The sequence below is a fragment of the Vibrio penaeicida genome, from assembly GCF_019977755.1.
GTDB classification, from domain to species: Bacteria; Pseudomonadota; Gammaproteobacteria; order Enterobacterales; family Vibrionaceae; genus Vibrio; species Vibrio penaeicida.
The window spans coordinates 1,724,778-1,782,448 of sequence record NZ_AP025144.1 but is presented as its reverse complement, the minus strand read 5'-3'; the positions used below and the strand labels follow the sequence as shown (position 1 = coordinate 1,782,448).

Genomic DNA, 57,671 nt, shown 5'->3' with positions numbered 1-57,671 from the left:
CGGTCAAGGTATCGCCTTTCACCGCGCCTGTGCCTGTCAGGCTGATGGTCACGTTCACGTCACCGTCCAACTCCGCCTTGCTGATCAGACCGTCGTTATCCGTATCTTCTGTGATCTCCACGCCTGGCGCTCCCGCCGCGGTGGTATCCAGTTTCGCACTGTCTGTGCCTTTCTCTGACACGTTGCCCGCCGCATCCGTGATGGTCGCGTCCACTGTCAGTGTCGCGCCTTCCGCCGGTGCATCCACCGTCGTCAACACTTCGCCTGCGTCGATGTGAGCTTGTGTCAGTTCGATAGCCGTGCCGTTCACGGTCAAGGTATCGCCTTTCACCGCGCCTGTGCCTGTCAGGCTGATGGTCACGTTCACGTCACCGTCCAACTCCGCCTTGCTGATCAGACCGTCGTTATCCGTATCTTCTGTGATCTCCACGCCTGGCGCTCCCGCCGCGGTGGTATCCAGTTTCGCACTGTCTGTGCCTTTCTCTGACACGTTGCCCGCCGCATCCGTGATGGTCGCGTCCACTGTCAGTGTCGCGCCTTCCGCCGGTGCATCCACCGTCGTCAACACTTCGCCTGCGTCGATGTGAGCTTGTGTCAGTTCGATAGCCGTGCCGTTCACGGTCAAGGTATCGCCTTTCACCGCGCCTGTGCCTGTCAGGCTGATGGTCACGTTCACGTCACCGTCCAACTCCGCCTTGCTGATCAGACCGTCGTTATCCGTATCTTCTGTGATCTCCACGCCTGGCGCTCCCGCCGCGGTGGTATCCAGTTTCGCACTGTCTGTGCCTTTCTCTGACACGTTGCCCGCCGCATCCGTGATGGTCGCGTCCACTGTCAGTGTCGCGCCTTCCGCCGGTGCATCCACCGTCGTCAACACTTCGCCTGCGTCGATGTGAGCTTGTGTCAGTTCGATAGCCGTGCCGTTCACGGTCAAGGTATCGCCTTTCACCGCGCCTGTGCCTGTCAGGCTGATGGTCACGTTCACGTCACCGTCCAACTCCGCCTTGCTGATCAGACCGTCGTTATCCGTATCTTCTGTGATCTCCACGCCTGGCGCTTCTGGGGCAATTTCGTCAATATCACTGACATTAATGGTGAAAGTTTGGCTGGATTGACTGCCATCTTCGGAAGTGGCTGTAATTTCAATAGTATGAGAATCTGAAGTTTCATGATCTAATGCGCCATTGACAGTAACGACACCTGTTTCAGGATCTATAGTAAATAGACCATCTGCATTGTCACTCAACGTATAAGTAACACTTTGACCATCTACGTCTACTGCAAGACCTGTAATGTTAACTTCGGTACCAATGCTCGCATTCTCAGCAACTGTATTGTCATTGCCGTCTGAATCTGTTACCGCGCCTACATCATCATTAACTGCTTCAACAGTTACTTTCACAGTGGTAGGTTCGCTATCTAGCTTTCCATCTGTGGTTGTATAGGTAATCGTGGCTTCGCCATTGAAGTTTTCGGCTGGGGTGAATACGATTTTCCCATCTACAATCTCAACTGTTCCTTGATTCGCTGGAACTGACGCCTCTTTGATGGATAGAGGGTTGCCTTCTGCATCGGTATCGTTAGCCAATACATCTATGGTTACTGAATTGTCTTCTAGCGTTGTAGCAGTATCTGCGGTAGCAACCGGTGCATCATTGGTACCTTCAATTGTAATCTTGACTGTTGTTGGGGTACCATCTTCAGTAAAGACATTGAAGGTGTGTGTTACAGACTCTCCTTCATCAAGGTGATCGTATGCACTGCTAGATTTGAATTGCCACTCACCACTTTTATGAATGTACAACGTTCCGATATCACTTTCGATCGTATCGGCTTTGAATGTGTCATCCGCACCGTCTACGTCTGTATGCGTTAAGGTGCCGCTCGTTCTTACAATACCATCGGTTTCTGTTAATGTTTTAGTAGCCGATGTCACTTCAGCAGCGTCATTTGTACCAGTAATCGTTACCGTAACATCAACAATAGTTGTTGCACCTTGAGAATCTTTTACTTCAATTTGATAAGTCTCATTGTGCTTATAACCTTCCGGCAGCTTATCTGCGCCTTCAGTGTCTGTGATAACGAACGTATAGCTGCCATCGGCACGCATTTCAAAATCACCCAGACTTGTGTCTGGTTGAGAAAGAACAGTGAAAGTATGGCTGTCGTTTGCATCAGCATCGTTTACTGTCAGACTTTTTACTGTTTTTGATGTATCACCTTCAAGTATCCAAATATGTGTTTGCAACTCCACGGAAGGAGCATCGTTAGTACCTTGGATATTAATGTCGATGGTCGATTTCGTTCCATCTTCCGTTTCTACGATAAACTGTTCTGTAACTTGGTCATTCGCCCCAAGCTCATCCAATGCAGTGTGAGATTCAAAATTCCAGCTACCGTCTGCTTGAAGCGTCAATACACCATATGTGCCGCTAATAGTGGTCGCTTTAAATGTGTTGTCATTACCATCTGGATCAGTGCTTTCAAGTTGACCACTTGCAGTAAGTACAGAGTCAGACTCCGTCAAATTTGCTACATCGGCAGTCACATCAGCAGGATCATTGCTACCAATAACGGTAATGGTAAGAGAAGTCGTTGTACTACCACCTGCGTCATCTTCAACAGTAACTGGTACTGTAATAACAAGTTCTTGCCCTTCTTTCAGATCATCATATTCGCTTGCGTCGAAGGTATATGTGCCATCTGAATTAAGTGTTAGTCCTTTCACTTCTTCGTTTGTTGTAAATATTAACGATTTATCAGCAGGGAGATCGACATCCGACGCTTCAATTTGTCCACTAACCGTCGCATCTTCATTGACTGATGCTGTTTCTGCTGTTGCTGTTGGATCATCATTAACAGCGGTAACACCAACATTCACAGTTATCGTATCTGTTCCACCATTACCGTCACTTACGATTACAGTAAAGCTGTCATTACCATTGTAATTTTCGTTAGGTGTATAAGACCAATTTCCGTCAGCATCTACCGTTAGCGTGCCGTTAGAGGGTTCTGTGCCTTTTGCAAAAGTTAATACATCACCATCGACATCTGTCGCTGTGAGTCTTCCACCAACTTGGGTATCTTCATTCGTCGACACACTCAGAGAGTCACCAAGTGGGTTCCCATTTTCATCTGCGATGACTGGGTTATCATTGATATTCTCACCAGTAACGGAGTCTGTTCCTTCCGCTGAAACATTACCTGATGTATCAGTAATGGTGGCATTTACAGTAAGAGTTTCATTTTCACCTGGAGCTGGGTATGTGACGGTAATAAACCCAACATCGATTTGTTCTTGGTTGATGATTAGATCGGGTTGTCCAGTGATTTTTAGCGTATCGCCGACTTTAACGCCTTCAGGAAGCGTAATTCTGACATCCACTGTCCCATCGTTTTCATCTGAGGTTAGGATTCCATCATCATTCGCATCGTCCAATATTTGGACAACAGGCGCACCAGTTGGTGTGTTATCTTCAGTAACAACGCTATCATTGCCTTCAGCTGAGGTGTTACCTGCTTGGTCAGTCACCGTCGCCGTGATATTCAGTGAATCACCATCTTCTGGGCGATCGTACTCAAAAGAAATCGCACCGTTATTAATCATTTCTTGGGTGATAATAGTGTCAGGTTGCCCCGTCACTGAAAGCACATCACCAACTTCTGCATCTGATGGGATACTAACCGTAACAGTGACTTGCCCTTCTAGTTCATCATCCGCGAGCAAACCGTCGTCGTTGAGATCATCTTCAATCGTTACAATAGGTGCAGATGGAGGCGTAGTATCAAGATCAAAGGTGATAGGCGAACTGGTTGAAGTTGAATCACCATTTGGTTTAACAACTTCAGCGGTAACAGTGTAATCACCGTCTGTTGTCAAATCCGTCGCTGGAATGGTAACAACTATTGGAGAGAAGCCATCCCAATCATCAGGAACAGGCACTTCTATAAAGGCAGAACCACCAGTCGGTCTTGATACTTCAAGGAAGATTGTATCTTCAATGGTTGTACCTGCTGGAACAGTTACAAGAACATCAACACCATCTTGTGCTTCTTCTGCATTAACTGAGTTAATAGCTTCTGGGATGGATAATGTAGGCGCACCTTCTGGACCTGGTTCTGTCGTAAGTAAAATTCGGTAGGATTCTAATAAAGTTAAACTTTGGGTTCGAGACAGCCCCTGGCTTTCTAGGCTGCCTGTATCAAAAGAGGTTTCCGCGATAGACTGAGCACCAACTCGCTCAATTTCTCCTGAAGTCGTTAAGCTCGACCCCGAAGCAGCAGTACCTGCAGCAGCGGCAAATTCATCACCCAATTGAGTCGGGTCATCACCACTTTCTAAAGCTGCAAAGATGTCTTGGATATCTTCATCAAGCTCCAACTCATTCAAGTTCTGATCATTATCAACAATACTTGCTTTTGGAGAGGTTTGTTCTTGTACATCGTCTGATGCAAAAACAACTTCACCTGGAAGTAATGGCGTTCCTTTTGGAACAACTCGAACGTTGCCTTCCTGATCGATAACAATTAATTGACTGATACCTGCGATCGCTGATGACAAAAGAGATTGAATAGAATCCATGCTAACCCCAAAATTATTCGTTTCGTTGCATCATTACGTGCCAGAATGTATGACGCATTAGATTTTTATTAGTTAATCTAATAATTTACCACCTATATGGAACTAACTCCACAAAACCCATCAGCTGATTCAATATCTCTTTACAATCCCTACAGACTTTATGAGCCAGCTCTCAAAGTTGATAACCTTAAAATTACATTTCAAATCAATTTAAACAATTTGAAATTAAATCGATGATTAAACAACCAAATTTAAACTTAAAGTTTATTTTTTAAGGAAAATTAATTTCGACTATGAACGTTTCAGCAAGAGCTTTATTGACAAGTATGTCGCTAACAAGCCATTTTCCACTCAATTACATATGACTGATTAAATGATTATTTAACCAATATTCTCAATATAGAGAATTCATTCTCATTTGTGATTCAAATTATTAACTTTTCTTTTTGATAAAACCTAAGAATCAACACCCACCCACATCTAATTGATTAAAAACAATTTTAATTTCCGAAACAAGCCAAAAGAATATCTCATAAAGTCAGTTATCTTTTATGCCTACCTTTTAATCAGCTTGACAAAAATTGACTCATCTTTAGATCAAAACGCACTCTTAGTTAGGATACGAAGCGTCAAAAAAATTGGGTCAATACGCATTCGTTAAAAGTACTAGATAAGTATTAATATATTCAGCGATATTAAGTCACATGTGGAAATGAATTCGATGGGTAGAGAAGTACAAATAAGAATGGGCTGGAGAATTCCAGCCCTTTGAAAGTAGAGAATTTTATATTAATCCCATTTAAAAGCGTTTTGATTCATAAGTTCACTCACTATTTCACTTGAGGTTGAAGTGAGTGATAAACCATAATCACCAGCATTTCCGATGACTACATCTATAGCCTGAGTCATTCCGGTTTCAGGCGTTACAACAAGCTCTAGAGTCGAACTATCACTAGAAACAGAAGCGGAAATATGACCAAGCAGAGATGAAAGATCGCTGCCATCTACTGAATCAGGCAAGATGTCCCTTAAGTCCATCTTATCGCCGATACTGGTATCGGTAGACAACGTAAAATCCGTAATCTGATCATGGCTTGAGGCACTGTCTGTTTCTCCTTTGTACCAGATAAACAAATCATTCCCACTGCCGCCAGTTAAAATATCGTTCCCACTACCGCCTACGAGAATATCTGAACCGCTATCACCATCAAGTATGTCATCTCCAGACAAACCAAATAAGCTGTCAGATAAGATTCCACCACCAATGGTATTAGCGCTACTATCGCCAATATTGTCGCTTACGACCAAGCTTCCGTTATCCAGCAAACGTTCAATTTTTTCTTCAGAAGATAAGCTATTTGGAGAGGCATGATCCAGTAATTCACTCAGTCCAACATTTTCTAATTCAATGGTTTGAATTACGCCGCTAACATCACTTATGGTAAGTACACTGCTACCGGAGCTCTCTGAGAGAGCAATATTGGATGCTAACGTAGAAAGACCTAGCAAGTTATCTGCTTCTACGATTGCGCTAATATCCAACTGGTCATTGTTAGCATCGAACTCTCGAACTATGTCGTGCCCTGCTGGCGAACTTAATGAGCCAGGTTGCCATACAAAAGAGTCTTGAGAGACAACACCGCTCCCTTTCGGATCACCATAAATAACTTCATTTTCATCGGTTGCGATGAGTATGTCATTACCCGTAGTAATAGACCCGCTGAACAACGCACCGTTAACCGTTACAATCACTGTTTCAGTAGAAATACCACCATGTGAATCTTCAACTTCAATTGTGAAGGTTTCCGTTTTTGTCACGCCGCTAATAAGGTCAGATGCATTGGGTTTGGTTTCGTCAATAACGTAAGACCACATCCCAGACTGATCGATACTAAGGTTTCCATATGTTCCGTTCGGATCGGATACAGACCAAAGCAGAGAAGTATTGTTTGAATCGGGATCTGACGCTGTAAGGCTTCCAGACGCTAACGCTGTAAACCCAAGTGTTGTTGTACCTGCAACATTTACAGCTGTTACCGTTGGTGCATCATTTCTGCCAGATACTGTAATAACGATGTTTTGGTTAGTTACACCGCCATTTCCATCAGATACTTGCACAGTAAAGGTTTCAGTATCTGTCTCACCTTCTCCTAACGCATCGCTGCCAAGCAACGCATTATTAACGGTGTACTCCCACTCACCTGAAGAGGCATTAAGTGTTATCTCACCATATTGACCAGTCGCGCTACCAACTAGCGACCAAGAGTGCGTATCCGTTAAATCTTTGTCTGATACGTTCAAGTCCCCTGTAATACTAGAAGCTGAGTCTTGAGAGATTCCACCCGATACGTCACCAGTAATTGATGGTGTATCGTTACTTCCTTGTACGTCGATTGTTACGGTTTTTGTTACCGTTTCAGTACCGTCAAAAACGCTGATCTGGAAGGTATCTTGTTCTGTCTGTCCAGCAGCCAAATTTTGTACGGCATCCGAACCATTTGCTAGCGTGTATGTCCATACGCCATTAGCATCTACCGTAATAGAACCATACGTCCCCGTATCACTACCAGTCACGCTCCAAGTATGTGTGTCGTTCACATCTACATCACTTACGTTCAGATCACCTGTCGTGCTCGACGTTCCGTCTTCGGATGTACTACCCGTCAGTGGACCACTCACGGTTGGAGTATCGTTGGTTCCCTTAACTGTGATTGAAACAGTCTGCGTATCACTCTCGTTGTGTTGATCAGACACTTTAATCTGATACTCAAAAACAATTTCTTCTCCTGCACCCAGCTCTTGAATGTCGGAGTGACTATTGTCTAAATCAAATGTCCATTCTCCACTCTGGTCGATAGACATACTTCCGTATGGAGAGTTGTCATTCAGCACCTCCCAGATATGGGAGTCAGGAGTATCTAAGACATCTGGGTCACCGGAGTTGAGCTGACCTGTCACCGTAATTACAGATTCTTCCTGCGCAGTTGCATCTGTGTCTGACGGAAGGTTACCCACAATAACTGGGGTATCATTTTCACCATTGATGGTGATATTGATGGTCATGGTATCAGTACCGCCGAATTTGTCGGTAACGGTCACAACCGCTGTATCTACAATTGAAGAGCCTTTGCCTAAGCTATTCACAGTTGTGTTGTTGCTGTCGACAACGTACTCCCACACACCTGTAGTAGGGTTAACTGTCATTGTTCCGTATGACGATGCAGTGGTTACGCTGTAACTCGAAATATCTGCTTCATCGACGTCTGCTGTTACCAAACTTCCAGATGCTGTCGTGATTGCCGTTTCCGCAACAACGCCGGTTGCATCACCAGAAATGACAGGGTCGTCATTCGTCCCCGTAATAGTTACAGTCACAGTTTCACGAGTGGTCACGCCAAAGCTGTCGACCGCTGTTACCACGAAGGTTTCCGTTACAGATGAATCCGGCGAAAGCTTCTCGACATGAGGTTGCCCGTTATATAAGTTGTAAACCCAGTTTCCGGCAGCATCAATCTCGAATGTTCCGTACGTCCCTTGAAGTGCATTACCTCCTTCTTTAGGTATAAAGGAAGCTGAATCATCAGAATTGGATTCCGTCGCATCCAATTTTCCTGAAGCTGGCGTGCTACTGTTTTCTTCTGCCGTTCCAGAAACATCACCAGAAACTACCGGAGCATCATTGGAACCCGTAACGGTAATTGTGATCGTTTCCGAAGACTCAAGCCCGAGCGCATCTCGAACAATGACATCAAAAGTTTCTGTAAGCGTGTCTGTTTGCCCTAAGTTTTGAACCGTCGCATTACTTTGATCTAGCTGATATTCATAACTTCCGGTCACAGCGTTAAGAACCAGCTTCCCGTATGATCCCTGCTCTTCATTCGCTGCTGTCTCATTCGGCAATCGCCACTCATGTACATCACCAACGTCAGGGTCGCCAGAATTAAGCGATCCAGCGACTTTACCGTCGTCATCAGTATTCGCAATACTACTCGTCAGTTCACCTGTTATGTTTGGTGAATCATTAGTGCCTCTAATATCAATTTCAACTTGAAGCTTTATTGGATTACCACTTGCGTCAACGGTGGTTTTTCCATATTCATCGACGACAACAACTTCGAAAGTTTCGGTAAGCTTTGCACCTTCTTTTAGTTGATTAACAGCCGCGTTTGAACTGTTGAGGTTATAGCTCCAGTTCCCTGATGAATCGAGAGTTAATGTACCGTATTGACCTTCACCCGTTGGTAAATGCCATGTTCCTGTACCGAGCCCTGTTGGCACGGTAAGTGTGCCTGAATCCGTTTCCGTTGTTTCTTCAACAACTTGTGCCGTTTCTATAACTGGGTTGGTTACTTCAACGTGATCAGCGCTCCCCACTACATCAATCGTAATAGTTTGGGTATCTGAGTCGTTGGATTCTCCTGAAGAGTCTGTCACTTTTACAGTAAACGTCTCTTGAACAACTTGCCCAGGCTCCAATGCTTGAACCAGAGGATTATTGTTATTTAAAACATAGTGCCATTTACCGGTTGCTGGATTGAGTTCCAACGTACCATATGTCCCTTCAAGCTTGTTATCGGGTTCAGCAGTACCGCCGCTATTAATTAAGCTCCAAGTATGCGAGTCCGCGACATCAGGGTCATTGGCTATTAGCTGACCAGATTCAGAAGTAAGAGAGTCTTCGGTCACAGAGCCTGAGATATCTCCGACAATGTCTGGCTGATCGTTGTTTGGTGTACCACCACCTCCAACTGGCGGAAAGCCAGAGCCTTGCACTTTAATGACAATTGGGAAAGGTGCCGACAAACCATCGTCTAGATCTTTCGCTTGGACATAAAATATGTCATCGGCAGTGGCGTTTGTTGCAGGCATTGTTTTTCCTGCATCTAAAGTGTAAATCCATTCACCAGTTGAAGAGTCGATACTTAAGGTTCCGTAGGTTCCATCGCTGTCTACAACAGTCCATTCCTTAACATCGTCAAGAGAATCAACATCAGTGGCAACAACCATACCTTTTGCGGATTCGGACTTCGTTGCTGTGACTGTGCCATCATCATCGCCGCTCACTACAGGCAAATCATTGGTTCCTTTGACAGTTATGGTGAGATCTTTACTCACAATCGCACCAAATTCGTCTTCAGCAAGTACGGTAAATGTTTCTACATAAGTATCGTCCTGACGCAAGCCTTGAACTTGCGGAGAATCATTGTTGATCAAATACTCCCATTGACCATTTTCATCAACAGTCAGCGTACCTAAATTACCCGTAAACGTAGAGGCAGCAAACTTAACTGTATCGACAGTATCCGTGTCAGTCCCATCAGCAACATCAATATCGATTTCCTGTACATCAAGATTTCCGGTCAACGAGACACTTGCACCTGAACCATTATCTTCGGTATACGTTGCAGCAACATCACCGATAATTTCTGGTTCATCATTGGTCCCAGCAATCGTAATAGTGAGCGTTTTCTCTACTTTTTCTCCTGCATCATCTTCGACAAAGACCGTAAACGTCTCCGTCAAACTTGTCGTCGGTGAAAGCTGTTGAATGGCGGTTGAATTTGCATCGTTTAGGGTATAACTCCACTGTCCTGTTGTCGGATTTACAACAAGAACGCCGTATGTTCCTTCTCCAGCGTTGGGGGGACCTGATATACCAAACTCTGCACCATCATCTTTATCTGGATCCCCTGATTGAAGCTGACCGGAAACAGCGGTTGCTCCATCTTCTGTGATCGTTTTAGACAATTGACTGCCTGAGAGTGTTGGTGCGTCATTGGTGCCTGTAATGGTTATCTCTACTTGAGATTCACTTTGTTGACCAAAGCTATCTGTCGCTCGCACTGTAAACGTATCAGTTGCAGTGTCGCCTTCATCCAATTGGTTAACTGAATTAGATGAATCATTGAGAGTAAACGTCCATTGACCATTACCATCAATAGAAAGAGAACCATAGCTACCAGATGGGTCTACAACGATCCAGGTATGTGTATCACTCCCATCAGGATCGCCAGACTCTAGTGTACCTGTCGTGGTATTAGGGGTTGGTGGCGTGCCCGTACCTGCAAGCTCTTTTATGCTGCCAGTATCGTCGCCGATAATACTAGGATCGGTGTTGGTCCCAACCACATTGATGGTGATTTCTTGCGTGGTTTTTCCTAAATTTCCGTCATCCACTTCAACAGTGAATGTATCCTGAGCTATTTCACCCGCGTCCAATTTAAGCGTCGCGTCTTTGGTTGAATCAAGTTGGTATGTCCACTTCCCAGTATCCTCGTCAATGGCAAGTGTTCCGAATGTGCCGGCAGGAGCCAAGACTTTCCAAGTGTGCGTATCCGTTGTATCGATATCAAGTGCAGTAAGTTGCCCTTCCGCTTCTTGCTGACCAGCAGTCGCTTCAATCACTGTTCCTGAAGTTTTACCTGTTATCGACGGATCGTCGTTGGTACCTTGAATGGTAATAACTAGGTTCTTTTCTGTTTTCTCTCCATGACTATCCGTTACAGTCACCCGATAGGTGTCCGTTAACGTTTCACCATCGGCAAGTGCCTGTACTCGGCTATTTGAATTTGTTAGCGCGTAATCCCAATTACCATCGGAATTCATCGTCAATTCACCAAACAGCCCTTTAGGGTTCAATACGGCAAACGTGTGAGTATCATCGGCATCTGGGTCACCGTCTAGAGCCGGAACATCGTTCGTTCCTTCAATCGTCACCACTACCTTTTTCGTGGTGGAAGCCCCTTCACTATCAGTAACTTTCACCCAATATTCTTCCCGAACGGTATCACCTACGTCGAGATGGTCGGCTTTGTCATTATCAAGTGTAAACGTCCACCATCCATAGGCATTAACACTGAATGTACCTAAGCTGCTTGGATGGAACTGAGTCACTTCCCATGTATGAGTATCGTTTTGATCGGCATCGCCAGGCTTTAATTTCTTAGATACGGATAACGTTCCGTCTTCTGTTACCGTACCCACTCTTGAACCTGTCATACGAGGGGTATCATTTGTACCCGTAACTTCAATCGTGATGAGTTTGGTATCAACTCCACCATTACCATCGTTCACGGTTACTGTGAAGAAATCATGTTCTTCCTGTCCCTCAAGCAGTCGTTGCACTCTTTTACTGCTGTTATTTAGGGTATACGTCCAGTCTCCATTTGCATCAATAGAAATGGAGCCGTATTTACCCACGCCAGCATTACTCACCGTCCAAGTGTGAGTATCAATCACATCGGCATCCGCCACATCCAGCGAACCTGTTGTGGTTAGAGTAGTGTCTTCTTTTACGTCCCCAGACTGTGCACCTGAAATAAATGGCTGATCGTTGTCCCCCGTTATGGTGATCACAACGTCTTGAGTAATGACGCCATTGTAGTCATCGGTAATTTCAACGGTGAACGTGTGCGTAACTTCCTGACCTTCAGCCAAAGCTTGCGCAGCGGTGTTGTTTATATCGAATTCCCATTCACCGGTCGCTGCGTCAATTTTAAATGTGCCGTAGGTTTGAGTATCGCTACCGAGCAATTTAAACTCTGTGCTATCAGGTACGTCAGGGTCTTGTATCGCTATCGTACCTGTTGCTTTTTGAAGTGACGCGTTATCTTCTTCAACATCACCTGTTGTTCCACCGGTTACAGTCGGTAGATCGTTGCTACCAACCACTGAAACTTCGATGGCTTTAGAAACGGTTCCACCTTTACCATCACTCAAGGTAACAGTGAAAGTTTCCGTTTCCTGCTGATTCTCATGCAGGCTGTTTGATTTCACAGCATCCAACACATACTGCCAGTTGCCGTTGTTGTCGATGGTTAGGTTCCCATATGTTCCCGTTCCACCACCGCTAACCGTCCATGTGTGTACGTCAATGGTGTCAACATCTGTAAAACTGATGGCACCGGTAGCGGTCGTTTGAGTGTCTTCGGTGACTGTATCTGAAAACTTACCACCCGTTACTACAGGAGCATCATTGGTCCCCGTTACGGTGACAGTCACTTCCTGAGTATCCGTTGCGCTTCCGTCGCTTACTTGAACAGTAAAGGTTTCCGTCACGACTTGCCCTTTTGCCAATGCTTGAACGGAACCGAGTGAATTATTGATTTGAAAAGTCCATTCCCCAGTAGCAGAATCAACGCCAAAATGACCAAATTGAGATGGATGAGTACTAACATCAGACCAAGTTAAATCAGTATTAGGTGAGGTATCGTTATCAGGGTCGGACGCGACCAATTGCCCCGTAGCAAGACCGCTGCCTACTGTATCTTCTACAACAGATCCTGTCATATCCACCGTCGAATCAATGACAGGTACATCGTTGGTGCCTTTTATACCGATCAAGACCTCTACCGTCGTTTCACCGCCATCTTCGTCCGTGACTTTGACTTGGTAAGTTTCAAACAGCTTCTGACCTTCTTTCAGGTAATCCGCTTTGCCGGGGATCAATTCAAACGTCCAAACCCCTTCGGCATTTATTTTGAAAATACCTACGCTGTCTGCCGGTGCAGTCCCGCCTACCACCGCAAAAGTGTGATTGTCGTTATCCAAATCCTGTACGACAAGGTTCTTCACAATGCGCGTTGTACTGTCTTCTTGGGTCCAACCACCCAAGCGCTCTTCTACAACGGGTAAGTCGTTAGTTCCTTGAATGGTGATTTCAACCGAGCTGGCTGTACCATCGGTAGTGGTGACTGGGTAGGTAAAGCTTTCACTTTCCCCGACTCTTAAATGGTCAAATGTGCTGCTGGCGGTAAAGGTCCAATTGCCGCTTTCGTCGATAACAAACGTACCAAGGGCGTTGGTAATGGTGTTGGCAACATAACTGTTGTCGGGTCCATCTACATCCGTGCTAGTCAGTGTTCCAGAAGAGGTCAACACACTGTCTGTTTCAACGAGCGTGACCGAATCTGACGACACAACCGACGCATCGTTGGTGCCTTTTATACCGATCAAAATTTCTACCGTCGTTTCGCCACCATCTTCATCCGTGACCTTGACTTGGTAAGTTTCAAACAGCTTCTGACCTTCTTTCAGGTAATCTGCTTTGCCAGGGATCAATTCAAACGTCCAAACCCCTTCGGTATTAATGTTGAAGAGACCCACACTGTCTGCTGGTGCAGTTCCGCCTACCACCGCAAAGGTGTGATTGTCGTTATCTAAATCCTGAACAACTAGATTTTTAACAATGCGAGTTGTACTGTCTTCTTGGGTCCACCCACCCAAGCGTTCTTCTACCACAGGTAAATCGTTAGTACCTTGAATGGTGATTTCAACCGAGCTGGTTGTGCCATCGGCGGTGGTGACTGGGTAGGTAAAGCTTTCATTTTCACCCACTCTTAAATGATCGAATGTACTGCCGGCGGTAAAGGTCCAATTGCCGCTTTCGTCGATAACAAACGTACCAAGGGCGTTAGTTATGGTATTGGCTGTAAAACTGTTATCCGGTCCATCGACATCCGTGCTAGTCAGTGTTCCTGAAGAAGTGAGCACGCTATCTGTTTCCACAAGCGTGACCGAATCTGACGACACAACCGACGCATCGTTGGTGCCTTTTATACCGATCAAAATTTCTACCGTCGTTTCACCGCCGTCTTCGTCCGTGACTTTGACTTGGTAAGTTTCAAACAGTTTCTGACCTTCTTTCAGGTAATCCGCTTTGCCGGGGATCAATTCAAACGTCCAAACCCCTTCGGCATTAATGTTGAAGATACCCACGCTGTCTGCCGGTGCGGTTCCACCCACTACGGCAAAGGTATGATTGTCGTTATCTAAATCTTGCACCACAAGATTTTTAACAATGCGAGTTGTACTGTCTTCTTGGGTCCACCCACCCAAGCGTTCTTCTACCACAGGTAAATCGTTAGTACCTTGAATGGTGATTTCAACTGAGCTGGTTGTGCCATCGGCGGTGGTGACTGGGTAGGTAAAACTTTCATTTTCACCCACTCTTAAATGATCGAATGTACTGCTGGCGGTAAAGGTCCAATTGCCGCTTTCGTCGATAACAAACGTACCAAGGGCGTTGGTAATGGTGTTGGCAACAAAGCTGTTGTCGGGTCCGTCTACATCCGTGCTAGTCAGTGTTCCTGAAGAAGTGAGCACGCTATCTGTTTCCACAAGCGTGGCCGAATCTGACGACACAACCGACGCATCGTTGGTGCCTTTTATACCGATCAAAATTTCTACCGTCGTTTCACCGCCGTCTTCGTCCGTGACTTTGACTTGGTAAGTTTCAAACAGTTTCTGACCTTCTTTCAGGTAATCCGCTTTGCCGGGGATCAATTCAAACGTCCAAACCCCTTCGGCATTAATGTTGAAGATACCCACGCTGTCTGCTGGTGCAGTCCCGCCTACCACCGCAAAGGTGTGATTGTCGTTATCCAAATCCTGTACGACAAGATTCTTCACAATGCGCGTTGTACTGTCTTCTTGGGTCCACCCACCCAAGCGCTCTTCCACAACGGGTAAGTCGTTAGTTCCTTGAATGGTGATTTCAACCGAGCTGGCTGTACCATCGGTGGTGGTGACTGGGTAGGTAAAGCTGGCCTCTTCTCCAACACGAAGGTGATCAAATGCACCATTGGATGAAAACGTCCAGTTTCCATCAGCATCAATGACAAATGTGCCAAAATCGTTAGTTGTGGTATTGGCGGTAAAGCTGTTATCCGGTCCATCAACATCTATGCTAGTCAACGTTCCTGAAGAAGTAAGAACACTGTTTGTTTCAGTCAGAGTTCTGGTATCAGCTGAGACGGTAGATGCATCATTAGTTCCGAGCACTGTGATAGTGAGGATCGCCGTGTCTGTTCCACCCGCTTCATCAGTAACGGTGACCGTTACTGGAATAGCAAGCGTCTCTCCTTCCTGAAGATAGTCATAACTACTCGCATCAAATGTATAACTACCATCATCATTGAAGGTCAGCCCTTCAATTGTGTCGGTAAGAGAGAAGCTTAAAACGCTGCCCGTTGGTAGGTCGATATCGGTGGCATCCATTTGCCCCGAGAAGGTCTCATCTTCATTTACTGAGAAAGATTCAGCCTGAGCAACAGGGGCATCATTTGTGCCCGTAATTGTGATCGTTAATGTACCTGAACCAGAACCACCTAAATTATCTGTCGCAGTGTAAGGAATAGTAATAACCAGTTCTTCACCTTCAGACAGTGAATCATAACTTGATGCATCAAACGTATAGCTACCATCCGTGTTGAAAGTTAAACCAACAGCAGTCGACGTTGTTGAGTAAGTCAGGCTTGCTCCAGGTGGAAGGTCTGCGTCTGTCGCCAATACTTGTCCAACAATAGACGTATCTTCATCCAAAGCGGCATTAAAGTTTTGAGCAGAAGGTAACTGGTTGATCGCAGCAATTTGCAAAAGATTGAGTAAAGAAAGGCTCTGCGTTTCAGATAAGCCCTGGCTTTGTATTCCAGACGTATCAAAAGATGTCGACGCTAAAACCTGTGCGTCTGTTCGTTCAATTTCACCTGATAAGCCAATTGACGACCCACCAGCCCCACCACCAGCAGCAGGAGCAAGTTCTTCAATTTGGGTCGGATCCTCTCCGGCCTCTAACGCTGCAAATATTTGGTCAATCTCTGGATCGGTATCGAGAGCAATCAGCTCACCATCATCACCAACAATAGAAGTTGCTGGCAGATCGCTTTCTGAGAATAGTAACAACCCACTTTCATCTTGCAGAACGATCTCTCCTGCAAGTAATACTGTATTTGCAGGTACAATTTTGATGTTACCCGCAATATCGATAATTAGAATTTTTTCTTTTGATGGTGGTTCAACCCCTGCAGCAGAGGCAAAATCCACAAGCAGCGTAGGGTCTTGACCTGATTCAATTGTCGCCAATATTTGGTCAATGTCCGTTGAAAGCTCCGGCTCAGCCTCTTTCACAGGAAGCTCAGCCAAAACAACCTCATCATCTATAGCGACAAAGACTTCCCCAGGTAGGAGTGCATAATCCTCAGAGACAATTTTCAAATCACCTCGAGTGTCTATTACGATAACTTTACCCAGCGCAGACAAGCCTGCAGAAAATAAAGGAGAAAAAGCGGCCATATTTACAACTCCCAGAGAAGCAAACCATCACGTACTTATGACTAAATTACGCAACTTAAAATGAACTGATAAACGCTGAGATAATAAGCAACAATAATTTATTTAAAAGCTTACAGAACCGATGCTTATATTGGAATTCTACTTATCTCAACCGATATTATTTGACCATTTTAAGTATATGTATTTATTAACACTTATCAGTTTCAAAAGTGAGAATGACACTATTTAACTTATTGTCTTCGAAAACATTCAATAGCTTATAGAAGACAAATGTCGCAATATGTAGCTCACTCATTTATTTGTATTTTGCATGCATCTCATAAATGAGATTATAATTACGATAAAATACATATAGATAAAAAAATAACTTAACTGGAGAGGTAAAGTGAAAGGACGTTATATAGGTGCCATAGGCTGCTTACTTGCTGGCTCGATAGCCACAAGTGTTTCTGCTCAAACTTTGGAGCAAGCCGTGGCCATTACGCTCGCCACCAACCCAGAACTTAAGAGTGCATTTAGTGACTACATGAGTTATCGAAAAGATAACGAGGCCGCTTCTGGTGCATACCTTCCTAAATTGGATTTGGATGCAGGTATCGGATTTGAGCACGTAAACCCTGCTCCCGAAAACAGCGAAACAACAGACTTAACCAGAAAAGAAGCCACACTAACATTTACTCAATTAATTTGGGACGGTTCATCCACACTTAATAACATTGATAGAACAGCCGCTGAGGCTGAATCAATGAGGCTTCAACTCCTTGCAAATGCACAAGACAAAGCACTAGAAGTTGCGCAGATTTATCTTGAAGCAGTAAAGTCTGAAGAGATATTGGCATTATCTGAAAGCAATTTAGCAGTCCACAAGAAGATATATAAAGATATAAAGCGCAGAGCAGAATCAGGTATTGGTTCTGTTGCCGATGTGTCTCAAGTTGAAGCGCGTATTGCAAAAGCACATGGTAATTTGCTTGCCGCTCAAAACAATATCTTCGATGCACACACCCAGTTCACACGTTTGGTTGGTCAAACACCACAAGGTTTGATTTTCCCTCGTGCCGATGAAACTTCTATACCTCTTACTTTCGAAGATGCCATAAATCGCGCATATCAAAGTCATCCTGTAATAAAGATAGCCATCTCAGATGTCGATGCTGCACGCTTCCAATACGACCAATCTAAAGGCGTAAACTACCCTACGTTTTCATTTGAAGCTTCAGGCACATGGCGTGAAGATGCAGGCGGCGTACGTGGTCAAGCAGATGAAGCCAGTGCTATGCTTCGTATGAGATATAACCTATATAATGGTGGCTCTGATACTGCAAACTCTGAACGTGCGGCATACCAGCTGAATAAATCGAAAGATTTAAGAGACAGAACCTACCGTACTATCAAAGAAAGCTTACAGTTGTCTTGGAGTGCACTGGATCTAACTTTACAACAAAAAGAGTTTTTGGCTGACCATGTTGATTCTGCTGCTGAAACCGTTATTGCTTATGAAAAACAATATCGAATCGGTAAGCGTACTCTTCTCGATTTGCTGAATACCGAGAATGAATTGTTTGAAGCCCGTAAAGCGTACATTGACGCTCATTATGCCGAACAGTCCGCTAAATACCGTGTAATGAATGCCTCTGGCGTATTGCTTGACTCTCTTCTGGTTGAAATTCCAGATGAGTGGAAAGAATCTGTAGAATATTAAGGTTGAAGTTAATGAAGTTTCTAGCAATAGCGTGTTCCGCACTGCTTGCATTATCTTGGCAAGCTCATGCTAATCAGAACGATGAATATGACTACATCGAAATGCCTAAGTCTGATCAGGTCGCGGATCTTAGTGATGACGATTACGATGGCGTGGTTAATGCTCGTGACCTATGCACAGGCACACCACGGGGCTCTCAAGTAGACAATGACGGGTGTGAAACATACATTGAGTCAGAAGAGAAAAAGCAGCTTAAAGTATTGTTTGCAAATGATTCAGATGTAATTACGCCTGCATTCATTACTCAAATTAGAACCATGGCCGAGTTTCTAGATGCGTACCCTGAAACCTCTATAGAACTGCAGGGTTTTGCAAGCAAAACGGGTAACGCAGAGCACAACTTAGATTTGTCGAAAAGACGCGCTAAGGCAGTGAGAGAGTCTTTGGTAAGTTATGGTGTGAGCCACACTCGGATCAAAACAATCGGTTTTGGTGATTCAGTACTGGATGATTTAGGTGAAAGCCAGGTTAGCCATGCGCTAAACCGCCGTGTAGTTGCTACCGTAGTCGGTTATAAAGGGTCCGTTATTAACGAGTGGAATATATTTACCACTAAGAAAAAATAACGGTCTATATCCGAATAGAAGCCAGATTCTAATGAATCTGGCTTTTTTATTTTTCCATCTTTACCGTGTCAAAATACGCGGAAAGTGCTACCCTTTCGGCGAATTTACTAATCTTATTGGATACCCCGATGACAAAATTAACTTCAGACATCGAATCTAACCTAAAACTATTCGTTGAAGAAACCAAGCAGACCAAGTTGGTTTGGGGCTTGCGAAATGAAGAGGGTTGGCTAGCTTGCGATTCAACAGAGTTTGAAAGCAGTGAAGTAATGCCATTTTGGTCTTCTCGTGAAGATGCAGAATTACACAATGTTGAAGAATGGGCCGATTTCGAAGTATTAGAAATCCCATTAGATATTTTTGTCGAAGACTGGTTGATCACGTTAGCTGAAGATGGCGTCCTAATTGGAACAAATTGGAACGCAACTTTGGAAGGTAAAGAATTAGAGCCTTCCGATCTAGCGAAACTCTACCTTTAAAAGATATTCAAGTTTCAAAAGTCTTAAGCCTAGAGATTAAATATCTCTAGGCTTTTTTACATTTAAAAAGCATCTAATTCTTAATGTAGAAATAATGATTTTGGATAGGTCCATTCCTATAATTTTCGGCTCACTTCACTAATTCAGTTTTTCTTTTGCACAAATCTCATTTTCTGTTTCAAAAGGTGACATTTGTACTATTTTCATATGTCTGCACACGTACAATAACCCCCCTATCCAATATTCACTCTGGAGCATAAGTGAGAAAGAGTAATCTACTCGCTAGTATTATCACCGCATTTGTCACTTTTACTGCTTCGGCGTTTGATCGCGAGAGCTGGAATGAGCTGTATGCTAATCAATTAAAAAGCAATGAACATGCAGCGTTAATGATGCTTCAAGAACGTCATATCATACTTCCTGACAATGCTGAAAAACTCTATATCTCGACGCAAATCTTCCGGTTTTATTCCATTCGTAAACAGCCTTATTACAGTCAATTACCCGATGTTCCAACCAGTTTCGACAAATTTCAACATACGCTAATTGAAGCACTTAACGACGAAGCAAGTGGTAACAATCAAGCTTCTTATGCAAAACTTAAAAACTTAATAAACCAAACAAAGGTCACTCATGACTATCAAAGCAGAACATTAATTGAATATCAGTTGTGCCTACTGCTTAGCCGAATGGGCGAACACCACAGCGCAAAGTTTTATTGCGCATCAGTCGTCAGCCACTTAGAGCAAATGGAAGACCCATTCATACCGCTAAGGGTCGCTTATCGTCTACTTGCCAATAACTATTCATACCTTGGAGATTACAAAACGGCGTTAGTTAAGTACTTCGAAATCATTTCAAACTCTAAGCCTTACCATGATAATTCTGGTAATTACAACGATATAGGTAATCTTCTTGTGGATATGGGGAGATACGACGAAGCCGAAACTTACCTTTTAAAATCGCTAGAATTGCGAAATGAGCCAAACACCTTACCGCTAGCGAAAGCTCAAATAATGCACAACCTCGGTAATTTCTATCTCACCACTGATCAATTTGATAAATCGCAACATTTTTTTCAAAAATCGTTAGAAATATTGAAGGAACTCGATCACCAGTACGGAATCGCCCTTTCCTACATAAGCTTAGGAAAACTCAATACAAAACTAGGTCATCATGATTTAAGTAATGCTTACCTTCATCAAGCAATGGATATGGCCGCCGAGCAAAACAACCGTGAAATGAAGATAAAAATAGCGTTAAGCCTAAGCGAGGAATACCTAGCTAGAAAGGTTTATAACGTAGCCATTGAATATGCTGAAACCGCGGTAAGAATTGCTCAAAATGACGAATTACCTTTGTTTGAAGCTTCAGCGCACTCTCTACTATCACAAATACATGAGCAGACAAGCGATTTCGAGAAAGCGTTAGAGCACTATAAGCAGTTTCATACACTAGAAATCAATAAGCGTGATATCGAAAATCAAAACGCTTTTGAAGCCTTAGATTTGAGTAAAAGCAAATTAGAAGAGGAACTTCAAAATTCGAAGTTGGTTTTGAAAAATACCGAACAAAAACACCAACTCGATAACCTAACACAACGCGATATGATGAACAGAATGTTTATGGTTGTCCTGTTTTTTATTATTGGAGGCATCTTGTATGCCAATAAAAAGACAAGACAAACTGCCGAAAAAGATTCGCTTACACAAACATTCAATCGATTAACTATTTTGGATAAAATCCGTAGGCATCCACAATCCTCTTCTGGCAGCCACAAACACGTATTAGTCCTCTTTGATTTGGATAATTTTAAGGACATCAATGACAGCTATGGTCACCCAACTGGGGACATTGCGCTGAAGCACGTTGCTAAAACAATTAAGGAACAACTCGAAGAAAAGGACTGTGTAGGAAGAATTGGGGGAGAGGAATTCTTAGTCTTACTGAGCGATGTACCGGAAGAACAAATTTGGCACCGAGTAGAAAAAATGCGAGAGACGATTGAAATCAGTCACTTTATGTCGGAAGACCATCAATCACTGAATTTAACCGCGAGCTTTTCTTATCTTGCGACATCAGAAAAGCTCAGTGATTTTGATATTTTGTATTCGATACTCGATCAAGCGTTATATCAGGCTAAAACAAATGGCAGAAACTGTATTGTCGATGCGTATACCGACCCTATTGACAACGTTCCTCACCCTGCTTCGAAACCAATGACTGCATAACTGATTCTTGATTATCTAAATACTCGTTAAGCCCTGCAGAGCGCAGATCACAAGAAGGACAATCACCGCAACCATCACCAATGATCCCGTTGTAACACGTCAGCGTTTGAGAACGTACCAATTCCAGTGCTTTATATTGATCGGCCAATGCCCACGTTTCTGCCTTATTCAGCCACATCAACGGAGTTTTAATGTCTAGAGTTTTGTCCATGCCGGAAACAAGTGCTTTGTTCATTGCTTTTACAAACTCATCGCGGCAATCAGGGTAACCAGAAAAATCGGTTTCACACACGCCTGTAATGACAGTCTCTGCGCCAATTTGATAAGCGTAAATTCCAGCTAGAGTCAGGAAAAGAATGTTTCTACCGGGAACAAACGAATTAGGTAATCCATTGTCTTGCAGTTCATGTGATACAGGAATGTCATCACGCGTTAACGAACTGATTGCTAGCTCGTTCAGTAAGCCGACATCCATCACTTTATGAGCAGCAATATTGAGGTCACTGGCTAGTTTTTCAGCCACTTCAATTTCAAGCTTATGACGCTGACCATAATCAAACGTAATCGCGTGTACTTCATCAAATTCTTCTATCGCTTGAACAAGACAAGTTGTGGAGTCTTGGCCACCACTAAAAACGACAACGGCTTTTTTCATATTACGGCCCTATGCAATGTTTAAGTACTTATGAGTTTGAACAGAGAGACGCCAATTTCGTTCAATACAGGTATCGATACACAGTTTTGTTGCTCTTGGCTTCTGGCTGATTGGCTGAAGGGCTATCGTCGTCTTCTCAGACACGTTAGCGCTGGCGATCAGTTCATCTAGCTGGTCTATGTCTTTTTGCGTTCCAACCGGGTGCTTTATTTCGTCGGCTCGTTCCAATGCGGACTTGAGAACAGGTAGCTTTCCTTTCATCGCAATTTTTGGAGAAACCGTTACCCAAGTTGAATCCGTTGCTTTTACTTCAAAAGTTCCGCTGGTTTCAATTTGACATTGGCAACCAATTTTCTCGAAAGCTTCTGTTAAGTTCACCAAGTCGTATACGCACGGTTCGCCCCCCGTTATCACGATATTCTTAGCGCTAAATCCGTGTAACTTGTACTGCTCGACAATTTGCGCAGCGGAAACAAAACACCATGTAGGAGAGTCTTCTGTTTTCACCATGATATCGCCAATTGGCGCCAAATCTTTTTCTTCGGCTTCCCACGTTTGTTTTGTATCACACCAAGCACACCCTACAGGGCATTCTTGCAGACGAACAAACACCGAAGGCACCCCTGTAAAAGTACCTTCACCTTGGATGGTTTCAAACATTTCGTTGATTTTGTACTGGCTACTCAAAACGTGAACACTTCTTAATCCGGATTTTTAATAGGGTTTACTGCTGGACAAATACCGCCTAGCGAACAGCAAACTGCCGGATTATACGCACTTCTGTAGAACATACCAGTGTTTGTAAAAGGCACAAAAAATAGGACCTCGAAAGATCCTATCCTAATGCCATGAATGACCTACATTCTTTGGTCTTTGCCCGTACGAAGCTGTGTGATTGCAAATATCAATACGAGGATTGGGTATCTAAGCGCTTCTAGAGCCAACGCAATGATAGAACTGTAATTCAAAATCCCCTGCACGACCCCAAACAATAAATTGGTTAGCACTAACACAGCTATCACACTCACGATATGTTTGACGCTGCGATGACGAGATTCCACTTTCGGTTTTAAGAAAGTGAAAACTGCCGCAATAGCAATCGAAGTAGCAAACCAGTTCGCAAAGTCTGGCCTTGGCCACAATGTCGCTAACCCTGCGATAATTACAACCACAACCCACCAAACAGACGCACTGCTTAGTATTTGCCCCGTATGCACCTCGTCTTTTTTATCTAGACGATTAAAGTGCCAAACGGCCATTGCCCCTAGTACAATACCGACCAAAACGTCTGAGAAGTATTGCGCTCCAAGGTAAACACTGGACACGCCATGGAACAGCACAATAGTGATAATCGATGGCAAGTAACGTCGCACGACTTCAATTGGGTATTCACGAGTAGCATGCAAATAAAATAGACCTAACACCGTCACCATGAGTGCGCTCGTCATGCTCGGCATTCCAAACCCAAACGTGTCGCCAAGCATCAATTCCGGCATAAAGGCGTGAGGACGAGCAAACCCTACTCCAACTTGTGCAACCAACGCCAAAATCGCGACACTGACCACAGCGAAGAGTAACTCCGCACCAAAGTAACGTCCAAACACCATAAATGCCGTTGGTATTAAGAAAATCAGCATCCAAGGACTTGCTAGCGTGTCTCCAACATAGAGAAAGGCATGGATATACGGAACCAATGCTGGCGGAGCACTTAAAACGCCATCTTGAAGCGCTTTAATGTATTTAATTTCTGCTTGGTGAATCGGAGGCGCCGCTTCGACGATATCATCGATATACGCCACTTTTTGTCTTGTCGCTTTTCCGGAGTAGTATTGCAAAGCTTCAATTTGAGACGGGTAGCGGTATGTCGCCTTATTTACTTCACCCACTTTCGCAAGCACCACTTGTTTGGTTTCAATACCATAATGGGGTGCAAACCAAGCCGGAACGATGTGATGACCAGCTTCATCAGTGTGGTTGAACGCAACGATAGGAGAATCTGATACGCAATCGTATAACGCCGCATTGCCTAAAACGCCTAACTTTCCAAGAACAGTAACAACCAAACCCGACTCTTCCCAAGCCTCTCGCTCAGCCGCTTTCGCGGGATCTTCCCCTTCTTCGACATGACCTCCTGGGATTGAGATCTGCCCAGTGATGGCCTCTCGCACCATGACAATGCGCCCATCATGGCTTGCAATCAAACATAGTGCGCCTTTGTATTTCTGGGGAGATTCCGTACTAGCCGAGGCGGTTGCAGATACGAACAAACTGGTAAAAGAGATGAAAACTAGAAAAATGAAACATGAAAACAGACGACGAAATGTCACAATGTGTAATCCCTAAAATTAAGAATCGATTAGAGGCTTTCGCATCCAATGGATATGATGCTCTAATCCCAAGTTGCTATAAAAGTTTAAGGCAGCTTCATTAAACTGCCACACTTCTACAAACATTTGTTTCACTCCACAGTCTTTAAAAGAGCGCTCCAAGCGTAAGAACAGCAGCCTCGCGATGCCTTGTTTACGAAAACCTGGTTCAACATACATTTCATCAATGCTGCCCATTTGTACAGGTTTCATAATGGAAGATTGTAGTTCGCAGAAGTGACCCGAGATAAAGCCAACAGCTCCATGTTCTGGATGCACGGCGACATAAACAAAACATTCTGGGTTATCGAGATAACGAGCAATACTTTTTTCTTGCTCAACATCTTCAGCCGTTTTAAACAGCTCCGGGGTGACTTTGTGATGAAAATCGTGAAGTTCATACATAAAATCGTTGAGTGCTTCCAAATCGGATGTTTGGGCAGCACGAATCTTAATGAGGCTCATAAGTCTATGGGAATAAAAGCTTATGCGCTAAGTATATACTCAATCTACTTCAATGTGCATAGTTCAGAACCCTATCTGCTACCTCCATTCAGAGAGAAGAATAACTAAAAACATACTGCATCGGCTATGACGAAAAAGCGCACCCAATGGATGCGCTTAAATAGTAACCGTTATTTGGGTCGATTAAGTACGTCTTCCAATTCATTTAAGCTGGTGGGGTCGTCTATTGTCGATGGCACGGTGTATTGTTCTCCATCTGCAATCTGGCGAATGACTCGTCGAAGGATTTTCCCTGACCTCGTTTTTGGCAAACGGTCTACAACTAAGGCGTGCTTGAAGCAAGCTACGGCACCAATCTCATCCCTTACTTTACCAACCAGCTCTTCTTCAATGTTATCGTCGGCTATCGACACCCCATCCTTAAGAACCACAAAGCCAAGCGGTGTTTGACCTTTGAGATCATCGTGTATCCCTACTACAGCACATTCCGCAACGGCAGGATGACCACCAACAATCTCTTCCATCTCCCCTGTTGATAAACGATGCCCTGCAACATTAATGACATCATCCACTCGACCCATTATGAACAAGTAACCATCCTCATCTAAATATCCACCATCCCCTGAAACGTAGTACTCAGGAAATTGAGACAAATAACCTGACTCAAATCGGTCGTGATTACGCCATATTGTAGGCAAACAACTTGGTGGGAGTGGGCGTTTTATTGCGACATAACCTTGTTGCCCCGATGCCTTAGCATGACCAAACTCATCAAGAATGGCGACTTCAAAGCCTGGCATGGGCTTTGTGGCGCTGCCGTGTTTAACTGGTAACGCTTCCACCCCTAATGGGTTTCCCGCAATCGCCCAACCCGTTTCCGTTTGCCACCAATGGTCAATCACAGGTTTTCGAGTGCAGGTTTCCACCCACTCTTGAGTTGGCGGATCCAATCTTTCCCCTGCCATAAAAATACTGTTTAGATTCGATAGGTCATATTTCTCTAAGTGACTACCTTCTGCGTCTTCCTTTTTGATCGCTCGGAATGCCGTGGGGGCAGAAAAGAGTACATTCACATTGTATTCTTCGCAGATTCTCCAAAATGCGCCAGGATCGGGAGTTTTTATAGGTTTGCCTTCAAAAAGTACGGTTGTACAACCATGAATTAAGGGAGCGTATACAATGTAAGAATGCCCCACTACCCACCCCACATCTGATGCCGCCCAAAACACACCATTTTGTGGAAGGTTATACAAACAAGACATGGAATATTTCATCGCAACCGCGTGCCCACCGTTGTCACGCACAACACCTTTGGGTTTTCCAGTTGTTCCCGATGTATAAAGAATATAAAGCGGGTCTGTCGATTTTACGGGCACGCAGTCGGCGATAGGCGCTGAGCTTTGCGCGGATTGCCATTCAACATCGCGCGACTGGTTCAACGCAGCAACACACTCTGGCCGCTGAAAAACAATCACAGAGGAAGGTTTCCAGCGGCTATCCATAACGGCTTGGTCGACGATGGGTTTATATGGCAGTATTTTGTTTACTTCAATACCACAGGACGCAGTCATTACCACTTTCGGTTCCGCATCCTCAATCCGCACTGCAAGCTCATTTGGCGCAAAGCCGCCAAAAACTACAGAGTGAATTGCCCCTATTCTGGCGCAAGCTAACATCGCCATAACGGCTTGGGGGATCATGGGCATGTAGATAACGACTCGATCGCCCTTACCGACCCCTTGCACCACAAGCATACCCGCAATTTTAGCCACTTCTTTTTGCAGCTGAGCGTAAGTGTAACTGCGCTTTACTCCAGTAACCGGTGAATCATAGATCAACGCTGTTTTGTCACCATTACCTTGCTCAATGTGGTAATCCAGTGCAAGCCAACAAGTATTCAAAACTCCGTCGGCGAACCATCGGTCTATGCCATTTTCGTCTTTGCTTAAAATCGTTTGAGGGAACTGAAACCAATCTAGGTTTTGGGCTTGTTTTTTCCAAAACGCTTCGGGTTCATTGCAAGAAAACTGATACTCTTTTTCGTAGGTAGACATCCGTTCTTCCTCCGATATAAAAACGGAGCCGATCACGGCTCCATTTTCAGTTAATTGATAGTAAACAAACTCATGAACTCGTGAACAGGCGTGCGCTCAAGTGCTTGTTGGTCTATACATAAATCAAAGACTTGCTGAGAACGCATCACAGGGAAACGGGTTTGTAGATTTCGAAGGAATTTTTGCTCCAGTACTGGAATACCTTCTTCACGTCGGCGGCGATGACCAATCGGGTATTCAATTTCGATCTTCTCAGTCGACGAGCCATCATCAAAAAAGACTTGGATCGCATTGGCAATTGAACGCTTATCCGATTCCAAATACTCTCGGCTATACCGCGAGTCTTCAATAATCATCATTTTCTCTCTCAGTGCATCGATGCGCGGATCGCCATTGTGGAAACCATCTTCATAATGCTCTGCCACCAAATCTCCGTAAATCAATGGAACAGCAATCATGTATTGCAAACAATGATCCCTATCAGCAGGATTCGCCAACTTACCGGATTTGGAAATAATACGAATCGCAGATTCATGGGTCGTCACTTCAATTCTGGTGATCTGGTCGATTCTATCTTTAACTTCATTGTGAAGCGCCACTGCGCATTCCACAGCGGTTTGTGAATGGAACTCTGCTGGGAAAGATATCTTAAATAAGACATTTTCCATCACGTAGCTTTCAAATGGCTGATTCACTTTGAATTGTTCACCATTGAAAAGTACGTCATAGTATCCCCACTTAGGAGCCGTTAACACAGACGGCAAGCCCATTTCACCTTTCATCGTGATCATCGCAAGTCGAACCGCACGTGAAGTCGCATCCCCAGCCGCCCACGATTTTCGTGAACCAGCATTAGGGGCATGCCGATACGTTCTTAGCGCGCAACCATCGACCCAAGCTTGGGAGACAGCATCTATAATTTGCTCTTTGTTGCCTCCAAGCATTTTGGTAACAACCGCAGTAGATGCAACTCGCACCAACAAGACATGGTCCAACCCAACTCGGTTGTATGAGTTTTCAAGTGCTAACACACCTTGAATCTCGTGGGCTTTGATCATGGCAGTCAGAACATCTTTCATAGTGAGAGGCGCTTTCCCCTCAGCTACAGCAACTTGGCTTAGATAATCGGCGGTAGCCAAGATCCCACCTAGATTGTCTGACGGGTGCCCCCACTCCGCTGCCAACCATGTGTCATTAAAGTCCAACCAACGAATCACACAACCAATATTAAAAGCAGCAGTGATTGGATCTAATTCATGGCTAGTACCCGGAACTCGCGCACCATGCCTGACGGTTGTGCCCGGCACGAGTGGACCAAGATGTTTCGTACACTCTGGGAATCTAAGCGCCAGTAACCCGCAACCCAGCGTATCCATTAAACAATTCCGGGCTGTGTTGTACGCTTCTTCCGACTGAATATTGGTATTGCTGACGTATTCCGCTATTTGAGCAAGCAGGTCATCAGGTGCTGGGCGTTCATTGACTTCTACATTTTGTGTCATTTCTTGTTCCTTAAATTCTATAGACGTTTATCGATTGGCAGCCAATCTTGGTGTTCTGGACCTGTGTAATCGGCGCTGGGTCGGATGATTCGATTGTTTTCTCTTTGCTCAAAAATATGAGCACACCAGCCAGTTAAGCGACTCATCACAAAAATAGGCGTAAATAATTTGGTGGGAATGTTCATAAAGTGGTATGCCGAAGCGTGGAAGAAATCCGCGTTACAAAACAAATCTTTCTCACGCTTCATGACCGATTCGACTCGCTCGCTTACGGCATAAAGGTGGGTATCGCCAACGGAATCAGATAGCGTTTTTGACCATGCTTTTATCAATGCATTTCGAGGGTCACTTTCACGATAGATAGCATGACCAAAACCCATGATCTTCTCTTTACGCTCTAACATGCCCAGCGTCTCGCGTTCCGCTTCTTCTACTGATGTCCAATTCTCAATCATCGCCATCGCCGCTTCATTTGCACCGCCATGCAATGGACCACGCAATGTTCCAATTGCGCCAGTCACACAGGAATGAATATCTGAAAGTGTGGAGGCACATACGCGAGCGGTGAATGTAGAGGCATTAAATTCATGTTCCGCGTATAAGATCAGAGAACAGTGCATCACCTTTTTATGGAGTTCAGAAACGGGGTCGTCCGATAACAATTTTAGGAAGTAGCCGCCAATGCTGTCTTCACCCTCATCATCCGTATCAATCCGAACGCCATCGTGCGAGAAGCGATACCAATAGCAAATAATCGCCGGAAACAAAGCCAACATTCGTTCTGTAGCAGCAAGTTGATCTTCAAAGGACTCTTCTGTTTCTAAGTTCCCAAGAACTGAACAACCTGTTCTCATTACGTCCATTGGGTGCGCCGTTGAAGGTAGCAATTCCAGAGCGTGTTTTAACGGTTCCGGCAACCCTCTTAAACGCTTTAAGGTTAACTTATATTCATCTAACTCTCGTTGGTTTGGCAGTTTTCCCCGCAGCAGCAAATAAGCGACTTCTTCAAACTCAGCATGATTCGCTAAATCCGTAATGTCGTATCCACGATAGGTCAGCCCCGTTCCGCTTTTTCCTACGGTACATAGTGCTGTTGAACCTGCGCTTTGCCCGCGCAGCCCTGCACCACCAAGTGGTTTATCTGTCATGACAGACTCCTTGTCATTATGCTTTTGCCTGTTCGTTATTTTTATGAGTTGAACAGTGCGCCAGCAGCTTCACGTTATTGGATTGTGTACGACTATGTTTTGTCGGCGAACAACTCGTCGAGTTTGTCCTCATAGTCGTGGTAATTTAGGTGTTGATATAACTCTTTTCGGGTTTGCATTTGGTCAACCAATGCTTCTTGGTTGCCTTCATGTAATAGATGGGAATAGACCATTTCTGCGGCTTTATTCATGGCGCGGAAGGCGCTGAGAGGGTAAAGCACCATATCCACAGAATGCTCCGCAAGCTCTTCTCCCTTATAAAGCGGTGTTTGTCCAAATTCGGTTATATTGGCCAGTATTGGCACCTTGTAGCCAAAATGGTGCGTTAGTGCATCAGACAGCCTTTGGTATTGATTCAGTTCGACAAAAGCTTCCGGGAACAGCATGTCAGCACCCGACTCAACGTACGCAATACAGCGTTCTATGGCACTCTCCATGCCTTCTACAGCCAACGCGTCCGTTCTCGCCATCAATACAAAATCGCTGTCGCTTTTTGCATCCACAGCCGCTTTAATTCGGTCGGTCATTTCTTGCGTGGATACGATGGCTTTATTTGGTCGGTGACCGCATCGTTTTTGAGCGACTTGGTCTTCCATATGAACTGCTGCTGCGCCGGCTTTCTCTATCGATTTAACGGTACGAGCGATATTAAATGCCCCGCCAAAACCGGTATCGATATCCACCAACAAAGGCAAATCGCAAGCGTTGGTGACTCGCTCCACATCCACCAGCACATCATTGAGTGTGGTGATACCAAGATCGGGTAAACCATAAGAAGCATTGGCAATGCCACCGCCAGACAAATAAATCGCCTGATGACCGGTATTTTTTGCCATCATGGCGCAATACGCATTGATGGTACCGACAATTTGCAGTGGATGATGATTTTCTACCGCTAAGCAAAACTTCTTCCCTGGTGAGACCTTACTTGCCGTCATGCGTCACTCTCCTGTTGAATTTGTTGTTCGATAAGCTGGCGGCTGCACGAGATGTGTCTTCTCATCAACATTTCCGCTAACTCTTCGTCTCGATTTTGAATGGCTTTGAGTATGAATTTATGTTCTTCCAGCGCTTGCTCGGGGCGAGAATGCGAGCGTGGAGACTGATATCGATACATTCGAAGTAGGTGATACAACTCATCGCATAATAAGGTGACCAGCTTGCTGTTTCGGCTGGCTTTAATAATTCGGTAATGGAAGTCGAAATCACCGTGTTGGTGGAAGTAAGAAGAACCCTCTACCTGTTCGATATGATCTGAATGTGTCGACAATAACTGACTCAACCCTTCGATTTCTTCATCGGTGATGTATCTCGCTGCTAACCTCGCCGCCATACCTTCTAAAGCTTCACGCACGGCATATAATTCAGATAGGTGAGTTAACGATATTTCGATAACGCGGGCACCAACATGCGGGATCCGTTCAATCAGCCCAAGTCCTTCTAGGCGCATTATCGCTTCTCTTAACGGCCCTCGGCTTACATTAAATCGTTTTGCTAACTCTGGCTCAGAGATTTTGCTTCCGGGAATGATGTGCCCTTCCACAATCGCTTCTACCAAGCTACTGGTGAGGTTTTCTGATTTTGTCGCTTCTTTCTCAGGTGTGACTACAGACATCGACTCGCTCTACATTGTCAACAATATTTAAGATTTGATCATAATTTAGTCACAAAAATCTAATAGATCAACATAATTGTCGACAATTTAGACTAATGTCTAGCCTCTTCACCTTCCGTGAACAATATGAACTTAATTCACTTTTTGTTTTTTATTCTTTTTAAGTCCTCTATCTGGGCTTTCACACCTCAGCACACTAAGTTAACAACCAGCACCAAATAGCAACATAAACATAACAAATGGGCTCATCTATGAATAAGCTCAACGACATAAGGAACGTGACATGATTAAGGTACTGAAACCCACATTAGCGGCTGCGGTAATTGCTGCTAGCTTTTCTTTCAGCGCATTTGCCGCTGACATGGAAAAGATTCACTTTTTAATCCCCGGCGGCGCTGGTGGCGGTTGGGATATGACCGCTCGTGGTACTGGTGATGCGTTAGTTAAATCTGACATTGTCGACAAAGTTTCATTCCAAAACCTTTCTGGTGGCGGCGGTGGTAAAGCAATCGCACACCTTATCGAAACAGCAAAGCGCCAAGAAGACACACTCATGGTGAATTCAACGCCCATCGTTGTCCGTTCCCTAACGGGTATTTTCCCCCAATCTTTCCGTGACTTAACGCCAGTTGCAGCGACCATTGCTGATTACGGCGCAATCGTTACATCCGTCGATTCTAAGTACAACACATGGCAAGAAGTCGTAGAGGATTTCAAAGAAAACCCACGTAAAGTAAAAATTGCAGGTGGATCGGCTCGTGGCAGCATGGATCACCTTGTAGTGGCAGCCGCGTTTAAAGGTGAAGGTTTCGACGCCAAAGCCGTGCGCTATATCGCTTACGATGCAGGCGGTAAAGCAATGGCTGCCTTACTTTCTGGTGAAACGCCGCTTCTTTCTACTGGTCTTGGTGAAGTGTTAGAGATGTCTAGAAGTGGTCAAGTAAAAATATTGGCAGTGACCGCACCTAAGCGCCTTCCAGCTGCTCCTGAAATTCCGACACTCGTTGAAACAGGAAATAACACCGTATTCGCTAACTGGCGTGGCTTCTTCGCTGCACCTGATACCCCACAGGCGAAAATTGATGAATACAACAATGCGTTATCTAAGATGTACACCACTAAAGAGTGGGCAACGGTTAGAAACCGCAACGGTTGGATTGACAACTACAAGCCAGACCAAGATTTCTACAAGTTCCTTGAGGAACAAGAAGAAACAATGGGCGCACTAATGCGTGAGCTTGGTTTCCTTAAGTAAAAGTTTGACCAATTCTGTGTGTTTGATCTGCTCGACTCACTAGAATTGGTCTGCCCCTTTGCTGTGTGCGCTGTAAAACGCCAAACTCCTTTGTTTATTTAGTTATCCCTCAGTGACGCTGCCTTAAACGGCATCTTCACAACTAAATTGATTAACTGAGCGTACACGGCTTTTTTCCTTCCATTTAGAACAAAGGAATGAAGATATGTCTGTTAAGCCCACCAACTTATTTTGTCGTGACCGCGTGGGCGCGATGATATTTCTCGTCGTCTGCTTATGTTACGGCTATCAAACCACGCAAATCCCTCTATTCCCAGGGGATGAATACGAACCCTTTACTGCTCGAACACTCCCAACATTACTTACCGTCGTCGGCGTTATTCTTTCTTTGATGCTGCTTGTAACTGCTCGCCCTGATGAAGAAAACGGTTCGCTGCTGGGTTTCGACTGGAAATTGCTCATCGGCTTTTTGATATTAATGGCAATGTACGGCGTTGGGCTCACTTACGTTGGCTTTGTATTAGCAACGGGGTTCTTCTTAATGATCGGGTTCTACATGCTTGGAGAGCGTAAGAAATCTATCTTATTTGGCGCTTCTTTCCCGTTTGTTATCGCTTTCTATTTACTACTGACTCAGGGTTTAGATATCTATCTAGAACCCGGTATTTTGTTCTCTATCTGGTAGGAGATTGACATGTTAGATGGAATATTAGCGGGTCTATCTACCGCCGTAATGCCGATGAATATCATGATGGTGATCGTCGGTTGTTTTGTAGGAACCTTTATTGGCATGTTGCCGGGATTAGGTCCTATTTCTGCAATCGCATTGATGATCCCCATCAGCTATGGTTTAGACCCAGCTTCTGGTCTTATTCTTATGGCCGGTGTTTATTATGGTGCTGTCTTTGGTGGATCCACATCCTCTATTTTAATCAACGCTCCGGGCTGCTCTTCAACGGTTGTTACCGCATTTGATGGCTACCCAATGGCACAAAAAGGTCAGGCTGGTAAGGCTCTGGCACTCGCCGCTTACTCATCGTTTACTGGTGGTACGCTATCAGCAATTATGCTTTTGGTTGCCGCTCCTGCTCTAGCAAGCGTGTCTTTGAGCTTTCAGTCTTCAGACTATTTCGCTTTAATGCTTCTTGGTTTGTCTGCGGTAGCTGCCTTTGCAGGTAAAGGCCAAGTATTGAAAGCTTGGATGATGACGATTCTGGGATTAATGCTATCTACAGTTGGTATCGATAAAGGTGTTGGTGTAGAACGCTTTACGTTTGGTTTGACGGATCTCATGGACGGCTTTAGCTTCCTACTGCTTGCTATGGCGACGTTCGCCCTAGGTGAAACATTAATGGGGATTTTGAAACCGCAACAAGATACTCGAGGCGATGAAAGCAACAAGCTCAATAATTTAGGTAGCATGAAGGTAACAAAAGAAGAAGTGAAAGAGGTCGCTCCTGTTTCTCTACGTTCTTCTGTCCTTGGCTTCTTTACTGGCGTGCTTCCAGGCGCGGGCGCAACAATTGCTGCATTCCTAAGTTATGGTATGGAACGTAACTTGGCACCAAAAGAGAAACGCGAAGAATTTGGTAAAGGTAGCATCCGAGGTTTGGTTGCGCCTGAGTCGGCGAATAATGCAGCATCTAGCGGCTCGTTTGTTCCCCTTCTTACTTTGGGTATTCCGGGCTCAGGAACTACCGCCATCATGCTTGGTGCCCTGATTGCTTACGGCATTCAGCCAGGTCCTCGCCTGTTTGTGGATCATCCAGACGTATTCTGGTCGGTTATCATCTCCATGTACTTTGGTAACATTGTATTGGTTATCTTAAATCTACCGCTGATCCCATATATCTCGAAGCTACTTATGGTGCCTCGCACCGTACTTCTTCCAATGATTTTGTTCTTCTCAATCACTGGGGTGTACTTGGTATCGTTCAATACGATGGATGTGTTCATCATGTTGCTTGTCGCCATGGCAGCGATTGCGCTTAGGTTGGCTAATTTCCCCCTCGCCCCATTATTACTCGGATTTATTCTGGGCGGGCTGATGGAAGAAAACCTTCGCCGAGCCTTAATGATCAGCGACGGTGAACTGAGCTTTTTATGGGAAAGACCTATAACGGGAGTATTCGGTGCGCTGGCTGTTGCTGTCCTTCTAAGCCCTATAATTGCTAAGCTTTTTGGATATTTAAAGCAACGCAATTCAGCAAACCCGAGTCACCAAGATTAGATTTAGCAATCGAAAGTTATTCGAAATAAATACAAACCAAAAGGCTTCTGGAAAACCAGAAGCCTTTTTATTTTTGAAGGAGTTAGGTTATTTAATTTTTCCGAAATCGACCTTCAAGTAACGAGTAAAATCGCTATGACGAACTTCACGGCCTAAAGAAGGAAATTCTGATCTTGTCCACCAGAAAGCTTCCATGCCCATGTCGTAATCGAGCGCATTAGAGTGGAAACGAACGGTAACGGGCTTGTTGAAGTTTTTGTCGATTTCCCAGAAAACATATCCCGGTATCGCCGTATCTCCACCCCATGCTGGAGGGAATGGCTCATCAGTGCGATAAATACGCCAATCGGCACCCGCGTAAAACCAGTTGTACCAATTTTTCTTCCATAGTGTGTACAGCTGCCATTTATTACCGGCATTACCACCACTACGAGTGATACCAGAATGCCCGTAAGACACAGATTGCTGTGGCGGCGTAATGGAAATACTAGGGGCGCCGGCAGAACCTGAAACAGAGAACGACGGTCCAATAGGAACTGATACACTGGTTGCTGCCGACACGGCTTCAGGTCCTGAACGTCTTAGGAAGAAAGCGTTATCTGGGTTGTAGCTCAATTCACACGCTCGCCCAGCTTCTGGAACCAAACAGATTTCAAAATTCAGTTTATCAAGCAAGCGATAAGCTTTGGATTGAATACCGCCCGTTTGTTCGTGGTAAGGTTTTTGATTGTTGTTTCGGGTTAAACCTTGCCCTGCCCACTGGGTGGCTAAATACTTGTGACCAGAAGCATCGCGATACGCAACCACTTCGACTTTAGTATTGATGGTACGGCGACCATTAACAGAGTAGATTATTTCTTCGCTATTCAAACAAGTACCGTCTTCTACCTGCCAACGTGTTTTCAGCACTGAACACAAATTAGACGGCGTAAAAAACTCAGCGTGTACTGGCGCAGAAGTAAACGTAGATGCCCCGACCATCCCAAGCATTGAAACAGTGATTAAAGAGCGAAGATTGATTGTCTTTGTCATTATTTATCTCCTCTGCTTGATTGGTCTTTAAAAAATGCGCTTAGCTGTTCTTGAATGATGTTATTAGACGTATTTGCAAAGCTTAAGCTGTTAGAAGACTCTTCGTTTCTAAGTGTCATGCGCTTTGCAAAATTGCCATCGATAGGGAAAAGTACAACGACATCACCTTCCGATCCGATTCCGGTTAACTCTAAAGACAATTCTTCAACGTTGTTTTGTATGACAATGGGGAGATTTTTCTCTTTTGCCATTTTTATCAAAGGGCTAGATACCGCGAGGCTAGAGTCGACATGGTTACCATTGATCATAAGCAAGACGTTATCTGCATTAAAATCGACGGCTGAAAGACCTTCAACTACTGTGTATTCACTGCTTAGTAGATTCAGAAGTGCTGCGTCGCTCGAATTAACGTCACCAAGAGATAAACTGGTGTTTGCGGCGGATGCAAATCCACTCATGATGGCCATGCAGGCACCTAGATATTTCACGTTTATATTTTTCATTATTTTTCCTTGTAGGGTTGGAAACTGACAACCCATACAGCGTTATTTATAGGGTCATCATTAACCCCTTTGTAACCCCCAGAAAGAACACTAAACAAGCAAAACACTCTACATTTTATAAAATATTGGAATTGTATTATCAGATTTAGTAATTAGAAATTTTTGCTGATTGACACATGGCTACTTTTACCTTTAGAAATAAACGTTTATGTCATGTAGTATGTATGTATGTGATATTGCTTCTAAATACAGTGAGATTGAAAGTGATATACGTAGTATGGAGTGAATAAAACGACAAAAAGCCTCGTGATAATAACGAGGCTTCCTGATTCAAATACTATTCAAATACTATTCAAATACTATTCAAATTTTAAAGGCTAGGTTTATTCAATACGAGCTCATCAATCACGCATTTCAGCCTTTTTTTCAATATCGCTAGGCACACTTAATTCCCAACGTTTCAACTCTTTCTTACTGAATATAAATGACCCTTTTTTCGGTGTCGTTATCGTCGGCATTTCTCCAGAAGCTACAAACTGATTAATAAGTTTTGCTACTTCTATTCCTTGTTCAAGGGCACTGATACTTAGCCCCCCTATTGCCTTTCCTTTACCGACGGAATATGACCAAAAAGCAAACACGGGAATGGGAGAATTTTCACTTGTCCAAGAACTTACTTCATCCAATGAGTAGTGTTTGCCAGATTTATCTTTAAGAGCAGCATAATTGGCAATGATAATGGCATCGTAACCTTGTTGTTTGGTTTCTAAAATATTACTTTCCCAGCTTTCGTAATTCTGAATCAAGCTAGTATGAACGGTAATACCATTGATGCTTTGAGAAAGTTTATTATTGAACGAGGTTTCGAGAATGGCATGAGACGTAGCAGCACCATCCATTAATACACGAATTTTAGCGACGTCGGGTAACACTTTACTGATCATATATACGGAGCGCTTCATCAGCGGTCGCTCTAACACGCCAGAAATACTTGGAGTAATTGGTACATAATTCCGAGGGTTGGCATTGATGCCTAAAAAGAAAGTGGGAATATTGTTTTCTATTAAACGAGGACCTAGGTATTTGAGGGCATTATCGTCAGAAACCACCACAATGTCTGGGTCGTGCTGTTGGATAAACTCCCACGCTTCATCAGCTATCGCTGGGAACTGGTTCGCTGGCTTGCGTTTGGTATCCATTTGGAAATTATGAACGTTCATATCCCCAATTTCGCTGTGAAAGCCTTCTCTATACTCCGCAACCCAGGGATATTCAAAATGGTAGCTATGAATAAAAACAAGTTCTTTAGCAATGCTATTACTTGCAAATAGCATGGTCATTAGCAGCAAAAAAATTTTTCTCATAAGAAAGCCCTAACACATTGTCTTATCCAAGTTTAGACAATTTGTTAGGACCTGCTAATTTTCGTTTAAAGCTCTTATCAGAAATTGATTAACGGAAGATTCTGCGATAAGTGCGTTCAGGTCGCCCCACAGACCCGTAATGAACATCCGCTTCAATTTCACCGGAACTAATTAAATACTCAAGGTAACGCCTTGCCGTTGTTCGGCTTGCACCAATTTTAATGCCAGCTTCGTCGGCGGTGAATTGTGAATCCCCCCCAAAAAGCTGGCGGATCTTATCGAGTGTTACACCATCAATACCTTTGGGTAATCGGTTTGTTGAAGGCTCTTGCGACGTTGATGCTTGCAACATTTTATCGACCAGTTTCTGGTCCAAATCCGATACGGTTTCCAGCTCTTGTTTCTGCGCTTGATATTTTTTTAACGCCGCTTCAAGTCGTGAAAAAATGACAGGCTTCAATAAGTAATCCACCACCCCACCTCGCATGGCTTCTTGCAGCGTATCAACATCGCGTGCTGCGGTTACCAAAATCACATCGCAGTGCTGTTTTTGTTGCCGTACTTGACTGAGGATTTCAAGCCCATTTCCATCTGGTAGGTAGACATCAAGTATCACAAGATCCGGTTGAAGCAGATCCAACTGCATTTCCGCTTCAGATTGGGAGGTGGCGATCGCGACCACATCAAACCCACCAATCTGATTAAGATATCTGTGATGTACTTCAGCGATACCTTCATCGTCCTCGATGATCATCACTTTTGTACTTGCCACCATTATTTCTTTTCCTTTGGTATATACACCGTTGCTCTTACTCCTTGAGTCGGTCCGTTTCCAATATCCAGCTGACCGCCATATTGCTTAACCAAATTATCAACAAGGTATAGCCCAACACCTCGATTGTTTTTCGCCTTACTTGAAACACCTTTCTCTACAAGTTTGGCTACATCAATGTCACTTGGCAAACCGCAACCGCTGTCTTCTACTTCTAAAATAATTTCTGTACCGTAATCGCTGATAGAAACAAAAATGTGGTTATTGGGCATTTTCCCGCGCTCTACGATCATTGCGTCGAATGCGTTATCAATTAAATTACCCAAAATTGTCACGAGGTCTTCAGCATTCACGTTGGTTGGTAGTGGTTCTAATCGTGTGCCGTTATCAATTTCCAAAACCAACCCAATCTCACGTGCACGTTCAGTTTTTCCCAGCAATAAACCGGCGACTAATGGGTCTTTCACTGTTTCTCGTATAAAACCAATCAGCGCTTGATAGTGCGCGGTCTCTTGCCCTATCAGCTTCTGCACTTCTTCCGATTCACCCAGTTGCACCAGCCCGCTTATCGTATTGAGCTTGTTCCGGTGTTCATGGGTTTGAGAACGAAGCATATCGGCGTATTCGCGCGTTTGTGAAAGCTGTTTTGTCAGTTCGGTTATTTCATCACGACGACGAAAGCTCGACACCGCCCCAACCACTTCTCCCTTTACGATAATTGGATTGCGGTTGGCGACTATTCGCTGATCATTCAAATAAAGATCAATATCATGCTGAGGCTCTTTGGTGGAAAGAATGCCAATCAAGTCACTGTCTGGCAGAACCTCTTTCATTGGCATGTTCATCACACTGCCGCGCTTAATTTTAAGAATGTCACATGCACTGCGATTGATTGATCGGATCAGCCCTTTGTTATCTATGCTGATAACCCCCTCTTTTATCGTACTCATCGTGACATCAAGCTCGACATACAACCGAGCGATTTCTTCTGGCTCGAAGCCTAAAATTGCTTTCTGAAAACGCCTTGATGCGTAATTAGACAAAACAGCGTTGGCAATCACCACCAGCAGCGCCATCGCAATGAGAAAGGCAAGATATGGCTCAATTCTATCTTGCAGGCTATCCAATAAATAACCCACTGAAACAACGCCAATAATATTGCCATCGCGATCAAATATCGGGGTTTTACCGCGGACCGACTTGCCCAGCGAACCTTCAGCATAGGAAACGTAAGATTGCCCTAATTCCAGCGCCCTAACATTATCTCCCCCTTTCATTGGCTGCCCGACGCGCTCGCTCACGGGGTGAATCAATCGAATGCCTTCTTTATTGCCGATCACAATAAAAGTTGCCCCGATCAAATCCGTCAACTCTTTAAATTCTTGTGGGAGCAGCCCCACCTCTTCCGTGGTTACCATATCGACGACCGATTGGGACTGAGCCAAAAACTGGGCGATTCCGAGTGCTTTGTAACCCATTTCTTCTTGCTGGGAATGTTTAATGTAAGCAAATCCGGCTGCCGTCAAAATCAACAGCTCGATCAAGCCAGACAATGTCATGATTATCAATAGCCTGCGGCGAAAACTCAGATTCTTCCAACTTAACAATGTCATTCCCCTTTATTCTGAGCTCGGAACATAACAAAAAAGAAACATTTCTTCCGTTAGGCGTCGCAAAAAATTGACTCCTTTATCAAAAAGACTCGGTTGCACAGTCATTTTTTAGAGTATAAACTCTACTTTCAATTTTCAGCGGTCAGTTAATGATGAAAAAGAGACCTTTTGCCTTTCTTTTGGGGACACTGATTACCCTACCCTTTTCCGCGCAATCTCAACCAGTTAGCTTTGATCAGGCGTGGCAAATCGTGCAGCAACAAAGCGACGCCTTATCGGCTTCTCGAGCCAATCTTCAGCGTTACCAACACCTTCAAGCATCGAAAGACAGTTTAAACTTACCCAAAGTTACCCTTTCTGCTAACTACACTCGCTTAGATGACGATGTGACATTATCGGCTGGACAAGTCGCAGAGAGTTCTAATGTCGACCTATCGGGCTTAGGTCATATGTTGCCCCCAAGTGTTATTCAAAGCCTAGCAGGTGCGAGTTCCACTATTACCGAGAAAGACATTTTTTCATCGTCTATCCGCGCCATTTGGCCGATATTCACAGGCGGAAGAATTACAGCGGCTCAAGAAATAGCGAAAGGTCAAACTGAAGAAGCGCGAAGCCAACTTGAAATGGAAAGGCAGGCAAAATTTGAGGACCTGACCAAGTTTTATTTCAGTGTCGTCCTTGCCAAAAAAGTGGTTGAAACAAGACACGCCGTTGAGGATGGATTAGAAAAACACCGCAACTTCGCTTTGAAAATGGAAAAACAAGGGCAAATCGCTAAGGTAGAACGCTTACAAGCCGAAGCCTCGTTAGATAAAGCCAAAGTCGATCGGAAAAAAGCAGAGCGTGATTTGGACATCGCAAAAACCGCATTAGCCAAAATGCTCAATGTAAAAGACGTTCAGTTGCAAAGCGCTTTATTCATTAACGATAGCCTACCGCCAATGTCGGCTTTTGTTGATCAAACCTTAAATACCTACCCGGGTTTACAATTGCTCGACGCCAAGGAGCAACAAGCCAGCAATTTTGTGAAAGCAGAAGACGGGAAATACTTCCCGAATGTTTACCTATATGGCGATTACACCGTATATGAACACGACAGCTTGGCAAGCCAAATGAAGCCAGACTGGCTCGTGGGTGTCGGAGTCAGTATTCCACTTATCGACTCTTCTGGTCGCTCTGACCGCTCTCAGGCTGCTCATAGCGCCGTTCAACAAGTTCAACATTTAAAGGCACAAGCGCAAAAAGACTTACAAGTGTTAGTGGAGAAAACCTATTTAGAAGCCGAGCAAGCCAAGGAAGAAGTCAATGGGCTCACCTCTAGCTTAAACCTAGCTTCAGAAAACCTTAAGCTTCGCCAACGTGCGTTTTCGCAAGGTTTATCTAACTCATTAGAAGTCGTCGATGCTCAGCTTTATTTAGCCAGCATAAAAACGCAGCAACATGCCGCACGTTTCAACTACCTTATCGCACTGAATAAACTGCTCGCACTGAGCAATGAAATGACCACTTTCCATCAATACGAACATAGAGCCAATCTGGAGACTCAATCATGAAATCAAACCTATTAAAACCTGTTTTCGCTGGCGTCGTCGCCTTAGGTTTAGGTGGATGGCTGATTCACAGTTTCAACGCGGCCTATGAAGAACAGCCCCTGCGCCTTCAAGGGCAAATCGAAGCGCAGCAATACAATATTTCATCCAAAGTCGCTGGTCGTATCGACAAAGTATTGGTTCGAAAAGGCGATGAGATTCAAAATGGTGATCTTATCTTCACCATCTACAGCCCAGAGTTAGACGCCAAGTTAGAACAAGCGGTGGCGAGTAAAGAAGCGGCCGGCGCACTGGCTCAAGAAGCAGAAAAAGGCGCACGCGATCAGCAAATTCAAGCATCCAAAGATCAGTGGCAAAAAGCCAAAGCCGCATCAGACTTGATGGAAAAAACCTATAACCGTATTAACAACCTATACAAAGATGGTGTTGTCGCGGAACAAAAACGTGATGAGGCATTAACTCAGTGGCAAGCCGCTAAATACACGGAAAGTGCCGCATACCAAATGTATGAAATGGCGAATGAAGGCGCACGCGATGAAACCAAACGCGCTGCTGCGGAGAAAGCCAGAATGGCCGCCGGTGCCGTTGCTGAAGTCGAAGCCTTTGCCGCCGACACTAAAATCCGAAGCTGGTTTAAAGGTGAGGTATCACAAGTTCTACTAAGCCCAGGTGAATTAGCACCTCAAGGGTTCCCTGTTGTAACCGTATTGGATATGGAAGATGCTTGGGCTGTGTTCAATGTTCGTGAAGATTTACTGAGTAAATTTTCTAAAGGCAGTGAGTTTTCGGCGTGGGTTCCAGCGATCGAACAACACGTTACCTTCAAAGTTTCTCACGTATCCGTAATGGGTGATTTCGCAACGTGGCGCTCTACCGACTCTTCTCAGGGTTTTGATATGAGAACATTTGAAGTTGAAGCGCGCCCAACCAAGCCAACAGAAGGGCTTCGTATGGGCATGAGTGTCGTTATAGAGAGTTTATAATCCATGATTCAATCTTCATCGGATTCAGGGCAACGCTTGTTTTCCGAGCAACGCTTGGGCTCTGGACAATGCCTAATAGTGAAAGCAGACAAATGGCTTTTGCCTGCTTTAACGTGGATTCCTATTCTGGTTGCGGTGATCATTTGGGGTGTGTTCAATCAAGGTCTCGCAAGAGATATGGCGATTGGTATTGTCGATCACGACCACACTCAGTTTTCACGCGAGCTTGTACGTCATTACGATGCCTCCCCAAGCCTTGATGTACAAAGCCATTACACCAATACACTATCGGCTAAAGAGGCGCTTCAGTCTGGCGAGATCTATGCCTACATAGTGATACCATCAAACAGCTTCAAGCATGTTTTGCAGAGCAAGCCACCGCAAATTTCGGCATTTACGAACACGCAATACATACTTATCGGTCGATTAATCAATTCCGCATTGTTGCAAGCTCAAGGGACGTTTAATGCAAAACTTGAAGCGGGAAAAGTACTGCTAGGAGGCGATACAACGCCTGTGCAAGCTTTAGGGCAAGCGGTACCAGTGCGAAGCCAAATCACGCCTCTGTTTAACAGCAATACCAACTATTCGCAGTTTCTTCTTGGCGCTGTGGTACCTGCCATATGGCAAATTGCCATTGTGGTTGGCACCGTGATGGCATTAGCCGCGAACTTGCGTTTGAGAGGCAAAGAGCAGTGGTTCAAGGGCGCACCTATCTTAAACGTGTTTCGAACACTTGCGCCATACTCTTTAGTATTTGTCGCCCAAGGCTTATTGATGCTTTTCTGGTTTTACATTGGACTGGGCTGGCCATTTCATGGCGACATCGCCATTTTATTGCTTGCACAGGTATTGATGGTTATTGCCTGTATGATCATGGGAAGCGTATTTTTCTTTTTGAGTCTGGATGCCACGCGAGCCATGAGTTTCGCTGGCGCATTCACCGCCCCCAGCTTCGCGTTTATGGGGATCACTTTTCCCGTTACAGAAATGAATGGTATTGCACAAGCTTGGCGCGCTATGTTGCCTGTTAGCCACTACATTGAAGCTCAAGTTTACCAGTCTAACTACGGGGCAACTTGGGCAGACACGTTGAACACACTTATACCAATGGCGGGTTACATTGTGCCTTTCATACTGATGTTATTGCTGATTCGTAAGAACAGTGTTTCGGCTAAGGCGGTAACCTCATGAGCACTCAATGGTTATTTCCTCAGTCTCTTTGGCAAGAATTACGCGCTATTGTGAAGCATCCAGCGATTGTTTTAACGGTGTTTGGTGGCACTCTGTTTTACTCTTTCCTATATCCACTCCCCTATGCTAACCAAGTGGCTCAGGAACAAACCGTCGCGGTGGTTAACTTAGACAAAAGCCAAACCAGTTATCAGCTCGAACGCATGGTCGATGCGACACCCCAAGTCACCATTACCCATCGAGTACACGCCATAGAAGACGCAAAATCGTTGTTTTTGTCGCAACAGGTAAGCGGCATTTTGGTGATCCCAGAGCACTTTTATCGGGATCTCATGCTAGGCAAAAGCCCCGTGCTGTCTTACGCTGGCGACGCATCATACTTTTTGGTTTATGGTGCGGTTGTTGAAGGTCTGGCACAAGCATCGGGGACTTTGGCGGCGAAAGCAAAAGTGGTAAAACTGCTTGCCGATGGCATGCCACTAGCGAAAGCCAGTGAACTGTATTCACCAGTGCACTTAAACATTAAACCCACGTTTAATCCCGAAATGGGTTACGTCGACTATGTCGTCCCCGCTGTCTTTGTACTCATACTTCATCAAACATTGATCATGGGTGCAGGTCTTCTGACTGCGCACCAGAAGAAAACAAATACCCCATCAGCGTATTGGCATAAAATGTCGCCATTAAGCCTCGTAAGCCATCGCGTTTTTGTGTTCGGCGTTTTATATCTTGCTCTCAGTTTGTATTACTTCGGATTCAGTTTTGATTTCTACGAGATCAATAGGCTAGCCAGCATACCCAACTTGTTCGCTTTGCTTATCCCCTTCTTAATAAGCACTGGCGCAGTTGGTATTGTATTGGGCAGCCTATTGCCGAGAACGGAGCTGGTTACGTTAATTGTGCTGGTGAGTTCAATGCCACTGATTTTCACCGCTGGGTTTATATGGCCGGTTGAAAGCTTGCCACAACCTCTGATTTGGATAGCAAATGCACTGCCGAGTACGCCAGCTATTCAAGGCTTCTTAAAACTCAATCAAATGGGCGCACAGCTTTGGCAAATTAAAGACGTGGTCACACAGCTTTGGGTGCTTGCGTTTATCTGGTTTGGTATCGCTTGGATTCGGATGCGTAATTCGGATACGGAAAGTCCAGCCCGATAAAAATGCCTATAAAAAACAAACCCCGCCAACAACATTGGCAGGGTTTGTTTTCGAATCAGTTTTCTTTTCAAATCAAACTAGCTTTGCGCGAGAAAGATCAGTTACCTAACCCCAGCCCTTCAGACAGCGCTTTGATTTGTTCAAGATCCAGTTTATGAACCTCAATCATTTGTGCGATTTGGCTGAGTTTAGAATTCACGTCGTCACTCTTATCACACGAATCTGAAGACGCATCCCAAGATGTGCCTGCCAAAAACTCGTCACACTCTTTACTGAGTTTTTCCTTCTGAGGCAGCAGCTCTTTCTGTTCTTTAAGCAACCCGTCTAACTCTTGTCGGATAGCCATTTCACGCTGAAATACTTCTCTTGAACGTTCAAACACAGAGGCTTGTAAATCGGCTTGTCGATTGAGTCTTTGGTTTGATATACCCAAATCTTCAAGTTGTGAGCCTTGTTGGGCAATCAACGCTTCTTGCTCTAGGTTCACCTTTTCAAGCTCTGTCACCGTCGTCTGTAGCTGTTGAAGTTGTGCTTGGAACTTCGCATTCAGTTCATTTGCTTGCTGAATCAATGCCGACTCAATCGCTTTAGCTGAGTCGACTTCATAGGCACTTAATGTTTGTTGAAGCTGTACATTTTCACCAGCCAACGTTTGAGTTTCTTTATCTTGAGATAGGTAGGCATCCTGCCAACTGCTTTGCGTAACTACGGCACCAACCAGTCCACCAATCGCTAGCCCTAATATGGCCGCAACTGTGATGTAGATGTAAGAGGATTTGTTACGCTCTTCAATAATGACGACTTCTTCCTGATCGTCATCGCGTTCGTCTTGGATATTATTGTCTACCATTCTTTAGCTCCAACGTCAGTTGATCAATTCCATGGTCATAACTGACACAACGTAGATTACAAACCCAATTATTGATGCAAGAATGACGCCTTTTTGCAGTTTTTCGTTGGTTCGATAACGAAAAAGTAGCACGGCGATGGCAATAAGCACCCCAATTGCAATTAGTCTGGTCATAACTTCCTCCTGTTCAGTTAGTTATACCACTTTTTTGAGCTTAGAGCGTAAACACTATGTCCGAAATATCACCGTCTGAAAGCAGAGTAAGGTGTGATCGTTTGAAATGTAATCGAAAAGGCAAAAGTGAAGCGGGCACATCAAGTCCCACCTCACTTTAAATGACTAGGTGAAGACGTTAAATCACTAGCCCCCCATCAATTTTTAACACCTGCCCCGTAATAAAACTGGCTTTATCGCTGGCTAGAAACTCCACTCCATTGGTAATGTCTTCTGGTTTACCCATTCGACCTAGTGGCGTTTTTGCTTTCATCATATCCAATACTTTTTCTGGTAAATCCGCCGTCATCGGCGTTTCTACAAAGCCTGGAGCTACACAGTTTGCTCTCACTTGCGCACCTTTGCGTGCAAACTCTTTCGCCCACCCTTTCGTCATGGCTATCACGCCACCTTTGGTTGCGGCGTAGTTGGTTTGACCAATGTTGCCATCTGTTCCGACAACCGACGACATCGTCACAATGGATCCGTAGTCATTTTCAATCATTATTGGTGCAATCGCTTGGGTGAGGTTGAATACCCCTTTTAAATTCACATCAATGACTTGATCCCAATCTTGCTCTGTCATTCTGTCTATCAAGCCATCCCGCGTGATACCAGCATTGTTCACAAGTACGTCGATTCGACCAAACTCTGATTTAATGTCGTTCACCAGTGCTGCTATTGCTTCTCGGTCGCATATATTGACCGTAACGGCTTGTACATTCTCATGACTTGAAAAGGCTTCGTTCAGCACTTGTTCGTTCATATCAAGGGCATAAACTTTCGTTGCACCTTGCTCAGAAAACCGTTTGACAACCGCTTTACCAATACCTTGGGCGGCACCGGTTACAACACATATTTTATTGTTAAACATTGAGTGTCCTCTAGTGGGCTATTTAATACGCATTTCACCGTCTGGCGTTGGTTTGGGCTTAAAGTCCGACGTGAAAACAGCGCGTTCCATGTTTTTACTGCTGAATTAATAATAGGTTTAATCCACATTAGTGCTAGTCGGCTTCGGTCAAGATTTCATTACAACTTGATTTCCATCATTTCTTTCCTCACTAATCGTTTGCTTTGCTTGATATTTGCGCAAACAGATTTTCCGCTACTGACATCGTCCTTTTCTTTTTGTACGATGCGCAGCTTAAAGTCGAAAGACTTTTGTTCCAGTGAAGACAGCAGGAGAGAGGTTTTACTCTAACTTTTCAATTTAAGTGAGTATAACCCGCCGAAGAAGTAAATCTTTCAGGTGCTAAATTCCAGATTTTCAATCTTGAATTGGCGAGGACTGTTGTTGGAGGAACCTCTGGAGAGAACCGTTAAATCGGTCGCCGAAGGAGCAAGCTTCTCTATCAAGTGATCTAAAGATTACTTGGTTATACAGAAGTGAAACTCTCAGGCAAAAGGACAGAGGAGTGAAAGGCAACCATTTCAACCAAACCTTTTGGTGAATAACCCATTTTGGGATCTGCTCTTGTGAGTAGACGCCCCCTTTCTCTCTTCTCCTTATGTTTTATTAATTAAGGGGAAACCATGCAAGAACTGCATTCCATTTTACTGACCATCGATAACTTGGTCTGGGGACCACCGCTACTGATCCTGCTAGTAGGAACAGGCGTCTATTTCACATTCAAACTGAACATTCTTCAATTTCGCTATTTACCCAAGGCGTTAAAAATGGTGTTTAGCAAAGATACGGGCTCTGGTGACGTATCTAGCTTTGCTGCGCTGTGCACCGCTTTATCGGCCACCATCGGCACCGGTAATATTGTGGGTGTCGCAACAGCCATAAAATTAGGCGGACCGGGCGCGTTGTTTTGGATGTGGTTGGCTGCCGTGTTTGGAATGGCAACAAAATACGCAGAGTGTCTACTCGCTGTAAAATACCGTCAAAAAGACAGTAACGGCCAGATGGTTGGCGGTCCTATGTATTATTTGCGTGATGGCGTGGGATCTAAGTTTTTAGCGACAATGTTCGCCATATTTGCGCTGGGCGTTGCCTGTTTTGGAATCGGCACATTCCCACAAGTGAATGCGATTTTAGACGCTTCTCAGCTTTCATTTGGCTTGCCAAGAGAAATAGCAGCCGTTGTACTTACCCTACTCGTTGCGTTTGTGACTTTGGGTGGCATTCAATCCATTGCTCGCGTAGCGGGTAAAGTCGTTCCTTCCATGGCATTACTCTACATTGGTGCTTGTGTCAGCGTATTACTGATGAATGCAAACCAAGTAATACCGGCTATTCAGCTTGTTCTAGAATCAGCGTTTACAAATACTGCAGCAACTGGCGGCTTTTTAGGCGCAAGCATCATGTTGGCTATTCAATCTGGTATCGCTCGCGGTGTCTTTTCAAACGAGTCGGGCTTAGGAAGTGCACCAATTGCAGCGGCAGCAGCCAAAACAGATTCCTGTGTCAAGCAAGGTCTGATCTCGATGACAGGTACCTTCTTCGACACGATCATCATCTGCACAATGACAGGGTTAACGCTTATTTTGACGGGTGCTTGGCAAGGCGATCTCGCTGGCGCAGAGATGACAACATCAGCATTCGCCATGGGGCTTAGCTCCGACACTTTCGGACCAATGTTGGTGTCGATTGGGCTTATCTTTTTTGCTTTCACCACGATTTTAGGCTGGAACTATTATGGCGAGCGCTGTGTGGTGTACCTAATGGGTACTAAAGCCGTATTGCCCTACAAAATAGTATTTGTTGTGCTGGTTGCTTCTGGTGCCTTCTTGAAGCTGGACATGATTTGGCTGATTGCCGATATTGTGAACGGGCTGATGGCAATACCTAACTTAATAGGGCTCATCGCTTTAAGGCATGTGGTTGTGGAAGAAACCAAACTCTTCTTTGAAAAAATGTCTGATTCCCCCAATTTGATTACAGAACATCAAAACTAAATTCTAGCCCGGATTGAATCTGGGCTTATTTTTTCCGGAATAATAATTCTTGAATAAATCATTTTAAAATTTAGTTAGATCTTATAAAAATTTCTCATTATCTTATTCTCTATACCGAATGGGGAATAGATTATGAATACGCATCCATTTAGAAGTGAACAAGTAAAATCAGAATACTTACAGCATTACCAATCAGTATTAGATTTATGGCCAACACCGTATGAAGAAAAGGATATTAATACCTCTTACGGTACCACTCATGTTCGTATTAATGGTCCTATTGATGCGCCACCCTTGTTTTTATTCCATGGTGCTGGAACATGCTCTCTTCAATGGCTGTTAAATATCGAAGAGTTATCTAAACACTTTAGAACCTACGCCATGGATGGCGTGATCAACCTTGGTTGTGTCGGTAGAAGCGTACCAAGCCAACCAATTCTTGATGAAAGTAATGCTGTTCAATGGGTAGATGAGTTACTGGATGGGCTCAATGTTCATACTGCAATTAACCTTGTAGGATCCAGCTACGGTGGATGGCTTGCCAGTCATTACACGTTAAAAAGGCAAGATAACATCAGGAAATTACTATTAATCGCGCCTGCTGGTACTTTGAGCCCTTTCAATGGCAGTTACTCGTTTAAAAGCCTGCTCATTCACTTCTTTCCATTTCATCGGGTATACCAATGGTATTTTAAATGGGTATTTAAAAACTTATACAAAAACGACATTGATTTTTTTGACAAAGTTATTAAAGACTTTATTCTTTCATCAAAAAGCTTTATTCCAATAAACCCAAGTCAACTACCTAAAATAAAACCCTTAACTGATAATGAATTAATATCACTCACAAAATCGGTAAAAATCATTATGGGAGATTCCGATGTTGTGTATTCTCCAATGGATACATCAAAACGAGTGAGAACATTAAATAGCGCCATTGAAATAGAAGAATTAGAAAACACAGGGCATGATTTATTGCTCACTCACACTGATTATATCAATGCTTCGATGGTTAGCTATTTTCAAAACGATTAATGGAAAAATTCGACGAGAGCCTTAACTCTGGTCGACAAGCAGCTTCACGCCTAAGCCGATTAAGACAGCGCCAGTTGCGCCCTCTACCGCTTTTAAAAATGTGTCGCTGCTCAAGAGTTCCTTGGCTTTATTGACCATAACCACTAAGCCACCCTGCCAAACCATGGCAATAACAAAGTGTATTCCTGCCATAAACATGGATTGGGCGACGGCGCTACCTTGAGGGTCAATAAATTGTGGTAAGAATGCCAAGTAAAAAACTGCGGTTTTAGGGTTCAGTACATTAGAAAGAAAGCCTTCTCGTAACACTGCCAAACGGGTGATACCCGACACGTTTTCTATTTCGCTGGGCAAGGAAGTGCGAGCTTGAAACAAAGAGCGAATTGAACCAATTCCCAACCAAATAAGATAGCCTGCCCCTACAAGCTTGAGTACCATAAACCACTCAGCGGATTGCAATAAAATCGCAGAAATACCGATCGCTGAAAACGTCGCATGAACAAACAAACCACAACAAATCCCAACACTGGTTAACAGCCCATGCTGCGTACCCGAGCGGCTTGTGTTTCTGACTATAACAGCAGTATCCAGACCCGGTGTTAATGTAAGAATCGTAATCGCAACTAAAAAGGCTTCAATGTTCAGTATTTGCATGACTTTTCCATAAAAATTCAACGACATTGAATTTATACCGCAAATCGCGCTCAGTCCCAAATTTTGAGCATTTTGGCTCAGCTCACAGGACAATAATTATTTACCATTTCGCCCGATGATTTGAGGCTAAAGCCTTGCTATAGTTGGCGTCAACAATAACAAGCCCCTATGTAACAAGGACAACCATGAGTTACTACGACAAGTTGGTAAAACACAATAAAAAAATTTCTCGCTTTGAGCACCTAGAGGCAATCTGTGGCTGGGACGCAGCAGCCGTTATGCCCGCTGGTGGCAGTGAAGCACGTTCTGAAGCATTAGCCGAGCTTTCGGTACACCTGCATCAGCTTTCCAATAAGCCAGAATTAGCGGAGTGGTTTGATAAAGCAGAATCTGAATCCTTATCTGCGGACGAAACAGCTAGCCTAGCTGAAATGAAACGCGTTTGGCAGCAAGAAACCGTCTTACCTGAAGAACTGGTAGAAGCCAAATCATTAGCAGGTTCAAAGTGTGAGCACGCATGGCGTACGCAACGTGGCGAAAACGACTGGGAAGGATTTGAAAAAAACTGGGCTGAAGTGGTTAAACTTTCTCAGGAAGAAGCGCAGATCCGTGCTGAAGCGACAGGGAAAACACCTTACGATGCCATGCTAGACCTCTACGAGCCGGGTGTATCAACGGAATCACTGGAGTCCGTGTTCAGCAACGTAAAAACATGGCTTCCAGACTTGATCAACCAAGTCATCGACAAGCAGACTAAAGAAGACATTATCATGCCAACTGGCACATACAGTGCAGCAGACCAAAAAGCACTTGGGCTGGATGTAATGAAGCTTCTGCAATTTGATTTCAACCATGGTCGTTTAGATGAAAGTACCCATCCATTTTGCGGCGGTGTACCAACGGATGTTCGCCTTACAACTCGTTACGATGAAAACGACTTTATCCAATCTATGATGGGCACCGTGCACGAAACGGGTCACGCACGCTACGAGCAAGGTCTGCCTAAGAAATTTGCAGGTTTACCAGTAGGTGAAGCTCGGTCAATGGGAATCCACGAGTCACAGTCTCTCTTTTTTGAAATGCAGATTGGTCGCAGCACGCCATTCATTCAGATTTTGGCAGACAAAGCGCGTAAACAATTCCAGCGTAACGACGATCCTACTTTCTCAGCGGAGAATTTCCACAAGCTGTACACCCGTGTTGAAAAAGGGTTTATTCGCGTGGATGCCGATGAACTGACCTACCCTGCACACGTGATTCTTCGCTACGAAATCGAACGTGATTTGATGAATGGCAAAATCAAACACACCGACGTGCCAGAGCTTTGGGCAGAGAAAATGCAAGCTTACCTGGGCTTGGATACTCGCGGTAACTTCACCAATGGCTGTATGCAAGACATTCACTGGACAGATGGTGCTTTTGGTTACTTCCCAAGTTACACATTAGGTGCCATGTACGCGGCTCAGATGATGGCAAGCATGAAGCAAAGTGTCGATGTAGAAGGCGCTATTGCTAGCGAAGACCTATCGCCAATCTTCACGTGGCTGGAAGAAAAAGTATGGAGCCAAGGCTGCTTGCACACCACCGACGATTTGGTGAAGCGTGCAACAGGTGAAGTGCTGAATGCGGATCACTTCAGAGCACACCTAGAAGGGCGTTATTTGTAATCGAAAAGAGCTGTAATCGAAAAGAGCCGCAATCGCGGCTCTTTTTGTTTCAATAGTCACTAATTCATTCATTGATTTCAAATCAACATCCAGCGCGTTCAAACCTATTTCAAAGACAATAGAGGCAGCATATATCTGCTGCCTCTTAACGACTTTTTGTTATTAGAAGTCGATTGGCGTGATAGTCCCTGTATTGTTACTAACTGGTTTCGCCGTCGCAAAATCCAACGGACCACTTGCAGAATCCAAAACAACAGGTGCATCGGGCATTGAAGTTTCATCTAGGAAGTTGGGCGCATTTCGTGGTGTCGTGTTAATTTTATAAACGTTAATACTATCCGGAAGTGAGAGACTACCGTTGACCATTGGTACATCCACGGGCTCGATATGAGCATAAGTATTATCGTCAATCATGAGAGTGCCACTCATAAGAAACAGATCTGGGTTGGACGGATCTTTTTGGTGGTAAACCGCATTGGCTAGGAAGTCGTTCAGATCACGTGTCTTTAAAAGGATATTTGATTTGACGTCTTGATAGTCTGCGTGTTGCATCGTATTGGTAAAGTACTTTTCTACCTGAGCAGGATTCCCTCCGGAAACTCGGTCCATACATTTTCTTACTCCATTATCCATATCAAATGAATGATTTATCATAATGTTGTAGCAAAGTTTATGTGCAAGAGTAATGTTATAAATCTTGCGAGACCTTTTCTGCTTTAACCAAGGCTTACCATTTTTAATTACCAACCCATAATTTCCAGAGTAGAAGTCTTTTGGCATTACTCTGTCAAAAACGACTTCGTTGTTCCCATTTACCACTGCCAAACTACCTACTTCTTTAGCAACGGAAAAACACGCTTCCTCTCCGTGACCAATTTCTACAGCTTCTGGATTACGTGTATTAATAGAAAGCGGAGTAACATAATCTGAAATATAAACACGGATAGACCTATTATTTACATTATCTGTGTTTGCTATACAGAAATTGTCCTGTCTAAAACTTGGTGGGACCTCACAAACGTTTTCATTCCTGTCATAACTTGTATTTGATTTACATTCTGCATCAATTGCCATCTCAACAAAAATTGTTGTAAGTTTGTCAACAACACCCAATACAGCTCCAAAAGCGCCAGCTTTACCAGAAACAAAGTTCACTTTATACGGAGTGAAATTACTGGTATAAGCGCCTACATTGGCAACAAATCCACCAGCTTTATTTACCGCTCTGATTGTCGTTGCAGTAGCGGTTTCTTCCACAGGCTTTTGAGCATAAGTTACTCCTGAGAAAATAAGACCAGAACATAGTAGAGATAATGTTATTTTATTTAATTTATCTTTCATTTTATTTCCTTGGATAATTAAAATCTAAATAAACCAACGGGAGTTAATTTAGAATTCGATTTATATTTAATTAATTTATTTGAGCTTCATCGCTCAAGAAAAACACTAATGATAAATTTATTAAAATAAAACTACGATTATTTTTTCAATGACTAAACTTCAAAAAAACAACATCAAAGGTTACTATTGATAGAATTATTTTTAGATGCATATTCCAAAAAAGCTAGATAAACCAAAGTACTAGAGTATTAGGCAGAGGTCATCTAATCTCCCCCCCCCCCTCACCTAAACCTCTGCCGATATTGAGTTGGCGACATCCCTTTGTATTTCTTAAACAATCGATTGAAGTTGGAGCGGTTGGTATAACCCACATTTTCCGCAATTAGACTTATGGGCTGCGATGTGGTGGTGAGTAATTGGGAGGCGTGATTTAACCTGAGTTTCATCAAGTAAGAGGTGTAACTTTCATTAAAATGTTGAATAAACCAACGGTGAATGGTGTTTTCACTTACGTACATGTAGTCCGCAAGGTTTTTAAGCGTAATATCTGATGCGTAATGATTGTCGATGTATTTGCACACTTGCTCAATTTTACTGTAGTTGGCGTTCGTTTTTTCCTTTTCCCCTTCTGACAAATACGAAAGCAAAGTGGTATGGGATTGATCTGCGCATAACTCTCCCAGAACCTGCATCAATACGGCAAGCTGCCCAATAGGAGTCAGGTGATTAAAATTATCGAGATGTTGAAAAACCTTTTCAGCGGTGTCGGTGGAAAACCGAACCCCCTTGCTGGCACTCTTAATAACTGGTCCTAACTGCCTAAGTTCGACGCAGCTGTACATCAGTTTGGCAATCCATTCTTCTCGAAACCAGATAACGTGAGTTTCACATGGGTTTTGTTCATTAGAATTTATCGATTCAAAGCTGTGCGCAATACCCGGTCCAATTAACAACAGTTCGTTGTGCTCTATCTCGCCTTCAAAGTGCCCAACTCTCGATTTCCCCTGAAAGTTTCTGTGTAAAACGAGTTCAAACTCCTGATGTGCATGCCAATATTCTGGCTTCGTCACCTCTTCAAACATCTTATAGCGCCAAGACCAACCGACGCGTTGAGGGACTTTTTGTATCGTTGCTTTCATCAAAAATCGTCTCCCTGTTTGCTTACTATGGTCGTGAATTTGTAAATGTCGTGACTGTACAGTGATAACACGCACAATCGATATTAATCAAGAAAAGTATCAATAGTCGATAGCTTAGTATCAATTACACCATTTTGCGGTGATACGGTAGTTAAGTCAGCACAGTTAAGGAGGTGACACAATATGTCCGAATATCTTCATTGCTTAATGCCCAAATTGACTTCCGTTATCGAATCAAACCAAGAGGCGCTGTCTCAAGCGACGGCGTTATTTGCTCAAGCCATTGTGAAAGACAACATGATACAAGTCTTAGGAACAGGTCATTCTCATATGATTGGTTTGGAAGGATTCATTCGTGCTGGCGGCCTTGGCAACATCAACGCAGTTTTGGATTCTGTGTTACTCACAAACGATGGCGCACTTCGTGGCTCCGCCATGGAGAAACTGCCGGGGCTGGCTGAGGTCATTTGGGACGACCAAAACATATCCCCCAATGATGTTGTCATGGTTATCTCCAACTCAGGACGAAACGCTCTGCCAATTGAATTTGCTCAACTGGCAAAAAGTAAAGGTCACCCCGTTATCGCGATAACCTCGGTAGAACAATCATCTAAATACGAAAGCCGCCATAGTTCTGGATTGAAATTAATGGACATCGCAGACATCGTCATTGATAACCATGTACCTCCTGGTGATGGGCTTTGCAATATAAATGGCAAAGTGACTGGTGCTTTTTCTAGTATATCTGGAATGCTCATTATGAATACGCTTGTGGTGGAGGCACAAAAAGAAGCGCTTAAACAAGGTGTCACCCCACTTATATTCTCAAGTCAGAATGTGGATGGTTTCGACAACGATTATGTGTATAAGCATTTTGGCTCTCGATTGAAATCGATGTAAATAAAAACTCATAACGGTCATACATATTAAACACAGAAAATATCGTTGTAGGCCGAGGAATATTAATATGGAAATAGAAGCATCCATCGGAAATATAGAATCTCTTTATAATGCCATTGCGGGTGGTGCCACTCGAATTGAACTTTGTTCGGCATTAGCGCTTGGGGGATTAACACCCAGTTATGGATTTATGCAGCAAGCAGGGAAAATATCCACCGTACCTGTCTATGCCATTATTCGCCCTCGACAAGGGGACTTCTTTTATAGCGAAGAAGAAATAGACATCATGATGTTCGATATAAAGTGCGCTAAACAAGCGGGTTTACAAGGTGTTGTACTTGGAGCGTTAACATCTACGGGGCATATTCATATGCAGCATGCGAGAAAGCTTTGTGACTACGCCCATAAACTGAAGCTTGGCGTTACCTTTCATCGCGCATTCGACCAATGCAATAACGCTGAGAAAGGGTTAGAAGACGTTATTGACCTAGGCTGTGAACGCGTTTTAACGTCAGGGCTCGCCGCTGCCGCACCGCTGGGCACGATCACGCTAGCGAAGCTCGTTCAACAAGCAGGAACACGTATCTCAATCATGGCGGGAGCTGGGGTAAACGCAGGCAATGCAAGAGCACTTGTAGACAAAACCAAAGTGCAAGAGCTGCACCTTTCAGGCAAAACGACTCGTCCAACGAAAATGGTGTACACCTCGCAATACAGCAAAATGGGTGCAGATAATATTGATGACTATCAAATCCCTGTCACCGATAAAAATGCCATTGCTGAACTGGTGAATATGTTCAGACCGTAATATTCGCTAGCCGTGCAGTTTTAACTTGGTTCTTGTAAAAGTCCTAAGCACGATTAGACAAAACCACTCCTGCTACCGTAAGGCAAATGCCCCCAATGATCGCAATGGTCAACGCCTCACCGAACACTGGTACAGCCGCAAGTGCTGTTATCCCTGGTGATAAAGAGCCAATAGTTGACGACTGCGCCGATCCAAGTTGCCTAACTGCGTAGCTATAGCCGACAGTAGACAAAAGGCCAACGCAAAAGCCTTGTACCAGAATAAATGGCAGCGCATCTTGGAAGGTATACGAACCAAAATTACTTGTGACTAAGCCGCTTAGGATTAATGCTACCGTAATCACCAGTGAGCACCACGAGATCAATATCGTCACAGCAATTGGGCTTAACCCAGATTGTTTCAAACTTATGGTGTACACCGCCCAAATCGTACTCGCACTCAATAAAACGACCACACCTTGCAAAAACGCACCAGACACAATATCAAGTTGCCCAACGATCATCGTGACAACGCCCATCATAATCATGGACAAAGCGATAATGCGCTTAAAGTTGAAACGACCCGCCAAAGCTGTGTGTCGATAAAAAAACCAACCTAAAACCGCGACGAAAAACGGTGGTGTGCCCGCCAAAACAGTTCCTACATAAGCGGCAGGGACCAAGCTTGCTCCATGCGATGCGACAAAGAAAAACGGAACGCCACCCAGCAGAATCAACAAAACGTCTCGCACTTTCGCACGTCTTATTTCATGGAGATATCGGTAAGTAAAAGGAAGCAAAAGAATGGCAGGAATAAGAAAACGCATTAACGCAACATCTGCCGTCGCCAATGGAGAAGAACCTATAGCGCGAATGGAAAGTGCGAAGCCTGTCCAAATCATCAAAACAAACGTAATGACCACGTAACCCTTCACCATTGGGGAGGCTGGCAATGAGTTAATCCCG

39 protein-coding genes and 1 riboswitch (2 of these 40 cut by a window edge) are annotated in these 57,671 nt (G+C 44.2%); of the genes, 16 read left to right on the top strand and 23 right to left on the bottom strand.

Translation table 11 applies throughout. The annotated features are described in order from the left end of the window. Positions 1 to 4,582, bottom strand: partial view of a VCBS domain-containing protein gene (locus LDO37_RS08115; RefSeq protein ID WP_224056059.1) — the beginning only. 10,868 nt of this gene lie to the left of the window's left edge; 4,582 of the gene's 15,450 nt are visible here — the first part of the coding sequence; the start codon lies at positions 4,580 to 4,582; the stop codon falls past the left edge of the window. A 789-nt stretch (positions 4,583 to 5,371) separates the two neighbouring features. Beyond that, complete coding sequence (locus LDO37_RS08110; RefSeq protein WP_224055403.1) at positions 5,372 to 16,654, bottom strand: VCBS domain-containing protein; 11,283 nt, start codon at positions 16,652 to 16,654, stop codon at positions 5,372 to 5,374. Positions 16,655 to 17,054: 400 nt separating this feature from the next. Here LDO37_RS08110 and LDO37_RS08105 point away from each other — a divergent pair, with 400 nt between their 5' ends. The 4 genes from LDO37_RS08105 to LDO37_RS08090 all read left to right on the top strand — a co-directional run bounded on the left by LDO37_RS08105 (position 17,055) and on the right by LDO37_RS08090 (position 21,692). Next, complete coding sequence (locus tag LDO37_RS08105; RefSeq protein ID WP_411757108.1) at positions 17,055 to 18,356, top strand: TolC family outer membrane protein; 1,302 nt, start codon at positions 17,055 to 17,057, stop codon at positions 18,354 to 18,356. An 11-nt stretch (positions 18,357 to 18,367) separates the two neighbouring features. Next, complete coding sequence (locus LDO37_RS08100) at positions 18,368 to 18,982, top strand: OmpA family protein (RefSeq protein ID WP_126609954.1); 615 nt, start codon at positions 18,368 to 18,370, stop codon at positions 18,980 to 18,982. A gap of 128 nt (positions 18,983 to 19,110) precedes the next feature. Further along, positions 19,111 to 19,461 carry a DUF2750 domain-containing protein gene (locus tag LDO37_RS08095; RefSeq protein ID WP_104398981.1) on the top strand — a complete coding sequence of 117 codons (351 nt, stop codon included), beginning with the start codon at positions 19,111 to 19,113 and terminating at the stop codon, positions 19,459 to 19,461. 260 nt (positions 19,462 to 19,721) lie between these two features. Further along, positions 19,722 to 21,692 (top strand): GGDEF domain-containing protein, encoded by a 1,971-nt coding sequence (locus LDO37_RS08090; RefSeq protein WP_126608327.1) that lies wholly within the window; start codon positions 19,722 to 19,724, stop codon positions 21,690 to 21,692. On the opposite strand, the gene queC is transcribed toward LDO37_RS08090, so the two are convergent. The 9 genes from queC to LDO37_RS08045 all read right to left on the bottom strand — a co-directional run bounded on the left by queC (position 21,646) and on the right by LDO37_RS08045 (position 31,557). Continuing rightward, on the bottom strand, positions 21,646 to 22,347 hold the full coding sequence (queC, locus tag LDO37_RS08085; RefSeq protein ID WP_126608326.1) for a 7-cyano-7-deazaguanine synthase QueC: 702 nt from the start codon (positions 22,345 to 22,347) through the stop codon (positions 21,646 to 21,648). The genes LDO37_RS08090 and queC overlap by 47 nt on opposite strands. A gap of 9 nt (positions 22,348 to 22,356) precedes the next feature. Further along, on the bottom strand, positions 22,357 to 23,007 hold the full coding sequence (queE, locus tag LDO37_RS08080; RefSeq protein ID WP_126608328.1) for a 7-carboxy-7-deazaguanine synthase QueE: 651 nt from the start codon (positions 23,005 to 23,007) through the stop codon (positions 22,357 to 22,359). Between the two features lie 197 nt (positions 23,008 to 23,204). Beyond that, the gene (locus LDO37_RS08075) at positions 23,205 to 24,674 is read right to left on the bottom strand and encodes a bifunctional NUDIX hydrolase/phosphatase PAP2 family protein (protein WP_126608325.1); all 1,470 of its coding nucleotides are present in this window, start codon (positions 24,672 to 24,674) and stop codon (positions 23,205 to 23,207) included. An 18-nt stretch (positions 24,675 to 24,692) separates the two neighbouring features. Then, on the bottom strand, positions 24,693 to 25,178 hold the full coding sequence (locus LDO37_RS08070; RefSeq protein WP_126608324.1) for a GNAT family N-acetyltransferase: 486 nt from the start codon (positions 25,176 to 25,178) through the stop codon (positions 24,693 to 24,695). A gap of 170 nt (positions 25,179 to 25,348) precedes the next feature. Continuing rightward, positions 25,349 to 27,232 (bottom strand): propionyl-CoA synthetase, encoded by a 1,884-nt coding sequence (locus LDO37_RS08065; RefSeq protein WP_126608323.1) that lies wholly within the window; start codon positions 27,230 to 27,232, stop codon positions 25,349 to 25,351. Positions 27,233 to 27,282: 50 nt separating this feature from the next. Next, entirely contained in the window at positions 27,283 to 28,734 is a 1,452-nt protein-coding gene (locus LDO37_RS08060) for a bifunctional 2-methylcitrate dehydratase/aconitate hydratase (protein ID WP_126608322.1), read from the bottom strand. Between the two features lie 17 nt (positions 28,735 to 28,751). Then, positions 28,752 to 29,882 carry a bifunctional 2-methylcitrate synthase/citrate synthase gene (gene prpC, locus LDO37_RS08055; RefSeq protein WP_126608321.1) on the bottom strand — a complete coding sequence of 377 codons (1,131 nt, stop codon included), beginning with the start codon at positions 29,880 to 29,882 and terminating at the stop codon, positions 28,752 to 28,754. 92 nt (positions 29,883 to 29,974) lie between these two features. Then, complete coding sequence (gene prpB / locus LDO37_RS08050) at positions 29,975 to 30,880, bottom strand: methylisocitrate lyase (protein ID WP_126608320.1); 906 nt, start codon at positions 30,878 to 30,880, stop codon at positions 29,975 to 29,977. Next, the gene (locus LDO37_RS08045; RefSeq protein WP_126608319.1) at positions 30,877 to 31,557 is read right to left on the bottom strand and encodes a GntR family transcriptional regulator; all 681 of its coding nucleotides are present in this window, start codon (positions 31,555 to 31,557) and stop codon (positions 30,877 to 30,879) included. The genes prpB and LDO37_RS08045 overlap by 4 nt, the downstream gene beginning before the upstream one ends. 283 nt (positions 31,558 to 31,840) lie before the next feature. Here LDO37_RS08045 and LDO37_RS08040 point away from each other — a divergent pair, with 283 nt between their 5' ends. The 3 genes from LDO37_RS08040 (at position 31,841) to LDO37_RS08030 (ending at position 35,042) form a co-directional block, all read left to right on the top strand. After that, positions 31,841 to 32,812: a tripartite tricarboxylate transporter substrate binding protein gene (locus tag LDO37_RS08040; protein WP_126608318.1), complete on the top strand. Its 972-nt coding sequence runs from the start codon at positions 31,841 to 31,843 to the stop codon at positions 32,810 to 32,812. A 205-nt stretch (positions 32,813 to 33,017) separates the two neighbouring features. Further along, positions 33,018 to 33,497: a tripartite tricarboxylate transporter TctB family protein gene (locus tag LDO37_RS08035; protein WP_126608317.1), complete on the top strand. Its 480-nt coding sequence runs from the start codon at positions 33,018 to 33,020 to the stop codon at positions 33,495 to 33,497. A gap of 9 nt (positions 33,498 to 33,506) precedes the next feature. Next, positions 33,507 to 35,042 (top strand): tripartite tricarboxylate transporter permease, encoded by a 1,536-nt coding sequence (locus tag LDO37_RS08030; RefSeq protein ID WP_126608316.1) that lies wholly within the window; start codon positions 33,507 to 33,509, stop codon positions 35,040 to 35,042. Between the two features lie 87 nt (positions 35,043 to 35,129). On the opposite strand, the gene LDO37_RS08025 is transcribed toward LDO37_RS08030, so the two are convergent. The 5 genes from LDO37_RS08025 to LDO37_RS08005 form a co-directional block, all read right to left on the bottom strand. Next, entirely contained in the window at positions 35,130 to 36,074 is a 945-nt protein-coding gene (locus LDO37_RS08025) for a hypothetical protein (protein WP_224055402.1), read from the bottom strand. Continuing rightward, positions 36,074 to 36,577 (bottom strand): hypothetical protein, encoded by a 504-nt coding sequence (locus tag LDO37_RS08020; protein WP_126608314.1) that lies wholly within the window; start codon positions 36,575 to 36,577, stop codon positions 36,074 to 36,076. Before LDO37_RS08020 ends, LDO37_RS08025 begins: the two co-directional genes overlap by 1 nt. Positions 36,578 to 36,978: 401 nt before the next feature. Then, the gene (locus LDO37_RS08015) at positions 36,979 to 37,941 is read right to left on the bottom strand and encodes an ABC transporter substrate-binding protein (RefSeq protein ID WP_126607077.1); all 963 of its coding nucleotides are present in this window, start codon (positions 37,939 to 37,941) and stop codon (positions 36,979 to 36,981) included. Positions 37,942 to 38,029: 88 nt separating this feature from the next. Further along, the gene (locus LDO37_RS08010) at positions 38,030 to 38,716 is read right to left on the bottom strand and encodes a response regulator (protein ID WP_126607076.1); all 687 of its coding nucleotides are present in this window, start codon (positions 38,714 to 38,716) and stop codon (positions 38,030 to 38,032) included. Further along, positions 38,716 to 40,272, bottom strand: coding sequence for an ATP-binding protein (locus LDO37_RS08005; protein WP_224056061.1), 1,557 nt, complete (start codon positions 40,270 to 40,272; stop codon positions 38,716 to 38,718). The genes LDO37_RS08010 and LDO37_RS08005 overlap by 1 nt, the downstream gene beginning before the upstream one ends. Positions 40,273 to 40,478: 206 nt before the next feature. On the opposite strand from LDO37_RS08005, the gene LDO37_RS08000 reads away from it, so the two are divergent. From LDO37_RS08000 to LDO37_RS07985, 4 genes are read left to right on the top strand one after another with little or no spacing between them, the layout of a single operon-like run. Next, on the top strand, positions 40,479 to 41,879 hold the full coding sequence (locus tag LDO37_RS08000) for a TolC family protein (RefSeq protein ID WP_126610045.1): 1,401 nt from the start codon (positions 40,479 to 40,481) through the stop codon (positions 41,877 to 41,879). Continuing rightward, the gene (locus tag LDO37_RS07995; protein ID WP_126610044.1) at positions 41,876 to 42,859 is read left to right on the top strand and encodes an HlyD family secretion protein; all 984 of its coding nucleotides are present in this window, start codon (positions 41,876 to 41,878) and stop codon (positions 42,857 to 42,859) included. Before LDO37_RS08000 ends, LDO37_RS07995 begins: the two co-directional genes overlap by 4 nt. Before the next feature lie 3 nt (positions 42,860 to 42,862). Continuing rightward, entirely contained in the window at positions 42,863 to 44,053 is a 1,191-nt protein-coding gene (locus LDO37_RS07990; protein ID WP_126610043.1) for an ABC transporter permease, read from the top strand. Then, the gene (locus LDO37_RS07985) at positions 44,050 to 45,213 is read left to right on the top strand and encodes an ABC transporter permease (protein ID WP_126610042.1); all 1,164 of its coding nucleotides are present in this window, start codon (positions 44,050 to 44,052) and stop codon (positions 45,211 to 45,213) included. The genes LDO37_RS07990 and LDO37_RS07985 overlap by 4 nt, the downstream gene beginning before the upstream one ends. A 97-nt stretch (positions 45,214 to 45,310) precedes the next feature. Here the strand turns inward: LDO37_RS07985 and LDO37_RS07980 are convergent, their stop codons facing one another. The 3 genes from LDO37_RS07980 to LDO37_RS07970 form a co-directional block, all read right to left on the bottom strand. Then, positions 45,311 to 46,063, bottom strand: a complete 753-nt coding sequence (locus LDO37_RS07980) for a chromosome partitioning protein ParA (RefSeq protein ID WP_126610041.1) — start codon at positions 46,061 to 46,063, stop codon at positions 45,311 to 45,313. Between the two features lie 15 nt (positions 46,064 to 46,078). Further along, positions 46,079 to 46,237, bottom strand: coding sequence for a hypothetical protein (locus tag LDO37_RS07975; RefSeq protein ID WP_167404709.1), 159 nt, complete (start codon positions 46,235 to 46,237; stop codon positions 46,079 to 46,081). Between the two features lie 178 nt (positions 46,238 to 46,415). Further along, the gene (locus tag LDO37_RS07970; RefSeq protein ID WP_126610040.1) at positions 46,416 to 47,150 is read right to left on the bottom strand and encodes a beta-ketoacyl-ACP reductase; all 735 of its coding nucleotides are present in this window, start codon (positions 47,148 to 47,150) and stop codon (positions 46,416 to 46,418) included. A 425-nt stretch (positions 47,151 to 47,575) separates the two neighbouring features. Then, positions 47,576 to 47,700: riboswitch (glycine riboswitch) on the top strand. Between the two features lie 112 nt (positions 47,701 to 47,812). Here LDO37_RS07970 and LDO37_RS07965 point away from each other — a divergent pair. Continuing rightward, complete coding sequence (locus LDO37_RS07965; protein WP_126610039.1) at positions 47,813 to 49,183, top strand: alanine/glycine:cation symporter family protein; 1,371 nt, start codon at positions 47,813 to 47,815, stop codon at positions 49,181 to 49,183. 132 nt (positions 49,184 to 49,315) lie between these two features. Further along, entirely contained in the window at positions 49,316 to 50,218 is a 903-nt protein-coding gene (locus tag LDO37_RS07960; RefSeq protein ID WP_224055401.1) for an alpha/beta fold hydrolase, read from the top strand. 21 nt (positions 50,219 to 50,239) lie between these two features. On the opposite strand, the gene LDO37_RS07955 is transcribed toward LDO37_RS07960, so the two are convergent. Further along, positions 50,240 to 50,872 (bottom strand): LysE family translocator, encoded by a 633-nt coding sequence (locus tag LDO37_RS07955; RefSeq protein ID WP_126609899.1) that lies wholly within the window; start codon positions 50,870 to 50,872, stop codon positions 50,240 to 50,242. Between the two features lie 185 nt (positions 50,873 to 51,057). Here LDO37_RS07955 and LDO37_RS07950 point away from each other — a divergent pair, with 185 nt between their 5' ends. Beyond that, a complete protein-coding gene (locus tag LDO37_RS07950; RefSeq protein WP_126609898.1) occupies positions 51,058 to 52,539 on the top strand; it encodes a carboxypeptidase M32 in 1,482 nt (493 codons plus the stop codon). Positions 52,540 to 52,701: 162 nt separating this feature from the next. Here LDO37_RS07950 and LDO37_RS07945 read toward each other — a convergent pair whose 3' ends face one another. Continuing rightward, on the bottom strand, positions 52,702 to 53,880 hold the full coding sequence (locus LDO37_RS07945; RefSeq protein WP_224055400.1) for a hypothetical protein: 1,179 nt from the start codon (positions 53,878 to 53,880) through the stop codon (positions 52,702 to 52,704). Between the two features lie 281 nt (positions 53,881 to 54,161). Further along, entirely contained in the window at positions 54,162 to 55,019 is an 858-nt protein-coding gene (locus LDO37_RS07940) for an AraC family transcriptional regulator (protein ID WP_126610270.1), read from the bottom strand. Between the two features lie 183 nt (positions 55,020 to 55,202). Here LDO37_RS07940 and LDO37_RS07935 point away from each other — a divergent pair, with 183 nt between their 5' ends. Continuing rightward, complete coding sequence (locus LDO37_RS07935; protein WP_126610269.1) at positions 55,203 to 55,919, top strand: sugar isomerase domain-containing protein; 717 nt, start codon at positions 55,203 to 55,205, stop codon at positions 55,917 to 55,919. Positions 55,920 to 55,980: 61 nt separating this feature from the next. Then, positions 55,981 to 56,727, top strand: coding sequence for a copper homeostasis protein CutC (locus LDO37_RS07930; protein WP_126610268.1), 747 nt, complete (start codon positions 55,981 to 55,983; stop codon positions 56,725 to 56,727). 43 nt (positions 56,728 to 56,770) lie between these two features. On the opposite strand, the gene LDO37_RS07925 is transcribed toward LDO37_RS07930, so the two are convergent. After that, a protein-coding gene (locus LDO37_RS07925; protein WP_126610267.1) for a DMT family transporter crosses the window boundary here: on the bottom strand, positions 56,771 to 57,671 show its 3' portion. It continues 29 nt past the right edge of the window; 901 of the gene's 930 nt are visible here — the last part of the coding sequence; its start codon lies off the right edge, out of view; the stop codon is at positions 56,771 to 56,773.

Coding starts and splice junctions, on each gene's coding strand:
- LDO37_RS08015 (WP_126607077.1), bottom strand. CDS start 37,941: ATGAGAAAAATTTTTTTGCTGCTAATGACCATGCTATTTGCAAGTAAT.
- LDO37_RS07975 (WP_167404709.1), bottom strand. CDS start 46,237: ATGACCAGACTAATTGCAATTGGGGTGCTTATTGCCATCGCCGTGCTA.
- LDO37_RS07960 (WP_224055401.1), top strand. CDS start 49,316: ATGAATACGCATCCATTTAGAAGTGAACAAGTAAAATCAGAATACTTA.
- LDO37_RS07970 (WP_126610040.1), bottom strand. CDS start 47,150: ATGTTTAACAATAAAATATGTGTTGTAACCGGTGCCGCCCAAGGTATT.
- LDO37_RS08065 (WP_126608323.1), bottom strand. CDS start 27,232: ATGTCTACCTACGAAAAAGAGTATCAGTTTTCTTGCAATGAACCCGAA.
- LDO37_RS08095 (WP_104398981.1), top strand. CDS start 19,111: ATGACAAAATTAACTTCAGACATCGAATCTAACCTAAAACTATTCGTT.
- LDO37_RS08030 (WP_126608316.1), top strand. CDS start 33,507: ATGTTAGATGGAATATTAGCGGGTCTATCTACCGCCGTAATGCCGATG.
- LDO37_RS07940 (WP_126610270.1), bottom strand. CDS start 55,019: ATGAAAGCAACGATACAAAAAGTCCCTCAACGCGTCGGTTGGTCTTGG.
- LDO37_RS08025 (WP_224055402.1), bottom strand. CDS start 36,074: ATGACAAAGACAATCAATCTTCGCTCTTTAATCACTGTTTCAATGCTT.
- LDO37_RS08035 (WP_126608317.1), top strand. CDS start 33,018: ATGTCTGTTAAGCCCACCAACTTATTTTGTCGTGACCGCGTGGGCGCG.
- LDO37_RS08045 (WP_126608319.1), bottom strand. CDS start 31,557: ATGTCTGTAGTCACACCTGAGAAAGAAGCGACAAAATCAGAAAACCTC.
- LDO37_RS07985 (WP_126610042.1), top strand. CDS start 44,050: ATGAGCACTCAATGGTTATTTCCTCAGTCTCTTTGGCAAGAATTACGC.
- LDO37_RS07965 (WP_126610039.1), top strand. CDS start 47,813: ATGCAAGAACTGCATTCCATTTTACTGACCATCGATAACTTGGTCTGG.
- LDO37_RS08040 (WP_126608318.1), top strand. CDS start 31,841: ATGATTAAGGTACTGAAACCCACATTAGCGGCTGCGGTAATTGCTGCT.
- LDO37_RS08110 (WP_224055403.1), bottom strand. CDS start 16,654: ATGGCCGCTTTTTCTCCTTTATTTTCTGCAGGCTTGTCTGCGCTGGGT.
- LDO37_RS07955 (WP_126609899.1), bottom strand. CDS start 50,872: ATGCAAATACTGAACATTGAAGCCTTTTTAGTTGCGATTACGATTCTT.
- LDO37_RS08070 (WP_126608324.1), bottom strand. CDS start 25,178: ATGAGCCTCATTAAGATTCGTGCTGCCCAAACATCCGATTTGGAAGCA.
- LDO37_RS07935 (WP_126610269.1), top strand. CDS start 55,203: ATGTCCGAATATCTTCATTGCTTAATGCCCAAATTGACTTCCGTTATC.
- LDO37_RS08005 (WP_224056061.1), bottom strand. CDS start 40,272: ATGACATTGTCTGGCTTGATCGAGCTGTTGATTTTGACGGCAGCCGGA.
- prpC (WP_126608321.1), bottom strand. CDS start 29,882: ATGACAGATAAACCACTTGGTGGTGCAGGGCTGCGCGGGCAAAGCGCA.
- LDO37_RS08100 (WP_126609954.1), top strand. CDS start 18,368: ATGAAGTTTCTAGCAATAGCGTGTTCCGCACTGCTTGCATTATCTTGG.
- LDO37_RS07950 (WP_126609898.1), top strand. CDS start 51,058: ATGAGTTACTACGACAAGTTGGTAAAACACAATAAAAAAATTTCTCGC.
- LDO37_RS07980 (WP_126610041.1), bottom strand. CDS start 46,063: ATGGTAGACAATAATATCCAAGACGAACGCGATGACGATCAGGAAGAA.
- LDO37_RS07990 (WP_126610043.1), top strand. CDS start 42,863: ATGATTCAATCTTCATCGGATTCAGGGCAACGCTTGTTTTCCGAGCAA.
- LDO37_RS08010 (WP_126607076.1), bottom strand. CDS start 38,716: ATGGTGGCAAGTACAAAAGTGATGATCATCGAGGACGATGAAGGTATC.
- prpB (WP_126608320.1), bottom strand. CDS start 30,880: ATGACGGCAAGTAAGGTCTCACCAGGGAAGAAGTTTTGCTTAGCGGTA.
- queC (WP_126608326.1), bottom strand. CDS start 22,347: ATGAAAAAAGCCGTTGTCGTTTTTAGTGGTGGCCAAGACTCCACAACT.
- LDO37_RS08000 (WP_126610045.1), top strand. CDS start 40,479: ATGAAAAAGAGACCTTTTGCCTTTCTTTTGGGGACACTGATTACCCTA.
- LDO37_RS08060 (WP_126608322.1), bottom strand. CDS start 28,734: ATGACACAAAATGTAGAAGTCAATGAACGCCCAGCACCTGATGACCTG.
- queE (WP_126608328.1), bottom strand. CDS start 23,007: ATGTTTGAAACCATCCAAGGTGAAGGTACTTTTACAGGGGTGCCTTCG.
- LDO37_RS07995 (WP_126610044.1), top strand. CDS start 41,876: ATGAAATCAAACCTATTAAAACCTGTTTTCGCTGGCGTCGTCGCCTTA.
- LDO37_RS07945 (WP_224055400.1), bottom strand. CDS start 53,880: ATGAAAGATAAATTAAATAAAATAACATTATCTCTACTATGTTCTGGT.
- LDO37_RS08020 (WP_126608314.1), bottom strand. CDS start 36,577: ATGAAAAATATAAACGTGAAATATCTAGGTGCCTGCATGGCCATCATG.